Genomic DNA, 55,734 nt, shown 5'->3' with positions numbered 1-55,734 from the left:
CATCTTCAACGCCTCACGACGCATGGCGCTCCTCGCCGCGACGCTCGGCACGGTCGCCAACATCCTGCGACTCGTCCTCCTCCACGCCGACATGCGGTACTTCCTCGCGTGCTTCCTCGGCACGCTCACCATCGGCATTCTCGGCCGCTGGCTCGGCCAGCACTTCCACGTCCCGCGCTCCACGGTCACCATCCCCGCGACCGTCGTGATGATCCCCGGCACCACGATCTACGCCGCGATGCAGGAGCTGACCAGCGGCGACGTCACCGGCGGCATCAGCGCCACCACCGAGGTCGTCCTCGCGGTGCTCTTCCTCTCCGGCGGGCTTACCGTCGCCCGCCTCATCACGGACCGCAATTGGGCGTTCCAGCACCACATCGACTTCCGCGAAAACCTCGGCGGCACGCCGGGCTAGTCGCTTATCGACGCCCCCACTTCCCCCTGCTCAGCCGCGGATCACCGTCGTGTTCGTCGCCCGGTCGTGCATACCGCGGCCGTCCGCGTCCACGATCGCGGCCGGGAATACGAACCCGGTCAGGACGGTGCGCAGCGCGGCGCGCCAGAGGCCGACGGGCTCGGTGGCGTCGACACGCGCGACGCCCATACCCAGCATGGCCATCCCAGGCGTGCGAGCCATGAGCCAACCGGTGAGGATACCCAGGACGATCCAGACGAGGTAGGTCAGTGTGGCGGTGTCCCCCAGCGCATCCGTGGTGGCGGTAATCAGCGTCGCGATCGCCCACGCGAGGACCCAGTCGATGAGGACTCCGCCCGCGCGCCGCATTACCGACGCCTGCGAGCCCGGCCCTTCCGCCGGCAACCCCAACGTCTGCCCTGGGTACTCCGGTGTGCCGCCGAACTGGTTCGGCATTTCCGGGCCTTCGCGCCAACTCTTCGATCCTGCCATGGTGACCAAGCCTAGCTGCGCCGCGCGAGCCACGAAAATGGGCGGGGTCCGCGACCGTGGCAGGGCATTCGACTAAACTTGGTGTGGTTCACATTGTCGCCGTAAGGAGATAGCACGTGTCTTTCGAAAATATCGAGGACGTAACAAAATTCATCAAGGACGAGGAAGTCGAATTCGTCGACGTCAGGTTCACCGACGTTCCCGGCCGCGAACACCACTTCTCCATCCCGGCGTCCATGTTTGATGAGGATGTCATGGAAGAGGGCCTCGCATTCGACGGCTCCTCCATCCGCGGCTTCACCACCATTGAAGAGTCGGACATGACGCTCATGCCGGACCTGGCCACCGCGAAGCTGGACCAGTTCCGCGAGGCGAAGACGCTGAACGTGAAGTTCTTTGTCAACGACCCGTTCACCCACGAGGCCTTCTCGCGTGACCCGCGTAACGTGGCGCGCAAGGCGGAGGACTACTTGGCGTCGACAGGCATTGCGGACACCTGCAGCTTCGGTGCCGAGGCCGAGTTCTACCTCTTCGACTCCATCCGTTACGAGGCCGAGGGCCACCGCGCGTTCTACGAGATCGACGCGGAAGAGGGCTGGTGGAACCGCGGCAAGGAATCCGACGCCGACGGCAACCCGAACCTGGGCTACAAGAACCGCTACAAGGGCGGCTACTTCCCGGTCCCGCCGTACGACAAGACCGTCGACGTGCGCGACGCGATGGTCCGCAACCTCGACCAGGCCGGCTTCCACATCGAGCGCTTCCACCGCGAGGTGGGCAACGGCGGCCAGCAGGAGATCAACTACCGCTTCAACACCCTGCTGCACGCGGCTGATGACCTGCAGGACTTCAAGTACATTGTGAAGAACACGGCGACCCAGTTTGGCAAGACGGCGACGTTCATGCCGAAGCCGCTGGCCGGCGACAATGGCTCGGGCATGCACGCCCACCAGTCGCTGTGGAAGGACGGCGAGCCGCTGTTCTACGACGAGTCCGGCTACGGCGGCCTGTCCGACCTGGCGCGCTGGTACATCGGTGGCATCCTCGAGCACGCCGGCGCCGTGCTCGCGTTTACCAACCCGACGCTGAACTCCTACCACCGCCTGGTTCCGGGCTTCGAGGCGCCGATCAACCTGGTGTACTCGCAGCGCAACCGCTCCGCCGCGATCCGCATCCCGATCACCGGCACCAACCCGAAGGCCAAGCGCATTGAGTTCCGCGCGCCGGACCCGTCGGGCAACCCCTACTTCGGCTTCGCCGCGATGATGATGGCCGGTATCGACGGCATCAAGAACCGCATCGAGCCGCACGCCCCGGTGGACAAGGACCTCTACGAGCTCCCGCCGGAGGAAGCGAAGGAGATCCCGCAGGCACCGACCTCGCTCGAGGCCTCGCTCGCCGCCCTCGAGGCGGACCACGACTTCCTCACCGAAGGCGACGTCTTCACCGACGACCTGATCCAGACCTACCTCACGCTCAAGCGCGAGGACGAGATCGCGCCGGCCCAGCTGCGGCCGACGCCGCTCGAGTTCGAAATGTACTTCGACTGCTAGCTCGCGCGCGTCAGTCAAAACCCCGAGGGTGTTCCCTCGGGGTTTGCTTATGCTCGGATTCCTAAGTCGAAGTCATCGACTCCGGAAAGGCTCCGCGGGTCAAGGCGGGTGGTGATTCCGATCCTATTCCGGAGCTCGTCCGGCACGGACTCCTCCCCGTGGATTCGGGTCACGGCGTCGGTGAGCTCGAGTGCTGCGCACTCTTCGTCGGAGAATTGCTCCTTGTAGTCGGTCCAGCGCTCGGTGCTGCTGATCTTTTCTTCGCCCCAGCCGTCCTTCTTCGCATCACGACGGTGCATGGCCAGGCAATACACGCAATGGTTGAGCGCGAAAGCCCGCAGCTGCACCAGGTGCGAATAGCGCTTGTCGACGCGCGCTTGTCCTACGTTTCCAGCCCGAGCATTGGCGCGTAGGCGACTTTCGAAATTGGTTTTCTGTGTGCAGTCATAGAACGATGCTACGCGGCCCGGACCAAAGTGGCCCGGGCCGCGAGTGCATCGTTTCTCGTGGGTCGCGTTCTTAGCCTTCCTGCGGCTCGATGATTGTGGCCTTCGCCTCGACGAACTCGATGCCGTGGCCCTGGCTGCCCAGTGCGATGGTGTCGCGGTCCAGGATGTAGACGTCCGGGTTGGCCTGCAGGATAGTCTTCAGGTTGTCGGCGGCAGCCTCTGCCGCCGGGTCGCACAGCGCCTGGGTCTGTGCAAGATCGCCGACGTGCAGCTTGCCCTGCTCATCGAAGTGATAGGTCCCGTTGCCTGAGTTGCATCCGTCGCCGTAGGTCAGGGTGCCGTCCGGGTTGAACTCGATGGTCACGTTCTCGTTGGCCTTCGCCTGCAGCGGGCGCTCAACAGCGGGGCCACGCAGGTGCTCGGGTGCCGGCTGCGCGTGCTCGGGCAGGGCAGTAATCAGGCCGCCCTGCTCGGCCGGAGCATCCGGCAGCTGAGCGCTGGAGCCCGGCAGCGCCGGTGCGCCGCCGATCAGGATGGAGCTGAGCCCCGCAGCACTCTCGACGATCGCGGGGTCAGACGACAGCCCCTGCGGCAGCTCCTGCGCGTGGGCGGTGCCGGTGGCGCCACCCATCAGGGCAACGGCAATGGTTGCGGTGGACAGTTTCTTCATGATCTTGGAAACCATGGCCCTCAACCTACCGAGCAAAACCGCCAAATCAACCACCTTGAGAGAACTAGAACGGTATCTCCAGGGCACTCCTAAACGCGGCGGTCGAAGCTGAAAGTCGCATGAATATCAGCGCGAACAGTTGACAATCCGTTTGGTTTATACAACCCTCTGAGTCATGTCCCCAAAGAAAAGACCTGTGGATCCGATCTTTAACCGTATCCGCGTGCTGCGCACCGAACGGGACATGTCGCGCGGGCAACTCGCGGAAGCGGTTGAAGTCAATCCACAAACCATCGGAGCGCTCGAACGCGGCGACCACTACCCCAGCCTCGACCTCGCCTTCAAAATCTGCGACGTCTTCGGGCTGCCGGTGGAAGCCGTGTTCTCCCGTACCGAGTTCACGCCAATGTCAACCGAGATCTACCGCACACCCTAAACCTCGAAAGGACTCCCCATGGTGCCGAAAGATGTTCACGCGATCGTCGTGAAGCGAAAGAGGCTCACCCTGGCCACCGACGTCGGAATCGCAATAGTGCTGCTCGCTGCGGTCCTCCAATTTTTCAACCCCACCGTGTCCACTGCGCTGTGGCTCGGTGGGGGTGCGCTCGCCGCGGTCGGAATCTTGCTGCTTCGCAAGTCCATCGGCGGGGCCGACATGCCGCGCGCCGAGCTCGACGAGTACGAGACCCAGCGGCACATCGAGGCTCGCGACGAGGGACTAAGCTGGTCCATCTTCTCCTCAACCGCCATGTTTGTCCTGGCAGGATTCCTGGCGCTCGCGAGGCGCTTCGGATTCGAACCGTCAAGCCTGGACGTGGCGCTGTTCTTTGCCAAACTGCTCTTCTGCCAGATGCTCTGGATCCCGTTCGTGGTGGCGCGCTCGCTGGCGGGCAAGATCAACCGCGACGCGCTCATCGCCGGCGAGTAGCTACTGCGCGGCGGCCTTGGTGAACTCGATCGCCTTCGCCTGGCTCCCGAGCGCGACGCCACCGTTAACCTGGTACACGGCCGGGGCGGACTGCAGCACCGACTTCAGTGCGGCGGCGTTGTTCATCGTCGCGGAGTCGCACATGACGCGGGTCTCCGAAAGGCCGCTGACGTGCAGGGCGCCGGCGTCGTCGATGGTGTACAGGCCGTTGCCGGAGTTGCAGCCGTCGCTGTAGGTGAGCGTGCCGTCGGCGCGCAGCTCCACGGTCATCGCCTGGCTCTGCTTCGCCTGAAGCAGCCCGGTCACCGCGCGCTGCGCCTGCGACTTGGGCAGCGGCTGCGCGTCGGCGGGCAGGGTGGTCACGACGGAAGACTGCGACGCGCGCTGCTCCGCCGCCTTCCCGCTCGCGCCGCCAAGCACGGTGGCGTTGAGCTGGCCGAGCCGGTCGGTATCGACGTAGTCGGTCACGTTCAGGCTTGCGACGCTCGGCACAGACGACAGGTCCTGCGCCCCCGCCGTACCGGCGCCGCTAAGCGCCAGCACGCCGATCGCCGCCGCGGCGGCCGTCTTGGTGGTCAATTTCCGTACGATCTGGTTAGCCATGCGGACCAACGTACCGGCGCCCCGGCGCGATGTCCCGCGGAACGAACACGTCTCATGAAAGCGTTACGGTCCTGCCAACGCGCACCAAGGTCGAGTGTGGGGTGGTTTTTGCTACGCTTGAGGGACTTTTACGCTACGTCGATAAGGAGCCCCCATGCCGTTTCGTTTCCGCCGCTCCAAAAAGTTCGGGCCATTCCGGTTCACGATGTCCGGCTCCGGCCTCTCCGCGTCCGTCGGCTCCGGGCCGTTCCGCTACACGTTCAACTCCAACGGCGGCCGCACGCGCACGATGCGCACCGGTATCCCGGGCTTGCGCTACGAGGAGCGCGACACCCCGAACCAGGTGCGCAGGAGGAAGCGCGCGAAGCAGCAGCGCAAGCAGGTTGGTAAGGAGCAGGCTAGCTTCGACAAGATTTCGCAGCAGTACCGCTAGCCACCAGCCACCAAATCGCGGCGGTGGCGAGCACGGTCGCGCCTATCGACGCCACCGCATCCCCCACCGTCGCCTCAGCCAAGCCCGCAACGGGCACGTGGAAGGGATCCGGTAGGATCGCGAGCGTGTTCGCCACGGCGTGCACTGCCAACGACGCCTCTAGCCCGCCCGTTGCCCACGTGAGGAACGCGCCGCAGAGCGCGAACGTCGCGACGCTGAGCTGGCCTCGCCAGCCGTAGTCGTGGACGGAGACGAACATCAACGCGGGGACGAGGTAGGCCACCCACGGCGAGCGGGTCCACTGCCCTACTGCCTGCACCAGCGAGCCGCGGAACACCAGCTCTTCCGACAGCGCCTGCAGTGGGATGAGCGCGACGAGGATGCACAACGCACCGAAGTTCTCTGCGGTGAACGCACCGTCCGCGGGTTCGCTCCGCCACAGCGTGTACCCTAGCTCCGCACCGAACGCGACGAGCGCCGGCACCAGCGCGATGCCGAAGATACGCCACCGGAAGCGGCGCTCCACCGACCACAGCGCGGCCGGGCGCCGGCCCCGCAACCACGCGGCGATGAACGCCGCAGGGATCGTCGCGCCCTCTATTGACCCCGCCGCGAGCGCGAGCCAGGGCGTGTCCACGAACTCGAACTCGCCCATCGCTTTGACCGACGGGTTGAAGAACTGATCCGCCGCGCTGAAGAGCGCGAGCATCGCGGCGAAGATGCCGAAGAAGAGTATGAGGACGACGACGAGCTCGAGAAGCGGACGCCACCAGGCAACGCGCGGCGCCCCGTCGCGGCCGAGCAAATGATAGGAACCCATACCTTCAAGATACGCCGCTGGGGTGGGGTAACGTGGCGTCGTGAAGCAATAGGAATTACCATAAGCCCGTGACTGACAAATTTCGCCAACTCCCGCCCCCGGGCCCCGCGTGGGGCGGCAGCCTCATGGGCACCTCGATCGTCGCGCGCCTGCTCGTCGAGGAAGACCTCCTCTTCCTCGCCGGCGTCTTCGCCGCCATCGCGTGCGTGATCCTGGTCGTGCTCACCGTAGGCTTTGCGCGCTACCGCCAGCCCAGCTTCGAGCGCACCACGATGGCCGAGTGGTCGATGTACTTTATCGGCATCCTCGCGCTCGGCGCCGCGCTGTCCGGGCTCACCGGCGACGGCGTGTACAGGCTCATCGGCTTCTGGATCGGCGGCCCAGTCACCGTCATCACCTGGGCGATCCAGCTCACGCGATTCGACGGCCAGCCCCGGTTCACCTGGGGCCTGCCGCTGGTCGGGCCGATGATTTCCGCGTCCGTCTCCGGCTGGCTCGCGCACGACTACGGCCCGCTCTACCACGTGATGGGCACCGCCCTGTTTGTCATGTCGCTGCTTACCGCGGTGCCGACGTTCGCCCGCGTCTACTGGGCCGCCTGGCACGGCCGCGTCGACTTCGAGGGCGCGAAGTCCGCCACCGCGTGGGTGCCACTCGGCGTGGTCGGGCAATCCACCACCGCGATGCAGATCCTTTTCCCGGGCACGGTCTCCATCTACTACGGCCTGGTCGCGCTGATCATCGCGATCCCGCTCGCGATCTACGCCATGATCACCTTCTACCCCAACGCCGCGCGCTGGGTGCCGTACTCGCCGGCGTGGTGGTCGTGCACCTTCCCGCCGGGCACCGTCAGCATGGGCGGACACCAGATGGCGATGGTCAGCGGGTCGCAGTGGCTGGACGCGATCGCACTGAGCATCCCGGTGCTGCTCGTCGCGCACTGGGCGCTGTGCTCGAGCCGGTTCGTCAGTTGGGTGGTGGAGGGGCGCACGAGCTAGGCGCGCACCGCGAGCACCGCGTAGGTGTAATCCAGCAGCGGGGTGGGCACGCCCGCGGCGGCGGCCTGCCGGCGGATCGCGCCGACTTGCGCGTCGAGCTCGCTGGGCAGTCCGTCCGCGATGTCGCGCTGCATCGAGCTCGTCGCGCCCGCGTACTGCTGGTCCGCAAACGCGAGGGTTTGCGAGACCGCGTCCGCCGGCAGCCGCACGCCAAGCCCGCGGGCTGCGGCCTCGACTTCTTTCATCAGGGCGCGGAGTTGGGGGCGCAAAGCGTCGCGAAGCACGCCCATCGGCACGCCGGCCACCGCGCCGAGCGCGCCCGTCGTGGTGACAAACATGGCTTTTGACCACACGTCCGTAAGCACGTCGCCCGGCGCGTACAGCTCGCCGCCGATCCCCGCCTCATCCAGCGCCGCGCGGAACGTCCGGGCAGTTTCGCTTATCGACGCCCCCGCCACCGGCCCAAAGCTCAACGCCAAAGGCCCGGGATTGAGCACGATCTCTGCCGGCCCGACACGCGTGGCGTAGCAGCGGGCCACCCCGGCGAGGACCCGGTCGGCGCCGAAAATGCGCGCGGCGGTGTCGTGGATTTCGACCGAGTTCTGCGTCGTGACGATGGGCACGCCGCCGAGCTGCCGCGCGTCCGCGAGGTCCGCGAACGTCGGGTTATCCGGCAGCGCCTTCGTGGCGACAACCACGATGTCCGCCCCGCCCATCAGGTCCGCGGCCTCCCCGGCGTGCTCCGCCGCGTGGACCCGGACGGCGCGCGCCGGCTCGTCGCCGCGGCTGAGCAGCACGCCGCGCTGCCTGAGCGCCGCGAGCGTCTCCCCGCGCGCGACAAACGACACCTCGTGACCAGCCTCTGCGAGCACGCCGCCGAAGTACCCGCCGATCGCGCCCGCACCAATGCACACCACCTTCATGGTGCACAGTCTATCCGCGCGCACGCCGCCGCGTGCGCCTTTACTCCGGCGGCGACGGCCCCGCGTAGGTGGGCTCACCGGCCGGCGCGCCCTGGGCCGGCCCGCCGATCACGGCGCCGGTATCGGCGTAGGCCCGGCCGGTGAAGCGCGGCGCGGCGTACTTCGGACCGACCCACGCGATGCGCCCGTTGATGCGGGTCATGCGGCCGCGCTTCGGGTCGCCGTTGACGGCATTGTGGTGCGGGCACAGCCAGCACATGTTCGCCGGGGTGGTCTCTCCCCCGTGCGCGTACTCGGTGAGGTGGTGGGCCTGGCACTTGGAAATCGGCGCGTTGCAGTCGGGCCAGCAGCACGTCGGCGAGTCCACCTCCAACGCGAGCCGCTGCACCCGGGACGCAAGGCGCATGCGGTGGGTGTTGATCGGGCCAAGGTGCTCCGCGGCGAGCGTGATGTAGCCGTCCGGCAGGATCCGGCGCTGGAGCAACTGGCTGGTGGTCATGCGCACCCCGGTGTTGGTGACCACGACCGGCTCGGTGTCGTCCCTGTCGTCGGTGCCGGCGAGCACGTGGTCGATGTCCTTGTCGGTGACAATCGCGTGCACCGCCACCGGCGCCTGGACGATGCGCCGGTTGTTGACAATCCAGTCGATCGCATCGATGGGCTTGCCCCGCTCGTCGGGCGTCTCAAAGGTGGTGACCACGTCCTGCAGTCGGTTGGTAGGGCCGGTGAGCCGGATGATGAACTTGTCGTTTTTCATGTCGCGCTGGATCCGCACCCCGTCCTCGGGCACGCGCGGCGCGATGAAGTCCTTGCGCAGCCGGGCGGCCTTCTTTGCGATGGTGGCGGTATCCCCCTGCGCGGCGCACAGTTCGGCGGTGTATTCCCAACGCTTGGTCGGGTTGCTGATGCGGCGAGCGGTGCGCTCGATCAGCTCCAGCGTCTCAATGCAGTGACTGTTGGCTTCCGCCGCGGAGCGTGCTTCGGCCTGGTAGCGCGAGTGGTTGGTCGGCCGAAAGAACCGCCGCGCGAGCCGCACCAGCGTATCCGCGTAGTCATCGGCCGCGCCCATCCCTACAAGCGCGGGCGCGTCGAGCCCGGCCTCGTGGACGAGCCGGAGCGCGGCAATACCCCCAGCGCGGAAGGCCAAAAAGGCCCGTAGTTGTTCCTCCCCCATAGGCCCACAACCTAGCCCACCCCCACGCACCCCGCAACCGCAAGGTTCAGATCCACCGCGATCCCACCGACGCGCCCGCGGGACGTGAACTGCCACACCTGCGGTGCCGGGAACCCGAGCGGCCGCGGCCACGGCCCGAGGCGCGCGGGGTCGGTCACCGAGTTGTCGCCCCACTGCGCCAACCACAGCGCGCCGAACTCCGCCGGGTTGGCAAGGCACATGTGCCGCCGCCAGTAGCGGGCGGTGGTGTAGATACCGGCGACGGGGACGTCAGCGGCGCGGAAGGCGGTGGCGGCGGCGCGGACGTCGGCAAGCGAAAGCCCCGCGGGTGACTCCACGTCGAGCCACATCGGCAACCGCCTCCCACCCAACACGTCGAGGGCGGCGCCGACCTGCTCGGCGACGGTCGTGCCCTCCGACGGGCTGCGCAGGTAGTGGTAGGTGGACAGGGAGCAGTGGGACGAGTGGGCGTCGAGAAGCAATTGCTCGAAGCACGGGTCCTGGTAGGTGCCGTCGGTGGTGCGCAGGACCGCGAAGTCGAAGCCGGCGAAGTCGAGGCCGGCCTGGTATTCGGAGCAGTCGACGCCGAGCCTCACCGCTTCGACAGCCCCAACCGCGGAGTGAACGACGCCGGGTGGCGGCGCTGCGCAGCCGCGTCCGCGATGGCCAGGCGCCACTTCGGGTCCGTGACGGGCATGCGCGAGATGGGGAACCAGCCGACCTCGGTCGACTCGTCGTCGCCCACCACCGGCTCCGCGGCGGGGTCTGCCGGCTCGAGGCGCAGCTGCACCGACATGTAGCTGGCCTGATCGCCGTTCGCGTGGGTGATCGGGCCGACGGACCCCGCGCCAAGAATCGCGGCGGGCGTGGCCTCGATGCCGGTCTCCTCGCGCACCTCGCGCACCGCCGCGTCGTGCGGCTGCTCGCCCGGCTCCGCGATCCCGGTCACCGGGGTCCACTCGCCGTTGTCCGCGCGGCGCACGAGCAGCACGTCCGGCACCGCCCAGGCGGACTGGTCGGCGGAATCGCGCAGCACGATCGCGGCGACCGACGGCAGCCAGAGCGGGTCGTGGCCGATCTTCTCGCGGATCTGCACGATAAATTCCGGGATTGGCACGGCGTGTCCTTTCGTTCGTCGTTCGCGTGCCCACGAGTCTACGTCGGCTAGGATGAGCTGCGATGCACACCCTGAAGCGCCTCCCCAAAGCCGTATTTATCACCGTCTACGGCGCGGTACTGATCGCGCTCGTGGTCATGATCGCGGCGCTGACCAGCTACCAGACCAACGCGCGCACCACGCAGACGACGCCGGCGCCGCCGGTTACCGCCTGGAACCCCGCGCCTGCCGACGCCCCCAACGTCGCCGCCAGCGTCCGCCCCAACGTCATCGCCGACGCGCAGGTAGGCGCCACGAAGACCGGTGTGATGCTGCGCGGTGACCTCACCCCCACCGCCATGGTCAGTGCGGAGACAGCCGGCCACATCTCGCGCCTGCTCGAGCAGAACTGCCTGGACACGCTCACCCTCGAGACACCCGACAACATGCGCTTCGAGCTGCTGGGCTTTTGCTTCACGACGCTCCCGCCCCAGACCATCGCCGACCTCCTCCACTTCGGCGACGAGCACGGTGCCAACTCGGTCACGGTGACCAACAACCTGGAGCGCCAGGGGGGCGGCCAACTCGCGCAGCTGTACTGGCTCGACGCGACGCGCGAGCAGGTGGAGGCGCTGCAGCCCGCATGGGAGGAGTTCGGCCTACGCCCGTACCTGGACCGCGCGACCTTCGAGGCGTTCACGGAGGACGAGCTCACCATCATGGAGGCGAATCCCTCGCGGCCGCACACCTACAAGCACGAGCCAACCGGCGCGGCGCTGCGCGAGAAGTGGGGCATGCCGGAGCCTGGCGAATCCTGGTAGCTTCGCAGCGCAGCGCTACCAGCGCTGCGTCTCCCACTGCGCGTCCGGCACGACCTGGTCGATCACGGTCATCATCTGCTCGACGTTTGAGTAGGACATGAGCTTGGGGTTCTCCATCCCCTCCCAGCAGTCCTCGCCGCTGCGGCCGGCCTCCGTGCCGGAGACGATACCGATGATTACGGCGCGGCCGTTGACGTGGGTGAACACCGGGCCGCCCGAGTCGCCGGCGGCGGCGCAGACTGCGGCGATGTCGCCGAAGGTTTCGCGGTCTTCGTCGTCACCCGCGTTCACGATCTGCACCCGCTGCGTGTCCTCGAACTCGCCGCAGGTGTAGCCGGTCGTGGCGCCGGTTTTGCAGACGTGCCCCACCGGTGGGACTTCGTCGGCGATGCCGGTGGGGATTGGGTCACCAATCACGTCCATGTAGCGGTCCGGGTCGGTGATCTTGATAATGCCAACGTCGATGCCGTCGGAAGCGCTGGCGTCGTGAGCAAACAACCCCGAGTAGACGAACTGGCCGACCTCGTGCGCGTAGTCGAAGGCGCGCGAGGCGTTCGTGGGCCACACGAGGTCACCGGCGTGGCCGCAGTGCCCCGCGGTGACGGCGTAGTGCTGGCCCGCCGCGTCGCTGAAGCTGAACGCGACGGTGCACGACTGCGCCGTGAAGCTCTCGCCGGGCTGCGGCTGGTGGTCTGTCGTCTGGATGCGCGTACCGGGCGCCCACAGCGCGAACGTTGGCACGCGGACCAGATTGGCCTGGCCGCCAGACTCGGCGGCCTCCGTCTCCAGCGGGGTCTGCACCGCCTCGCGCGCCTGACGCTCCTCGACGGAGCCGGTGGGCAGCTGCGAGGTGGTCAAGCCGAGCCACGCCACGGAGGCGACGAACAGGGCGACCGCGACGATGCAGACCACCCAGCTCACGGTGCGTGCCGTGGTGCTGCGCGGGGCGGGTGCGGCGCGGTGTTGCGGCGCGGGCTCCGGGAACGTCCAGCGCTCGCCGTAGGTCGGCTGGTACTTCCTGGCGTGGTTGCCGGTCGATGAATCGTTTGGGTGGGTCACGCTACTCGGCGTCCGAGTGCTCCTCCGCGTCGTTTTCCGACTCAGCGCCGGCGGATGCCTGGATCTTTAGGTCGCGGATGAACTTCTCCGGGTCGAACTCGGTGAAGTAGTCGGGGCCGGCGAACTGTTCCTGTGCCATGGTGTGCTCCTTTTCGTGCTGGGGCTTACTGCCCGAGGGTATCGACGATAAACTGCTTGACGCGCTCCGCGTCGTTGGGCAGGTCCGTGACGTGGCGGTCGGCGGCCAAGATGGAGGCGAAGCGCTCCGGCACCTGCGGCTCGCGGCCGGTCGCCTCGACGATCGTGTCGGCGAACTTGACCGGCAGCGCGGTCTCCAGGACCACGATGCGGGTGTCGGTCTCGTCGGCAAGGCCGCGTGCGACGTGGATGCCGTCGGCGGTGTGCGGGTCCACCATTACCCCGTGCTCCTCCCACGTCTGCTTGATCGTGGCGAGTCGGTCGGCGTGGGTGGACGAGCCCGAGACGAAGCCGAAGTCGTTCCGGATGCGGTCCAGGACCTCCTGGCCGCCCAGATCGTCCAGGTCGAAGCCGCCCTCCTTCACTTTGGTACCGAAGAGGCGCTTGGTGGCGGAGGCGTCGCGCTGGAGGGCGTCGAAAAGCATGCGCTCGAAGTTGGATGCCTTCGAGATGTCCATGGACGGCGACGAGGTGGCCTGGGTTTCCGCCGAGGAGCGCGGGCGGTAGTTGCCGGTGCGGAAGAACTCGTCGAGCACGTCGTTTTCGTTCGTGGCCACGATGAGGCGGTCGATGGGCAGGCCCATGCGCTTGACGACGTAGCCCGCGCACACGTCACCAAAGTTGCCGGTCGGTACAGCGAACGAGAGTTTTTCGTCGTTCGACTCGGTCACGCGCAGGTAGGTCGAGATGTAGTAGACGGTCTGCGCAAGCAGGCGCGCCCAGTTGATGGAGTTCACCGCGCCGATGGAGTACTTGGCCTTGAAGGCGGCGTCGGCGTTGACCTCCTTGACCACGTCCTGGCAGTCGTCGAAGACGCCGTCGAGGGCGATGTTGTGGATGTTCGGGTCGTCCAGCCCGAACATCTGCGCCTGCTGGAACGGGGTCATGCGGCCGGCTGGGGTGAGCATGAAGACGCGGATGTTGTTGCGTCCGCGCATCGCGTACTCGGCGGACGAGCCGGTGTCGCCCGAGGTCGCGCCCAACACGGCGAGCGCCTCGCCGCGGCGGGTCAGCTCGTACTCGAACAGCTCGCCGAGCAGCTGCATCGCCATGTCCTTGAACGCGGCGGTGGGGCCCTCGGACAGGTGGGCGATGGAGAGCGTTTCATCCAGCTCCGTGACCGGAACGATGTCCGGGTGCGCGAACTTGGGAGTGCTGTAGGCCTTGGCGGTGAGTTCCTCGATCACCGCTGGCGGGATGTCGTCCACGAACAGCTTCACAACCTCGGCCGCGAGGGCTGCGTACCCCTCGGCGGCGAGGAGGTCACGCCAGGCGTCGAGAAGCGAAGGCTCCAGGCGCGGATACGTGGCCGGCATGAACAGACCGCCGTCGGCGCTCAATCCCCCGAGCAGGATGTCGGTGAACTTGTGCGGTGAGGCGGTCGTATCGCGAGTTGAAATGTAATCCACGGGCGTCGAGTTTACGGGACCGGGTTGGAATTCGTAGATATTTTTGCGGCGCATCGGGCTGCGCAACGTGCACGAGTTCCCTCAAAGGTATTCCCAATTAAACATAACGGGCGTTAGGGTATTACCATTCATTGCCATGGCAAACAATCATCCACGCGAACAACTGACAACCAAAGCCCTTATCGTGTGGTTCGGCGCAGTCGCTGTGTATGCCGTAGCCATCCTCGGCCGCACCTCCTTCGGTGTGGCAAGCGTGGAAGCTATCGACAGATTCAACGTCGACGCATCACGAATCGCAGTCTTTACCGCAGTCCAGGTCGGCGTCTACGCCTTCGCGCAGATCCCCACCGGGCTGCTCATCGACAGGCTCGGCCCCCGCTTCATGCTCGTCGCCGGCGCCATCATCATGGCCGTGGGGCAGATCGTCCTCGGCCTGACCACGTCGTACGGCGTAGCCATTGTCGCCCGCGTCCTCATCGGCGCCGGCGACGCCACCGCGTTCCTGTCCGGCATGCGCATCCTGCCCTACTGGTTCCCGCCGCGGAAGACCCCGCTGTTCACCCAGCTCACCGCGGCGCTCGGCCAGCTCGGCCAGTTCCTCTCCGCGGTCCCCTTCCTCGCCCTGCTCACCGCCAAGGGCTGGACCGTCTCCTTCGTCTCCCTCGGCGCGCTCGGCCTGCTCGTCGCGCTCCTCGCCGCGATCGCAGTCGCCGACACCCCGGAGTGGGCCGAGATGACGCCCGGCCAGCGCCGCGAGATCAAGCAGCAGCGCCAGGACGACCGCACCCCGATGAAGGAGGTGCTCGGCGTGGTCCTGCGCTCCCCCATCGCCTGGGAGGCCTTCTTCATCCACGGCTGGGTCATCTTCTGGATGTTCAGCTTCTGCCTCCTGTGGGGCCTGCCGCTCATGACGCTTGGCATGGGCCTTACCGAAAGCCAGGCCGGCACCGTGCTCATCCTGTTCACGGTGGTCAACATCGCCTCGGCGCCGTTCGTCGGCGCGGTCTCCGCCCGCATGGGCTCGAGCCGCGACCTCGGCGCCCTCATCCTCGGCGGCGTCACCCCGCTGGCGTGGATCATCTTCTTCCTGCCCAGCGAGCCGCGCAGCTACGCGGCCATCCTCACCATGGCCATCATCATGGGCCTGTGCGTGCCCACCTCGAACTTCGGCTTCGACGCCGTGCGCGAAAACCTGCCCACCAACATGGTCGCCACCGGCACCGGCCTGGGCAACATGGGCGGGTTCGTCGCGACCATGATCGGCGCGCAGACCGTCGGCGTGCTGCTCGACCACTCCTCGCACGGGCAGACCTACCAGTGGCACGACTTCCAGCTCGCCTGGATCGCCTTCTACGTCACGGCCGCGGTGTTGCTCATCGGCCTGCTCGTGTCGCGCCGCAAGGCGCAGCGCCTTACCGCGACACCGCGCGTCAAGATCGTCAACGAGGCGCCCGCCGAGCGGCAGAAGCTGCAGCAGGCGTAGCCCCTACCGCCGGGGCGGCTCCTGGCGCCCGGTCAGGATGTCAACGACGGAGCGGATGGCGGCGTCGCCAAGCTGCGGCAGCTGCCCGCCCGTCGCCGGTGCGTGCTCGCGCGCGGCGCTGCGCTCGGTCCGCGCATCGGGCTCGATCTCGAGCGACAGCGTCGTATCTTCAAGGTGCAGCGCGGCACGCTTATCGACGCCCGCCACACGCGCCCCCTCCACCAGCGCCACCAGGTCGGCGTAGGTCGCATCGGTCAGATCAATGGAAAAGTGAACAGCCATGCCCCCACTCTACGGGCGCGAGCGGGAGACGGCGCTAATCAAACTCGCGGGTGGGCTTTTCCCCCCAGAACACCTCTTCAATCACCTGGTGAGCCCGGCGCGTGATGCGCAGGTAGTCCTCCAAGAACTGCTGCTGGTCGTCCGGGTCGTAGCCGGCGGAGCCCGCCACCTGCGCCAGGTGCGGCCCCGGCGCGGGCAGCTGGTCGGTGCGCTTGCCGGAGACCAGCACGAGCGCGCTGCGGGCGCGCGTGGCCGTGAGCCAGGCGGTCCGGAGGATCTCCGCCTTCGACGCGGCCAGCACCTCCGGGTCGTCTAACTCCGCGAGGAAGTCCAGCGCGTCCAAGGTGGACGTGGTGTGGAGCCCTTGGTGCTCGTGGGCGTGCATCATGGTGAGGAGCTGGACGGTCCACTCGACGTCGGCAAGCGCCCCGCGCCCCAGCTTGGTGTGGGTAGCGCGGTCGGCGCCGCGCGGGAGACGCTCGTTGTCCACGCGGGCTTTGATGCGGCGGATCTCGCGGATGTCGGCTCTGCTCGCCCCGCCCTTGGGGTAGCGGAACTGGTCAATCATGTGCAGGAACTGCTCGCCGAGCGGCGCGTGGCCGGCCACGCCGGTGGCGCGCAGCAGCGCCTGCTTCTCCCACACCTCGCCCCACTCGCGGTAGTAGCGCTCGTAGGAGGCGATCGTGCGCGCGACGGCGCCGGAGCGGCCCTCGGGGCGCAGCCCCAGGTCCACCTCGAGCGGCGGGTCACCGGACGGCTTGGCCAGGCGCTTGCGCATCTGGTCCACGATGCGAGCCGCCCACGCGGTGGCGTCGGACTCGGAGGTCTCCCCCACGGGCTCGGCAACCACCATGACGTCGGCGTCGGAGCCGTAGCCCAGCTCCGCGCCGCCGAGCCGGCCCATGCCGATGAAGGCGATGCGCGCCGGCTGCTCGGTAAGCTCCTGGTCCTGCAGGTCGGCGTAGATTTCAGATTCCAGCGCCGCCTGGAGCACCGCCTCCCACACGATGGTCAGCTCGGTGCACACCTGGCGCACCTCCATCAGGCCCAGCAGGTCCGCAGACGCGATGCGCGCCAGCTCCGCGCGGCGCAGGGAGCGCGCCACCGCGACGGCCTTGTCGGGGTTGCCGCGGTGCCGGTTGGCGGAGTTGATGATCGCCTTGTACACCTGGTCCGGCGCGGGTTCGAGCAGGCGCGGCCCGCTGGAGCCGTCGCCGAGGAGCTTGACCACGTCGGGGGCGGAGATGATGAGGTCGGAGGTGTACGGCGAGTTGCCCAGGATGTGCATGAGGCGCATGCCGACGACGCTTTCGTCGCGAAGCATGCGCAGAAACCAGCTGCGATCCAGCGCGGCGTCCGACAGTTTGCGGTAGTTGAGCAGGCCTGCGCCCGGGTCGGCGGTGCCGGCGAGCCAGTGCATGAGCGTGGGCAGGAGGATCGCCTGCAGCTTCGCCTTGCGCGAGGTGCCCTTGACCAGCGCGTTGAGGTGGTCGTAGGCGCGCGCGGGGTGGCGGTAGCCCAGCGCGGCCAGCTGCGCCTTGACCGCGTCGGCGGAGAAGGTCGCCTCGCCGATGGACAGGTCCACGACGGCCTCCAGCAGCGGGCGGTAGAAGAGGCGCTCGTGCAGGTTGGACACCACCTGGCGCAGCTGCGACAGCGCCCGCTGCATCTCCTCGACCGCGGTGCGGCGCGCGGTCGCCTGGAACCCGGCGGCGCGGGCGAGCCAGCGCAGCCGCTTCTCGTCGTCCGCGTCGGGCAGCTGGTGGGTCCGCTTGAAGCGCTGCAGCTGCAGGCGGTGCTCCAGGAGTCGGAGGAACTCATAGGCGCGGATGAGTTTGCTCGTGTCTTCGCGGCCGACGTAGCCGCCGTCGCGAAGCGATTCGAGCGCCGCGACCGTGTTGGGGTTGCGCAGGTCGGCGTCGATGCGCCCGTGCACGAGCTGCAGCAGCTGCACGGCGAACTCCACGTCGCGCAGGCCCCCCTCCCCCAGCTTCAGCTCGCGCTGCCGCAGCGACTCGGGCACGTTGGCCAGCACGCGCCGCCGCATCGCCTGCACGTCCTCCACGAAGGATTCGCGCTGGGAGGCCTCCCACACGAGCGGAGCAAGCGTATCGACGTAGCACTGCCCCAACTCCAGCGACCCCGTCAGCGGCCGCGCCTTGAGCAGAGCCTGGAACTCCCACGTCTCGGCCCACCGCTTGTAGTACGCCACGTGGCTGTCCAGGGTGCGCACCAGCGCGCCGGCCTTTCCCTCGGGGCGCAGGTTGCCGTCCACCTCGAAGAAGCAGGCGGTGCCCAGCTGCATGAACTCGCTGGCGGTGCGGGTCGCCTTGGCGGTGGCGTCGTCGGCGACGAAGATGACGTCCACGTCGGAGATGTAGTTCAGCTCGCGGGCGCCGCACTTGCCCATGGCGACGACGGCGAGCCGTGTATCCGGTTCCTCGTCGCCGTAGACGTGGCGGACGGCGACGGCGAGGGCGGCGGTCAGCGCGGCGTCGGCAAGCGCGGTCAGCGTCTCGGTGGTGCGGGTGTAGCCGAGCGGTTCCGTCCCGCCGTGGCCTTTCACCGGGGCGAACGTGCTCGCCAGGTCCGCGGCGGCGACCCGCATCATGAGCGTGCGGTACGCGTCGCGCAGCGCCTCCTTCGCGGCGTGCTTATCGTCGAAGCGCGCGCCGGCGCGGTACGTCGCCTCCGCGATCGGCGCGGCGTCCACGGCGGCGAGCATCGCCTCACGCATCTCCTCGGCGGTGGGCAACTCGCCCGCCAGCGCGCGCCACTGCCCCGGGTTGGCCACCAAGTGGTCCGCCAGCGCCGTCGAGCCGCCGAGCAGCGCGAAGAAGCGCGTGCAAAACGCCGGATCGGCCGCCAGCTGGTCGCGCACCTCGGCCCACTCGCCCGGCGCGTGCTCCTGCAGCGCCCCGGCGAAACGGTGCGTGTTGTTCAGGGCCAGGTCGGGGTCACCGGTGCCGGCGAGGGTCCAGAGCGAGGGGGCGTCGACAAGCGAAAGCTCCTCGATGTCCTCCGCGGCGCGCGGCGAGACGAGGCCGAGTTTTGCTGGGGTGGGAAGCGCCATATTAAAGGTCCATCCCACTCTCCAGCTCCCACGGGGTGACCTGGCAGGTGTAGTCGTGCCACTCGTCCCACTTGGCGCGCAGGAAGTACTCGAAGACCTGCTCGCCGAGCACCTCGGCCATGAACTCGGACTGCTCGAGGTAGCGCAGCGCCTGGTCGAGCGAGTTGGGCAGGTCGCGGTAGCCCATCGCGCGGCGCTCGCGGCGGGTGAGCGAGAAGACGTCGTCGCGGGCGGGCTCGTCCAGCTCGTAGCCCTGCTCGATCCCGCGCAGGCCGGCGGCCAGGACCGCCGCGTAGGCCAGGTAGGGGTTCGCGGCGGAGTCCAGCGAGCGGACCTCCACGCGGCGCGACTCCGCCTTGTGCAGCCGGTAGGTGGGCACGCGGACCATCGCGGAGCGGTTAGACACGCCCCAGGTCGCGGCGGTGGGCGCCTCGGAGCCGAACTGGAGGCGCTTGTAGGAATTGACGTACTGGTTGGTCAGCGCGGAAATCTCGTTGGCGTGCTCGATGATGCCGGCGATGAACTGGCGGCCGGTGCGCGACAGGCTGATCTCATCGTCCGGGTCGTGGAAGGCGTTCTCGTCGCCCTCGAACAGGGAGAAGTGCGTGTGCATGGCGGAGCCGTCCATGTCCCGGAACGGCTTGGGCATAAACGTCGCGTGCACGCCGTTGGCTTCGGCGACCGTCTTCACGATGTAGCGGAACGTCACCACGTTGTCCGCCATGGTCAGCGCGTCGGTGTGGCGCAGGTCGATCTCCTGCTGGCCGGCGCTGGCCTCGTGGTGCGAAAACTCGGTGACGATGCCCATGTACTCCAGGGCGCTGATCGCCTGCCGGCGCAGCTTCGGCGCCTCGTTGCGCTTGGCCTGATCGAAGTAGCCGCCCTTGTCGGCCGGCCGCGGATGCTCGCCCGGTTCGAAGGGCTTGACCACGTAGAACTCGATCTCGGGGCTGGCCAGGAACTCAAAGCCCATGTCGCGGGCGTTCTGGATCTGACGGCGCAGCACCTGCCGCGGGTCCGCGTAGAGCGGATCGCCGTCCGGCATGGTGATGTCGCAGAACATGCGCGCGGTCTGCAGCCCGGAGTCCTCGTCGAACGGCAGCGCCTGGTACGTCGACGGGTCCGGCTTCAGCAGCGTGTCGGACTCGGAGATACGGGTGAAGCCCTCGATGGAGGAGCCATCAAACCCCGCGCCCTCGTCAAACGCGGATTCCAGCTCCGCGGGAGACATCATGACCGTCTTCAGCGAGCCGAAGATGTCGGTGAACCAGAGCCGCAGAAACGCGATGTCCTGCTGCTCTACCTTGCGCAGGACCTCTTCCTGTTGAGTGTTCATACGGCCCACTGTAGCCGGGCTAGACTCTATGCCAGCCGAAGTGAGGAGAGGAACGTATGCCAAAACCACAGGAATTTCTGGAACTCGAGGTCAAGCTCGCCGTCGACGCCGAGACTAAGCCACCGAAGCTTTCGCTTATCGACGCCACACTGTCCCCCATCTCCACCACCACCCACGAACTTTCCGCCATCTACTTCGATACCGCGGACCTGCGCCTGACGCGCTCCAAGATCACCCTGCGCCGCCGCACCGGCGGCAAGGACGCCGGCTGGCACGTCAAGCTGCCTGGCGAGGGCGGCGGGCGCCGCGAGCTGCAGCACCCGCTGTCGGACGGCACCGGTAGTGGCAACGGGGGTGGCAGCGATGCCGACACCGTCCCCGAGCCGCTGCTGGACGCGGTGCGCGACGTACTCGGCCCCGTCCACCCGCCGCTGAAGCCGATCGCGCGCGTGGACAACCGACGCGTGGAAACCGTGATCGGCGTGCGCTACCCGGACCCGGCCGACTCGCTCGCGGTGGCGGAGTTCTGCGACGACCACGTCTCCGCCGAGTCCTACTTGCCCGGCGGCACGGCCTCCGAGTGGCGCGAGTGGGAGCTTGAGCTCACCGACGCCATCGCCGGCACCCCCGCCGGCGAGCGCCTGCTCAGCCGCGCCACCGAGGCCATGCTGGCCGCGGGCGCCCGCCGCGCGGACTCGCCATCCAAGCTGGCCACGGCGCTCGGCGACAGCTTCAACAACGCGCCCCTGCCGTCCGCGGGCACCGGCGACGCGGCCGCCGACGCCGTGTACGCCTCGCTGCGCGACAAGCGCGACGCCATCCTGAGCTGGGAGCCGCGCGTGCGCGCCGACGAGTACGACTCGGTCCACCAGATGCGCGTGGCCACCCGCGAGCTGCGCTCCCTGCTGGAGACCTTCGACGGCGTCATCACCGCCGGCGACCTCGCCCACCTCGAGGCGGAGCTCAAGCACGCCGCGGCGGTCCTCGGCATGGCCCGCGACGCCGAGGTGGTCGAGCAGCGCTTCCACGACCTGCTGGCCAGCGACCAGTCCGACATGATCGACGTGATCACCGCCGCGCACATCAACCGCGACATGCGCGGCGTCTACGAGGAGGCCCACGCCGACATCGTCGACATGTTCGACTCGGAGCGCTTCACCGCCCTGCTCGCCGAGGTCGACGCGCTGCTTCACGACGCCCTCACGCCCCACCTCCCCGGTGAGGTTGATGAGGATGAGGGTGGCGCGGACAAGCAAGAGCCCGAGGAGCCCGCCGACGCGGTGCTCTACGCGCACCTGCGGGCGGCGTACAAGAAGCTGAAGAAGCGCAACGCAAAGGTGGAAAAATACTACGGCGACACCTCCCTGCCGCTGCTGCAGCGCGAGTCGTACGTGCACGACGTGCGCAAGACGGCGAAGAAGCTGCGCTACGCCGCGGTAGCCGCCAAGGACGCGGGCCTGAAGACTGGGCCGCTGGCCAAGGCGTGCAAGCGGCTGCAGACCATCCTCGGCGATTTCCAGGACGCGGTGACCGCGCGCGAGCACATCGAGCGCCTCGCTCGGGCGGCGCGCGACCGCGGCGAGGACACCTTCGCGTACGGCATCCTCTACCAGCGGGAACTGGAGATCGGGCGCGCGGCGCTCGAGGGCTACCCGAAGGCGATCAAGGACATCAAGAAGGCATTCAAGCAGGTGTAGAGCCGGGGGCGGGGCTCGCGTCCTAGTCCTCCCAGGCCTCGTCCTGGTCGTCTGCGACCTGGTTGCGCTGCGCTGCGGTCTCCAGGGCGCGCTCCGCCTCCTCGCGGGTGTCGTACGGGCCCATGCGGTTGTCCCAGGACGCAACCTTGCCCTGGGTGACCTCGCCGGTGGACGGGTTGAAGTAGAACTTTTCGTCTGCCATGGTCGGCTCCTTCGTGTATTCCGGGGGTTCGCGGTGAGCCGCGAACGGTGGACATTTTGGCCCACCATACCCGCCAACGGCGGTTGGTAGTCTGGAGTTTCCTCGTATATATCCCCCTTTGCGCAGAGTGGAGAACGCTTTATGTCTTTGTGGCCTGCCCCCGACGCCCAACCATCCGACCTGGTGGAACGCGCTCGCAAGGAGCACGAACGGCGCGTAGGCGCGCAGCCGGCACACGTCGCCTCCGCCCCGGCGACGTGGATCCTCGCCGGGGAAAACGTGGACCACTTCGGCGGCGCCACGCTCATCGGGCTCGGCGGGCTGCGCGCCTCGGTGGCGGTGAGCCCGCGCGACGACCATAAGCTCCGCTTCGCGGCCTCCGCGCCGGGCTCGGAGCCGGTCCTGACCACCGCCCCGCTCGGCGACCCCGACGGCGCCGACCACCCCCTGGGCAAGCGGTGGGCCGGCCTGGTCCACCAGCTGATCCAACGACAGGTGCTCTCGCGAGAAACGGCGGGCCTGGACGTGACGGTCGTTTCCGACATCCCGCTCGGAGCCGGGCTCGGGGCGCTGTGGGCCGCGGACTCGGCCATGTGCCTCGCCCTCGCCGCCGGACACGGCGACATCAACGACGCGCCCTTCCGCGCCCGCCTCGCCGACATCGCCGCCCACGCGGTGGAGACGTACTCGTCGCTCAACGGCCTGCGCTCCCGCCACACCGCGGCCCTGCGCGCCACCGGCAACGGCATCGCCGTGATCGATTACGCGGACGGCTCGCTCACCGAGGCCCCGCACCCGACCCGCGAGGGCGTGCGCATCTTCTCCGTCGCGGAGACGTTCGGTGAGGCGGACGCGGGCCAGGTGGAGGGTATCGCCACGCACCGCGCGTTCATCAGCGCGGCGTGCGCCAACTTCGGCGTCCACTCGCTGCGCAAGCTGCCCGACGCCATCGAGCGCGTCGTCGAGTGGGTCCAGGCGCGCCACACCGTCGGCGACGCAACCGCGCCGGCGCCGGAGACGGCACGGGCGTGGGTCCACTTCTGCGAGGCGGAGACGCTGCGCAGCATGGCGGTGGCCAGGGCGCTGCGGTCTCGCCACACCAACGACCTGTTCGCCCTGGTGAACTCGCCGACCGAGCTGCGCGGACTCAATATCCCCGCCGAGCTCGGGGCCCTGTGCCGCGAGCGGGGCGCGCTCGCGGCACGGCCCGCGGCCACCGGCACCTCCAGGGCGGTGCTCGCGATCGTGCCGCGCCGGGACGCGGACGAGTTCGCCCGCCGCATGGCCGAGCAGTTCGACGTCGTCGAGATCACGCCGGGCGCCACCGCGCGCCTCGAGGACGCCCCTGCGTCCTAGTCAGCAGGCCTAGTCGGCGGGCCAGGCGAAGGAGACTTCGCGCGCGGTGGCGTCGGCAAGCACGAGCGAAAACTTCGTCTCCGTGCCCTCCCCCGGCGCGCCGACGGACGGCGCGAGCACCGGCGGGTCCGCGATGAAGATGCGGGCGCGGTCCTCCTCGTTGACCGTGAGCGTCACGCCCTCGAAGTTGTGGCCGACCCACGGCTCGAGCACGGTCGCCTCGGTAAGGTTCAGGCACGCCTTGTCCACGGTGTTGGCCAGCTGGGACGTCCGCCCCATCGTCTTCATCACCCTTGGTGCGTCCTCGCGGACCCACTCCGGCACCTCCGTGCCCGCGCAGATAGCCAGGCAGACCTCGGTGGCGTAGCGGTCGACCAGCCGGCGCAGCGGCGCGGTGACGTGACTGTAGTAGCCGCCGATGCCCGCGTGTACCTCCGGCTCCTTCTCCGACAGGTCCACGTAGCCCGCGCCGCGCAGCAGCTTCTGCGCCTCGCGCATCATGGCCATCCCGCGCGGGGTGTCCGCGTCGATCCCGGCGAGGAACTCGCCGATGTTGCCACCGACCTCGTAGCCCAGGTTCGACGCCTCGCGCCGGAACTCGGCCTCCGCCTCACCGGTCGCGGGCCCGAGCGTGCGCAGGAACCCGACGCCAGCCTCCACCATCATCCTGCCCGCCACCATGCCGGTGAGCAGGGAGATCTCCGAGTTGTAGTCCATGACGGGGTGGCGCGGCTCGATGACCAGCTCGAAGGTCCCGCCCTCGCCGACCACGCGCACGCTAGGCAGCCGCAGGTTGATCGCCTCGCGCCGCAGCGAGCTGCGCTGCCGCAGCTGGCCGACCTCGGGGAGCAAGCGTATCGACGCGTGCGGCTCCCCCCGCGCGAAGTCCTCGTGCACCCCGTCGTAGTCCAGCCGGGCCACCGAGCGCACCAGAGCGCGCTCGACGTGGGCGCTGTCCACCTCGCCGTCCTGGTCCAGCTCGAACGTCCACAACACCGCCGGCCGGTCCACGTCCGGCAGCAGCGAGGCGGAACCCTCGCTCAGGCTCGGCGGGTGCAGACGTGCCGGCTCGTCGGGAAGGTAGATGGTCTGGCCGCGCTGCAGCGACTCGTCCTTCACCGCCCCGCCCGGCTCCACAAAGGCGGCGACGTCCGCGATCGCGTACGTGACGATGTAGCCGCCGCCTCCTCCCTCGCCGCGCTCGGCAATGTGCACCGCCTGGTCCAGGTCGCGGGAGCCGACTGGGTCGATGGTGACGAGGGGGATCGAGCGGGCGTCGATACGCTGCCCGGCGAACCGATCGGTGAGCTGCGACGCTTCCTCGAGCACCTGCGGAGGGAAGTCGGTAGGGACGGAAAATTCGCTCGCGATAGCGCGAAAGTTCAGCGGCGCGGCATACAGTTTCATACCCCGCCATCGTGCCAGAGTCTGCGGGAGCGCGCAGTGCGAATGAGCCGGCCTATGAGCCGGATTCTGTGCCCCGGACGGGGCGGTGACCATCCATCTGGACCACCCATCGCTGGGCGCCTCAAGCAGCTACCTTCGGACATGGGCGGGCAGCCTCATCGCGTCCGACGACCCCTGCGCACGCGCAGCGGTTCTTGCCTTGCTCCCGGTGGGGTTTACCTGGCCGCCGATGTCACCACCGGCGCCGGTGCGCTCTTACCGCACCCTTTCACCCTTACCCCGCGACAAGCGCGAGGCGGTCTACTTTCTGTTGCACTTTCCCGCGGATCACTCCGGGTTGCCGTTAGCAACCACCGTGCCCTGTGGAGTCCGGACTTTCCTCGGCCACCCGCCAGCCCGCATGCGCGGCGGTTCGGGCGGCCGCGGTCACCCGGCCGACTCATTCGCAAGCCGTCATTGTACCTTACCTGTGGTGCGCGACATCGTTGACGCAGCGTACGACCCCAAAATCGTCGTAGAAATCCACCACGGACACGCTGGCCAGGTCCAGGTAGGTGTGCTTGAACACCTCAGCCCCGGCGCCGAGCCCCTGCCGGATCACGCTCTTGATCGGCATCATGTGGCTGACCACCAGGATCGTCTGCCCGGCGCGCTCCTCCTGTAGCTTCAGCCGCGCGCGGGTCACCCGTCGGTGCAGCGCGGCGAGCGATTCGCCCCGTGGCGGGGCCTTGCTTACCGACGCCTCCCATTCCCCAAACTCCTGCGGAAACTTCCCCCGGGCCTCGTCCCTCGTCAGCCCCTCGAAGTCGCCGAAGTTGATCTCCCGGAATCCGTCGTTGGTTGCAAACGCGTCGAACCCGAGCGCGTCGGCCGCAGCTTCCGCGGTCTGCTGGGCGCGCGCCTGCGGCGAGGCGACGATCGCGTCGATGGGCCCAAACTGCGACTCCTGCGCCAGCGCGGTGAGCGCCTCGGCGGCCCGGCGCGCCTGCGCCCGGCCCAGCTCGGTCAGCTCCGGGTTGGAGGTGCCGGAGAGGCGGTGCTCCGCGGAGTGCGCGGTCTGCCCGTGGCGCAGCAGGATGAAGCGCGTGCGGGTTGCGCCGCTGTTGCCGTAGACCAGCGCGCCGGGGTGGCCGGCGGCCGCGGTGGCGGAAGCGGCGCGGGTTTTCGGCGCCTTGGGGGTGGCGGTGGCGCGGGCGGGCGGCCCGCTGTGCAGGCTTGCTTCCTCCACGATGCGGGGCGTGCCGTCCTTCGTCGCGGCGTCCATCGCCTTGTTGGACAGCTCGTCGGCCTTCTTGTTCTTCGCGCGCGGCACCCAGGTGTAGGTGACGCGGTCGAAGCCGCCGGCGAGCTTGCGGGCCTTGACGGCGAGCTTCTGCATGTCAGGGTGCTTGATCTTCCATCGGCCGTTCATCTGCTCGACAACCAGCTTGGAGTCCATGGACACCGCCACCTCGGTGGCTCCCAGCTCGGCGGCGGCCTCGAGGCCGCGCAGCAGGCCGTGGTACTCGGCGACGTTGTTGGAGGACTTGGAGCCCACCACGTAGACGATCTCGGCGAGGGTCTCCCCGCCCTCGCCGTAGACAACTGCGCCGGAGCCGGCCACGCCGGGATTGCCGCGCGAGCCGCCGTCAGTAAAGACGCTGACCTTCATCGGCTCCCCTACTCCTCGATGGTCAGGCCGGTGCGGGCCGCAGCCTCGTCCGGGGTGAGGCGCACGCGCACGAGCAAGGCGCCGCAGTTCGGGCAGGTGGGAACCTCGTCGGCGGGCGTGCCCATCACCGCGGCGCGCTCGGAGGCGGGCAGCTGGATGAAGCAGGCGTTGCAGGTGCGGCCGTTGAACGCGGCGGCGCCCATCTCGTCGTAGACTTCGAGGACGTCGTCGGGGAGCTTGTGGCGCAGCGCGGCGGTGTCCACCTGCTCGCGGTCCGGCAGCGCCTCAACGGCGCGGCGGGCGGCCTCCACCTTGCGGTCCGCCTCGTCCAGGCGCGCGCCGTGGTTGTCGCGGTTGTTGCGCAGCGCGGCGATCTCGTTGTGCGCCTCCTTGAGCTCGGAGAGCAGGTCCGCGATGCGCGACTTCGCCGCGTAGCGGTCGTGCTCCAGGTCCTTGCGGCGCTCCGGGTTGGTCTCGGCGCCGAGCTGGCGCTTGTCATCAATCTCGCGCTTCTTCAGCTTGCGCTCGTCCTCCTGGATGCGCAGGATCTCCAGCTCCATGTCGTCCACGGCCATCTGCGCGGCGGCGGACGCCGCTTGCAGGTCCTTGCGCTCCTTGAGCAGCCTCTCCAGCTCCTGCTCCTCCGGCCGCGCCGAGTCCGGGTGCGCGGCCACGCGGTCCGCCTTGGCCAACTCGAGCAGGATCGGCTGCTCCTCTGCGGAAAGCTTCACGGGTACTCCTCCCTTGTTCTACTTCTCTGCCCCGGGGTGCCCGGGATGTGCAGACACCGTCCACGGGTCGGTGCGGATGTCCAGCACCTGCGTCTGCACGCCTAGCGGCTCAACGATACTCGCCGCCTGCTCCGTCCACGGAAACTCGCTCGCCCAGTGCGCCGTATCAATCACGGCGGGCCCGCCCGCACGCAGGTGTTCGTCCACCGGGTGGTGCCGCAGGTCCGAGGTCACGTATACGTCAACGCCAAGCTTTGCGACGTCACCGAGGAACCCATCCCCCGCCCCCGAGGACACCGCGACGCGGTGCACCAGCAGGTCCGGGTCCCCCGCAGCGCGCACGCCCCACACCGTTTCCGGCAGCGCGTCGGCCACCTGCTGCGTGAACTCGCGCAGCGTCATCGGCTCAGGCAGCTCGCCGACGCGGCCGAGCCCGTAGGCGTGCTCCAGCTCGCGCGTGCCTGCGGGCTGCGACATCTGGACCACGTCGAAGGCGGGTTCCTCGTAGGGGTGGGAGGCGCGGAGGGCGTCGATAAGCGAGGCGCGCAGGCGCGTGGGGGCGACGAACTCGACGCGGACCTCGGGCGCGGTGAAGTGTGCGCCCACCTCGCCGTCGGTGGGGTCGGCGCCCTCGACGGGGGTGAACTCGCCGGTGCCGTCGTGGCTGAACGCGCACTCGCGGTAGTTGCCAATCGCGCCGGCGCCGGCGTCGAACAGCGCGCGCTTGACGCTGTCGGCGTCGGCGGGCGGCACGTGGACGCCCCAGCGGTCGGTGCCGTCGAGGAAGATGGGCTTGATCGGGCGGCCCGGGGTGATGCCCACCAGCTCGGCGAGCTTGTCGGACACGCCCGGCCGGGCGGAATCCGCATTCGTGTGCGCGGCGAACAGGGCGCACCCGCCCGCGATCAGGGTGTGGACCACCTTGCCTTTCGGGGTGTTCGCCGCCACGGAGCTCACCCCGCGCAGCAGCAGCGGGTGGTGCACCACAAGCATCTGCGCGCCCGCGTCCACCGCGGCCTGCGCGACCTCCAGCGTGCAGTCGAGGGCGAAGGCCACCTTGGTCACCTCCTCGTCCGGGTCCCCGCAGACCAGCCCCACCTTGTCCCAGCTCTCGGCCAGCTGCGGCGGGTAGGCGGTCTCCAGGGCGCGGACAACATCAGCTACAACAGTCATGGCACCAAGCCTACAAATTTGCCATGCTGGGGTCCGTGATTGATACAGCAAACAACGGCGGGCAGGGCACCATCCTGCTCGACGTGGACGGCACCATCATCGACTCCTACCCGGGTATCCGCGAAGGATTCCTCCGCGGGCTCGACGCGGTGGGCGCGACGCGCCCCGCCGAGGACTTCATCCGCCGCATCCCCGGTCCGCCGATGCGCGACTCCATGGCGGCAGCAGGACTGGGACCCGACCAGGTCGAGCGTGCCATGCAGGCGTACTCCGACTACATGAGCAGCGAGGGCTGGCAGCGCTTCACCGTCTTCGACGGCATGGCGGAGCTCATCGCCCGGTGGAAGGACGAGGGGTGGAAGGTGTGCACGGCGACGTCGAAAAGCGAGCACTTCGCGCGGCTGGCGCTGGAACGCGCGGGCGTGCTTGAGCACATCGCCTTCCTCGGCGCGGCGAACTGGGACGCCGGGCGCAGCACGAAGATCGAGGTCATCCAACATGTGCTGGACAACGCGGACCCGTACCACCCGGTGATGGTGGGCGACCGGATTCACGACTTCGCCGGCGCGGCCGAGTTCGGCCTGCCGTCCATCGCCGTGACCTGGGGCTACGGCGCCGAAGAAGAATGGGAACAGGCCACCTACGTGGCGCACACGTCGACTGAACTGGAGGACATTGTCCGTGAGTACTGCTAACCCCTTGCACATCGACTTCGTCTGCACCGGCAACATCTGCCGCTCGCCGATGGCCGAGGTCATCGTGCGCGACGCGCTCACCGCAGCGGGACTTGGCGGCGAGGTTCGCGTCACCTCCTCTGGCATCGGCGGCTGGCACGTCGGCGGCCCGGCGGACGAGCGCGCGCAAGCCGAGCTCGCCGCACACGGCTACGACGGCTCGCAGCACAGGGCCACACAGTTCGGTGGCGACCGCTTCGACGCGGACCTCATCGTCGCCCTGGATACCAACCACGTCTCCGAGCTCGTCGCGCGCGGCGTACCGGAGCAGCGCGTGCGCCTGATCCGCTCCTTCGACCCCGCCGCGCCCGAGGGCGCCGGGGTGGCCGACCCCTACTACGGCGGCCCGGCCGGCTTTACCACCACGCGCGAGCAGATCGAGGCCGCCGCCGACGGCATCGTCGCCTGGGTCCGCAACCGGGTTCAGTCCCAGCCCCGCACCGACTAAACTAGGCCAGCGTGAAGGGCGAACAGGAACGAGAACAGAAACGAGACAGCACGCGCGGAACCGCCGAGAAGCGGTGGTGGAAAACCTTTCTCAACCCGGGCTGGATCATCGCCGCGATCCTGATCGCCCTGTTCTCCTACTACGCGTTCACCTTCCTCGCCCCCTGGCAGCTGGGGAAGAACGAGGCGCTGGAGCAGCGCAACGAGCACATCAGCGAGGCGTTCGACCACGACCCGGTCCCGCTTTCTGACCTGCTCGGCGCGGACGGCACCATCAGCCAAGACAGCGAGTGGGCCCGCGTCACCGCCACCGGCCACTACCTGGACCGCACCGTGCTGCTGCGCCTGCGCCCCGTGGACCGCAACCCCGCCTTCCAGGTCCTCACCCCCTTCGCGCTGGACAACGGCCCCACCATCCTGATCAACCGCGGGTGGGTCCCCGCCGAGAACTCCACCCAGGTGCCCGACATCGCGCCCGCCCCCACCGGCGACGTCACGCTGGAAGCCATGCTCCTGGCGGGCGAGCCCACGCACTCCAAGGCGCCGATGCAGGACCAGGGCTACGACATGGTCTACTCCATCGCCCCCGCCCAGGTCGGCGAGCTCACCGGCACCGAGCCGGTCGCCCCCTACCTGCAGCTGCTCTCCGGCCAGCCCGGCGAGCTCACCGCCATCCCGCTGCCCGTGCTCGAGACCGGCAACCACCTCTCCTACGGCCTGCAGTGGATCGCGTTCGGCATCATGGCGCCGGCGGGCCTCATCTACTTCATCGTCGCCGAGACCCGCGAGCGCCGACGCTTCCGCGAGGAGCAGGAGCAAATGCTCCTCGACGCCCCCGCCTCCGGCCCCGGGCCCGACCCCGAGTCTGCGGATGGAGAGGGTGAGGGTGGCGTCGAAAAGCATGCCCCATTGCCCCCGGCCCCCGCGCGGTCGCGGGCGCGCTACGGCGACGGTCGGCGCAACCCGTGGCAGCGCGCCTACGATAGGCAGGAGGAACGCTGACCCCGGCGCAGGAAGGATCCCGATGCCACCGCAACTGACCGTCACCGACCACGACATTCTCGCCGCCCACCTGGACCTTTTCCGCCGCGCCGGGCTGACGCTCGCACCCGGCATCGAGATCGCCGACGTTGAGGACGGCGTCTGCGACGACCTCGAGGGCTTCCGCGTCGCCCCCGCGACAACGGTGCTCTCGCTTATCGACGCCGACGCACACCCCTTCTTCACCTCCGTCACCTTCTCCGACGGCCTCGACGGTCCCCGCATCCCCACCACGCACGCGCAGCTGCCGGCCTACGTGCACGCGATCTGCGACCCCGCCGGCACGGACCTACGCGACCTCGCCGTCGTGCCCGACCCGGGCTCCGCCACCGCCGGCACGCTGCGCCTCCAGTTCGGCGAGTGGGACGTGGTCGACGTCTCCTACGACCTGGCAAACGGCGGCTGGGAGCCGGACCGTGTGAACGGGTCGCGCGGGCTGGTCCCCGACCTCATCGCCGCCGCACTGCCGACGGGCGGGGAGGCCGCCCTCTTCGCCACCGCCGACGGCGACACCGCGATCATCTACCTCACGCCGGAGACCGGCACGGATGCGGGCGTTGCGCACGGCCGCCCCGCGCCGCACACCTCCCCGGATGCAAAGAAGCCGGTCACCGCCGCGGCCGCGCGGGCGGCGGAGCGCAACACGGCGATTGACAACCTGCTCACGGTCCTGGCTGCGGAGTCCGAAGCAGACGCGTAGGGTTGGTGACATGACAATCACCAGCAAAGTCCTGCAGAAAGTCAGCCCCGACGCACCGTTCAAGGTCGTCGAGATCGAGCGCCGCGACCCGCGCGAAGACGACGTGGTCATTGACATCAAGGCCGCGGGTATCTGCCACTCCGACATCCACACGATCCGCAACGAGTGGGGCGAGGCCCACTTCCCGCTCACCGTGGGCCACGAGATCGCGGGCGTGGTCGAAGCGGTGGGCAGCAAGGTGACCAAGTTCAAGGTCGGCGACCGCGTGGGCGTCGGCTGCCTGGTCAACTCCTGCGGCGAGTGCGAGCAGTGCAAGAACGGCCAGGAGCAGAACTGTCTCAACGGCAACGTGGGCACCTACAACTCCGAGGACGTCGACGGCACCATCACCCAGGGCGGCTACGCCGAAAAGGTCGTCGTGAACGAGAACTTCGTCTGCACGATCCCGGATGGGCTGGATTTCGACGTCGCCGCGCCCCTCCTCTGCGCCGGCATCACCACCTACGGGCCGCTCGCCCGCTGGAACGTGAAGGAGGGCGACAAGGTGGCCATCGTCGGACTCGGCGGGCTCGGCCACATGGGCGTACAAATCGCCGCCGCGAAGGGTGCCGAGGTCACCGTGATCTCGCGCTCGCTGCGCAAAGAGAAGGAAGCGTACGAGCTCGGCGCCCACCACGTGCTGGCCACCGGCGAGGACGAGGACTTCTTTGCCAACCACCGCGGCGAGTTCGACGTGATCCTGTCCACCATCTCCGCGCACTACTCGCTTGATGACTACCTGCAGCTCCTCAAGCCGCGCGGCATCATGTCCGTCGTCGGCCTGCCGCCGGAGCAGCTGGGCGTACACATGGGCAGCCTGGTCGGCGGCGGCAAGGTCCTGACCGGCAACAACATCGGTGGCATCGCCGAGACCCAGGAGATGCTCGACCTCTGCGCGGAACACGGCATCGGCGCGGTGATTGAGAAGATCGGCGTGGACGACGTCGACGCCGCCTACGAGCGAGTCGTGGCGGGCGACGTGAAGTTCCGCTTCGTCATCGACACCGAGACGTTCTCGGAGGCTACTTCCGCAGCAGTTTAATCACGGCGACGATCCCGGACAGGATCGTGCTGAGCGCCGCCCCCATGAACACGAGCGCGACCGTGATCGCGACCGGGTGCTCGCCCGGCATTCCCAGCCCGGCACCGAGCACGATGATCAGCACGGCGGTCACGGCCATCGTGATCGCCGACCACTTGCACACCCGCGCAGCGCCGTTCCGCTTCTTCGCCGGCGGTGCCTCGTCCGGCACGGTCACCGTGCTCGATGGGGCGCTCGCTGGGGCGTTTGACGGGGTGCTTGACGACGCCAACGGGTCCTCAAACAACTCATCCGCAGCCGAGTACCCGTACGGACTCCCCGGCACCGGGGTGGCCACCGGGCGCGGAAGCGGCTCCGGCGCTGGCTCTTCCAGCGCTTTAGGCGCTGCCGGCTCGGGCGCGCCGTCGGCGGCGAGCTCCACGACGAGCTCCACGAGCTTGTTGCAGCGCTTCTCCCCCACGCCGCGCAGCTGAAGCAGGTCGGCGGCGCTGGCCTTGAGCATCAGCGGGTGCTGCTCGCGCCAGCCATCGAGGTATTTGTCAATCCCAGTGCCCGTCGCCTCGGGCCGGTGCTCCGGGCGGAGGTGGTCGGACATCTCGTACAGCGGGCGTTCGGGGTTGCGTGCGATCCACAGCGCCGCGATCTGCGCCGGCGACGCGCCCGTCCGTTGCGTGTCCTCGGGGGTGAGCCAGGAGAAGGGGGCGGTGGCGGTGGCGTCGATAATCGCCCCCGCACTGCCTGAGCCCATTGCGGCGATGAGCTGGGCAAACCTCGCCTCCTTCACGATGGGCACGCCGTACTCGCGGGCCTTGCGCGCCTTGCCGCTCATGGAGTCGGGGTTGGCGGCGACGAGCACCGCGCACTTCTTGGTCACCCCGCCTACGTCCAGGCCCGCGGCGGTGGCGCGCTCGGTCCACGCGTCGCGCGGGATGTCCAGCGCGCCGGTGAGCGCGACCCGGTCGCCGGGCTTGAGCACGACGCCGTCGTCAACAGCCTGCGGGTCCTCGAGCAGGCCGGCTGTGTTCACGCCCAGGGCTTCGGCGACCGCGAGCAGCTCCGCGCGCTCATCGTCGGTGATCACCCCATCGGCCCAGGCCTCGACGACGAGCTGCCGGGTGAACTCCTCGTTGATCGCCTCGACGTCCTCCGCCGCCAACCCGGTCGCGGCGGCCTCGAGCAGGCGGGCTTCGGCGCGGGTGATCTCCTTATCCTTGAGCGCGTGCGCCAGCCTGCGCCGATACGTCTCCTCGCCCCACTCGCCGCTCGACGGCAGTGCGCGCGAAAGTTGCCCAATCCGCGTGCCCGCCTGCCGCGCCTCCTGGCTGTAGAAGTACCGCAGCAGCTCCGCCGTGGCCTCGGCGTCCGCCAGCGCGGAGTGCACCCGCTTGTTCGTGATGTTCGCCAGCGCGAGAGCTTCGCTCAGCTTACCGACGCCCATGTACTCCCTGGCCAGCCGCATCGTATCCACCCACGCCTCCGGCACCCAGTTGGCCATCCCTGCCCTGGCCAGCTCGGTCTGCAGGAACCGCTTCTCAAACGACGCGTTGTGGGCGACCGGCGTGCGCCCCTGCAGCAGGCCGCGCAATTCGTCCGCGACCTGGTCGAACGTCGGTGCGTCAACCACATCGGTCGCGGAAATGCCGTGGATGTGCGTGTTGGGGATGTCACGCATGGGCTGCACCAGCGTCCGCCACGTCCGCTCCACCGACAGGTCCGGCCCCAATTGGACGACACCGATCTCCACGATCCGGTCGAACTTGCCAAACCCCGTGGTCTCGAGGTCGATGACCGCATAACCGCTGTCCTGGCCCACCGCTGACATCCTCCTCCGCGTCGCGCGACTGTTCCCTCCAGGCTAGTGGGCGGCCTGAGCGCGGAGTGCGCATGGTCCGGGTGGGCGCCTGCGCGCGCCTGGTGCGCCTCGGTTGCGCCCTGATGTGCTCCGGTTGCGCCCCGCTTCGCCAGATACCGATACCAGCATGACGAGAACGCAGCACTAAAGCAACGAAATCGGGGTCTTACTATCGGTATCTGCAAAACTGAGCGCCCACAAGCCCCGAGCGAGGCACACCCGCAGCGCCCTGAACATGCTGTGCACCCCCGGATACACCCCGCTTCGCCAAATACCGATACCAGCATGACGAGAACGCAGCTCAGAGCAGCGAAATCGGGGTCTTACTATCGGTATCTGCAAAACTGAGCGCTCCGGCGCCCTGCCCGCGGCGCGTCCGCGCGACCCACCGCCCCACCCCCGCACCGGAATGACGAAAGCCGCCTCCCGGCCCCGGGATGGGGGCGGAAGGCGGCTTTCAGGTTGTGCGCCATGAGGGGCTCGAACCCCCGACCTACTGGGTGTAAACCAGTTGCTCTCCCAGCTGAGCTAACGGCGCGCTAGCGGTAGAGGTTAGCAGAACTTGCCACGGCCGCCTAACGCGCAGGTCACGCCGTGACTCGACGCTACTTCTTGGTGCCCGCGGGGGTGAGGCAGGAGCCCTGCCATTCGCCGAAGCGGTCGGCCTTGGTCTGCATCAGGCCGGCGAGCTGGGCGGACTCGGAGATCTCGCCGGGGTGAACGCCGCCGGGCTTGGAGGCGCCCGGGGTCATGAGCCAGACGCGGCCGGAGTCGCCGAGGTTGCGGATGGCATCCATGAGCGCGTCGACGAGGTCGCCGTCGTCGGAGCGGAACCAGAGCAGGACAACGTCGCAGAGCTCGTCGGTGGACTCGTCCAGAAGCTGTTCGCCGACCGCGTCCTCGATGGCCTCCGAGATGGAGGAATCGGCGTCTTCGTCCCAGCCGATCTCCTGCACGATGTCGTCGGCGTGAATACCCAAGCGGTCTGCGTACGTGTTGACACCTGCGGCGCCCAAAGTCTTGTTTCCTCCATGTTTGGTAATGAACGACAGTGCAATAGAGCTTACATCTGTTGTGATGGGAGTGAGGGGTGAAAGGGGAAAAGGGGGGCGTCGATAAGCAACTGCCCCCCGCGCAGGGGCAAAAACAAAAAAACAAGTAATGTGGGAGGAAACATTGCCCAACCATTTAGGGAGGATTTCTCGTGGCTGAGAAAGACAAGGCCAAAGCGTCAAACATCGAGCTGATTCGCGACGGTGTGGCGTCTTACCTACACGACAGCGACCCGGAAGAGACCCAAGAGTGGATGGACTCGCTCGACGGCCTGCTCGAGGAATCTGACCCCGAGCGCGCGCGTTACCTCATGCTGCGCCTGCTCGAGCGGGCGAACGCCAAGCGCGTCCACCTGCCCGCACTGTCCTCGACTGACTTCGTCAACACCATCCCCACCACCATGGAGCCCGAGTTCCCGGGCGACGAGCAGATTGAGAAGCGCTACCGCCGTTGGATGCGCTGGAACGCTGCCATCATGGTGCACCGCGCGCAGCGCCCGGGCGTGAAGGTCGGCGGCCACATCTCCACCTACGCCTCCGCGGCCGCACTCTACGAGGTCGGCTTCAACCACTTCTTCCACGGCAAGGACGCCGAGCAGCGCGGCGACCAGGTCTTCTTCCAGGGCCACGCCTCCCCGGGTATGTACTCCCGCGCGTTCCTCGAGGGCCGCCTGAGCGAGGACGACATGGACGGCTTCCGCCAGGAGCACTCCCGTCCGCAGGGCGGCATGCCGTCCTACCCGCACCCGCACGGCATGCCCGAGTTCTGGGAGTACCCGACCGTGTCCATGGGCCTTGGCCCGATGAACGCGATCTACCAGGCACGCTTTAACAAGTACCTGCAGGACCGCGGCATCAAGGACACCGACGAGCAGCACGTCTGGGCGTTCCTCGGCGACGGCGAGATGGACGAGCCGGAATCCCGCGGCCTGCTCCAGATGGCGTCGCTGTACGAGCTGGACAACCTCACCTTCGTGATCAACTGCAACCTGCAGCGTCTCGACGGCCCGGTGCGCGGCAACGGCCAGATCATCCAGGAGCTGGAGACCTTCTTCATCGGCGCTGGCTGGAACGTCATCAAGGTCGTGTGGGGCCGCGAGTGGGACGAGCTGCTGGAGAAAGACGAGGACGGCGCGCTGGTCAACATCATGAACACCACGAAGGATGGTGACTACCAGACCTTCAAGGCCAACGACGGCGCCTACGTCCGCGAGCACTTCTTCGGCCGCGACGAGCGCACGAAGAAGCTCGTCGAGGACATGACCGACGAGGAAATCTGGGCGCTGCGCCGCGGCGGCCACGACTACCGCAAGGTCTACGCCGCCTACAAGCGCGCGCTGGAGACCAAGGGCAAGCCGACCGTCATCCTCGCGCACACCATCAAGGGCTACGGCCTCGGCCACAACTTCGAGGGCCGCAACGCGACCCACCAGATGAAGAACCTCACCCTCGAGGACCTCAAGCAGTTCCGCGACAAGCAGCAGATCCCGATCTCCGACGAAGAGCTGGAGAAGGATCCCTACATGCCGCCCTACTACCACCCGGGCGAGGACGCAGAGGAGATCAAGTACCTCAAGGAGCGTCGCAAGGAGCTCGGCGGCTTCCTGCCGGAGCGCCGCGAACAGTACACGCCGCTTGAGCAGGCCGACTTTGAAAAGACCTACAAGGCCATCTTCAAGGACTCGGGCAAGCAGAAGGTCGCGACCACCATGGCGCTTGTGCGCACCTTCAAGGCCATGATGCGCGACAAGGAGCTGGGCAAGCGCGTCGTCCCGATCATCCCGGACGAGGCCCGCACCTTCGGCCTGGACTCCTGGTTCCCGGTGCAGAAGATCTACAACCCGAAGGGCCAGAACTACGTGCCGGTCGACCACGACCTGCAGCTGTCCTACCGCGAGTCGCCGCAGGGCCAGATCCTGCACGAGGGCATCAACGAGGACGGCTCCTCCGCGTCCTTCATCGCCGCCGGTACGTCCTACGCCACCCACGGCGAGCCGATGATCCCGATGTACATCTTCTACTCCATGTTCGGCTTCCAGCGCACCGGCGATAACTTCTGGGCTGCTGGCGACCAGATGGCCCGCGGCTTCATCATCGGCGCCACCGCCGGCCGCACCACCCTGACCGGTGAGGGCCTGCAGCACATGGACGGCCACTCCCCCGTCCTGGCCTCCACCAACCCGGCCGTGGTCACCTACGACCCGGCGTTCGCCTACGAGATGCCGTACCTAATCTCCAAGGGTGTCGAGCGCATGTACGGCAAGGGTTCCGGCGAGGACGAGAACGTGATGTACTACATCACCGTCTACAACGAGCCGACCCACCAGCCGGCCCGCCCGGAGAACCTGGACGTCGAGGGCCTGCACAAGGGCATCTACCTGTACGACGAGGGCGAGAAGAAGGAGCACAACGTCTCCCTGCTCGCCTCCGGCGTGGGCATGCAGGAGGCGCTGCGCGCACAGGAGATCCTGCAGGAGCAGTACAACGTCGGTGCCGCGATCTACTCCGTCACCTCGTGGGTCGAGCTGGCCCGCGACGGCGCGCGCGTTGCCAAGGAGCAGCTGCTCCACCCGGGTGAGGACGTCGGCGAGGCGTTCGCCACCACGCAGCTGAAGCAGACCGAGGGCCCGTACATCGCCACCTCGGACTTCACCACCAGCCTGCAGGAGCAGATCCGCGCCTACGTACCGGGCCAGTACATCGTGCTCGGCGCGGACGGCTTCGGCTTCGCGGACACCCGCGAGGGCGCCCGTCGCTACTTCAACATCGACGCGGAGTCCATGGCCGTCGCCGCCCTCCTCGGTCTGGCCAACGAGGGCAAGATTGACAAGTCCGTCGCCGCCCAGGCAGCGAAGGACCTGCACATCGACGACCCGACCGAGCCGAACCCGAATGGCGGCACCGAGTAAGGAGCTTTCGCTTCTCGACGCCACGCCCCCGCCGCGCCACGCGCGGCGGGGGCGTCCCGCGTTTCAGGAAACAGCGCGCGCATCAGGCGCGCCGGAGGTGCACACCCTACGCCGAGCGCGTGGGGACGGTGATGCCGTCGCCAAAGATGCCCGCTAGCTGCGGCAGCAGGAACGCGACGGCGCCGCCAATAGCGGCAATCAGCCCAATGACCAGGGCCGCCACCTGCGCGTTTGAGGAACCCGCCTGCGCGGTGCCGGTGTGCCCGGGCCCCGCCGGCTTCCCGGTGCCAGCAGTGCCTGCAGTACCCGTACCCGTGCTCACGCCCTTGCCAGTGTTGCTCACCACGAACTTCGTGTTGTCGGTGGTCCCGTCTGGGTAGGTAGTGGTGACGGCGAACTCGGAGCCCCACGCCGTGTCCTTAGGGATCGTCGTGGTGACGGTCCCGTGCTCGTCCACGTGCACGTTCCACTTCTCGGAGGACTCGACGTGCCACCTGTTCACGTCGCTGTCAAGTGGCGTCTCGTACAGGTTGAACGGCGAGATGGTCAGCTTCTGGCCGGGGTCGCCCTCGACCGAGTCATACAGCGGCTCGTAAAGGTATTCGCTGGTGGGCGTGAGCTTCGGCGTCACCTGCACGATCTCAGTCGAGCCGTCCGGGTAGTTGATGCGGATGTCCACCTTGTCCGAGGTGTTCGGCCCGGCGTGCACCAGGGTGGGGCGCGAATGGGTGAGGTTGACCTGCAGCTGGTCCTTCTCCCGCTTGGTCATCAGCGGCTTGGTCAGGTTGTCCTGCGCGATCAGCTTCCAGGTCGCCCCGTCGGGCATGCCCTCCAGGTCGAAGAAGGCCGAGGTGCTGATCCACTGCCCCGGGACGGTGCGCACCACCTGCGGCTCGGCGGAGACGTAGGGCTGGTAGGCGTCCTTCATCGACTGGGCAGCCGGGGCGGCCTGTGCTGCGGGCGCGACGACGGCGCTCGCGCCCACGGCGAGCGCAACGGCGCAGGTGACCGAGGTGGGGGCGATTCGCAGCACGGCTAGGCTCCTTGGATCAGGCGGACGATGGCGGTGGTGACGGCACCGGGTGCGTCGAGCGGAGGCATGTGCCCGGAGTCCGGCAACACCTGCATGTACGCGCGCGGCCAGATCTCGTGCAACTTCTCCGACTGGGTGACGGGGGTGACATCATCACGATCTCCCACCAGGATATACCCAGGGATCTCAGAAAGGACTATACCTGCTTGCAGCTCGGAGTGAGAAAGCAGGTCTTGGAAGTATCCGGCGTAGGTCTCCAGGGGTGTTTCGCGGATCATGGCGGCGTGGAAGTCCACGATGTCGTACGGCATCGGCCGGAAGTAGAATGCCAGCGCCAGGATGGGTGAGATGGTGTCCGTGACGATCTCGCGCACACCCTCGGCAAACCTCGGCGTGTAGCGCACCGCCTTCTCCAGCACCCCGCCGATCGGCCCCGCGAGCACCTGCGGCAGGCCCTGCATGGTGAACGGCTCGACGGCGCTGGACACCTGCACACTGCCGGCCCAGGTGAACTCGTCCGCGTAGCGCCGCATCATGGACAGCGACACCGGCCCGCCCAGCGAGTGCCCCACCACAATCACGGGGCCCGTGGCGCCGCGCTCGCGGAGGACGGCGGCGCAAGCGTCGGCGGCGTGGTCAATGGTCAGCGTTGCGGGTGCCGCGGTCGCGTTCTGCCCGTGGCCGGGCAGGTCCACGAGGAGCTGACGCACCTCGGGGCACTGCTCGCGCACGTCCCGGACCTGCATGTAAAAGGTCTCCGCGGAGATGTTGAAGCCGTGGACGTAGATGACGGTGGGCGCCGCGGGGTCGGACGGGCCGACTTCGTACCAGTGGACGCTGGGGTGGTGGGCGGTGGCGTCGATAAGCGTGGTGCCCGTGCGCTCGTAGCTGAGGCCGAAGGCGCCGTCGGCGTCGTGCAGCTTGGCGCGCGTGTCCAGCAGGTTGCGGCGCGCGGCAGGAGTGAGGGTGCGAAGGTACGCGAGCGGATGCAGCATGTTTACACCTTATTATGAGGGTATGGAACTCTCACAACGCCTCAATCTCGGGGACTTGGGCAAGCTTGTCGACGCCCCCTCGACCGACACCTCCACCGAATCCGAAGGCAACGACGCGTTCTCCCGGCTCGCCGCACTGATCGAGCGCATCACCGGCGAGGAGGACAGCGTGCACCGCGAATCGCGGCTGTCGGACGTGGACGTGTCCTCGCTGGATCGGGTCGAGCTGGCCATCCGGATCGAGGACGAGTTCGGCGCGCGCGTGACCGAGCAGATCTACGATGAATACGAGACTGTTGGCCAACTCGCAGAGTACTTGGAGGAACACGAGTGAGCGTCGCGTACTTAACCGACATGGACGGTGTCCTGCACCGCGAGGGCGACATGATTCCGGGCGCGGACCAATTCATCGCGCGGCTGCGCGAGGAGGGCATCCCGTTCATGGTGCTCACGAACAATTCGATGCAGACCCCGCGGGATCTGTCCGCGAAGCTGACGCGGATGGGGTTGCACATTGAGCCGGAGCGGATCTGGACCTCCGCCACAGCGACGGCGAAGTTCCTCTCCCAGCAGGCCGGCGAGGCCTCTGCCTACGTGATCGGCGAGGCCGGGCTGACCACCGCGCTGCACGAGATGGGCTGGATCCTCACCGAGGCGGACCCGGACTTCGTGGTGCTGGGCGAGACCCGCACCTATTCCTTCGAAGCGCTGACCACAGCCTGCAACCTGATCCGCGGCGGCGCCCGCTTCATCGCCACCAACCCGGACCTCACCGGCCCGGGGCCCAGCGGCGTTATCCCGGCGACGGGCGCGGTCGCCGCCATGATCACCGCGGTGACCGGCCGCGAGCCCTACTACGTGGGCAAACCGAACCCGGTGATGATGCGCTCGGCGCTGAACAACATTGGCGCCCACTCCGAGCACACCGTGATGATCGGCGACCGCATGGACACCGACGTCAAGTCCGGCATGGAGGCCGGTATGCGCACCGTGCTCGTGCGCACGGGCATTAGCGACGACGCCGAGATCGCCCGCTACCCGTACCGCCCCACCCAGATCGTGGACTCGGTCGCGGATCTGGTTGGGCGGATCCGCGAGCCGTTCGGGGACTAGTCAGCGACGTAGAAGCGCTGCTTGTTCACAAACTCGTCCATGCCGAGGGTGCCCAGCTCGCGGCCGAAGCCCGAGTTCTTCACGCCGCCGAACGGCAGCTCCGGGCCGCGCGCCTGCGGGATGTTCACGTGGATCATGCCGGTGACCACACGGTTGGCCACCTTCTTCGCGCGCTCCTCGTCCTGCGAGAAGACGGCGCCGCCCAGGCCGTAGTTGGAGTTGTTGGCCACCTCGACGGCCTCGTCGTCGCTTGCAACCTTGTAGATCTCGGCGACGGGGCCGAAGAACTCGGCGTAGTAGGACTCGGAGCCGACGGGGACGTCGGTCAGCACTGCCGGGGTGTAGTAGGCGCCTTCGCCGGTGAGCTCGCCGCCGGCGTGCAGCGTCGCGCCCTCCTCCACGGCCTTCTTCACCTGCTCGTCCAGGATCTCCGCGGCGTCGCGGGAGGACAGCGGGTAGAAGTGGCCCTCTTGCGGGTCCAGCGGGTCGCCCTGGGTAAACGCCTTCGCGCGGCGCACCATTGCGTCGACGAAGTCGTCGTAGATGTCCTCCATGACGATGATGCGCTTGTTCGACGTGCACGCCTGGCCGGTGTTGGCGATGCGCTTGCCCCACGCGGTGTCGGCGGCGGCCTCAACGTCGTCGGTGTCCAGGACGATGTAGGCATCGGTACCGCCGAGCTCCAGCAACGCCTTCTTCAGGTGCTGGCCGGCGGTCGCGGCGACGGCGCGCCCGGCGCGCTCGGAACCGGTGAGCGATACACCCTGGACGCGCATGTCGGCGATAAGGTCCGCGACCTGGTCGTGGGTGGCGCGGATGTTGGTGTACAGGTGGGCCGGGGCGCCGGTGGCCTGGATGGCTTCGTCCATAATTGCCTGGATCGCCTCGGCAGAGCGCGGGCAGATCTCGGCGTGCTTGAGCAGCACGGTGTTGCCCGCCATAAGCGTCGGGGCAGCGAAGCGCGCGACCTGGTAGTACGGGAAGTTCCACGGCATGACGCCAACGATCACACCGGTGGGGACCTTGCGGATCACAGCCTCGCCGCCGGTGTGCTCGATCGGCTCGTCGGCGCTGAGCTCGGCGCCGTGGTCCGCGTAGTAGTTGAAGATGTTGACCACGTCGTCGAGCTCGGCCTCGCCCTGGTCGAGCGGCTTGCCCATTTCCTCGGCGATGATGCGGGTAAGTTCGGGGCGCTTGGCGTCGAAAAGCTCGGCGATCTTGTGCAGCAGGGCCGCACGGTCCTCAAAGCTGACCTCTCGCCACTGCGCAAAGGCGGCGTCGGCGCGGTCAAGCGCGGTGGCGAGGTCCTCGTCGGAGATGAAGTCGAAGGTCTCGACGACCTGGTTGTTTACGGGATTTTGTACGCGATACTGACTAGACATGCGCCCCATCGTACGACCGTGGCGTGACGCTCGCTACAAACCCATGCGATTTTGCGTATGCGTCCAACTTCTCGGCGAACGTGACCAGCGCCTCCGCAGGCGCCCGCAAGGTTTCGCGACACTCGTACGTGCCGTCGGCCGCGCGGCGCCACCGGGTAAACCAGATCGCGTCGTCCTCGCTCGTGGTCGGGGCCTCGGGCAGCTCGCAGAGCAGCTTCTCGACGCCACGCCTCCAGCGCCCCTCCATCCCAGCCACCGTGAGCGTGGCCGTAGCGGTGCTGTGCTGGCGGGTGTGGGTGGTTTCGCGCGCAGTCAACGAGGTGTACGGCGCGACCAATGTCGTAGTCATGGTGTGGGGGACCTTCCGTGGATTGCTTCGCGGTTTCGGTAAACAACACCCCACACCCGGTGACTAGGCGGGTTCCGGCGCGGTGACTAGGCGCGCCGGCGGGGTGCAAGACGAGAGGTTCGTCTTCCCCAACGGCCTCTGGCTTAACGCGACCAATCTTGCGCCACAGACGTTCACCCCGGCAACCCTAAACCCCAGGTTGATCCCCCTATTTGCTCAAGCTGAGGTAGAGGGTGAGCGCCGTGAGGCCTCGTTAAACCGATCCGCGATCTGCCATATCCACCCCTTAATGTGGGCTCCGTCTCCATCATGGGTCTACTGTGTCTACCAACACCCTGCCCTTGAGACCCGGAAAGGTACACCATGACTCAGACCCTGCAGGCCACCGCCGAGAACGTGAGCGAAAAGGACCACCTGCGCGACGCTGCACAGCAATGGCTCGCCGACCTGGAAGCGGCGACGGCGACAGCCGACCCAGACGCGGCGGGCCATGCCGCCGCCGACCTCTTCGAGCCGGAGGGGTTCTGGCGCGACCTCATCGGCATGACCTGGAACCTCTACACCGCTGAGGGACGGGAAGAGATCGCGCGCATGGTCGCCGCGACGCACCCGGACAGCACGATCACCAACACGGAGCTCACGGACGTCGAGGACGAGGGCGACGGCGTCACGCGCGTGCACTTCACCTGTGATACCGGTCACTTCCACTGCCGCGGCATCGCCAGGCTTCGTGGCGGCAAGGCGTGGACCCTGCTCATCACCGGCCGCGAGCTGAAAGACTTCCCGGAGAAGAAAGGGCGCAACCGCGAGCTCGGCGCGCAGCACGGCCCGACGCAGGACCCGGAGAACTGGGCCGACCGCAGGGAGAAGCGCCGCGCCACCCTCGGCATCTCGGAGCAGCCTTACGTGCTCATCATCGGCGGCGGCCAAGGCGGCATCGCACTGGGGGCGCGGCTGAAGCGTCAGGGGGTGCCCGCGCTGATCGTCGATAAGGCGGACCGCCCCGGCGACCAGTGGCGCGGCCGCTACCACTCCCTGTGCCTGCACGACCCGGTGTGGTACGACCACATGCCCTACTTGCCGTTCCCCGACGATTGGCCGGTATTCACCCCGAAGGACAAGATGGGCGACTGGCTCGAGCACTACGTGGGCATCATGGACCTGGACTACTGGACCAACGCCGAGGTCAAGCACGCCGAGTTCGACGAGGCCCAGCAGCGCTGGGACGTGCGCCTGACCCGCGACGGCAACGAGATGACGCTGCACCCGACCCAGCTCGTCTTCGCCACCGGCATGTCCGGCGTGCCGAACCGCCCGCAGCTGAAGGGCCAGGAAAACTTCGCCGGCGAGATCCGCCACTCCTCCGAGCACCCGGGCGGTGATGTGGACGCGGGCAAGGACGTGGTGATCCTCGGCGCGAACAACTCCGCCCACGACATCGCCGCAGACCTGGTGCACAACGGCGCGCGCCCGGTGATGATCCAGCGCTCGTCCACTCACATCTCTCAGTCGGATTCGCTGATGAAGTACGTCTTCGGCCCCCTGTACTCGGAGGATGCGGTGGAGGCTGGCATCGACACCGACACCGCGGACCTCCTGTTTGCCTCCTGGCCGTACAAGGTGCTGCCCGACGCGCAGCGCCCCGCCTTCGACCAGATCCGCAAGGACGACGCCGAGTTCTACGACTCGCTCGCCGACCGCGGCTTCATGGTGGACTTCGGCGACGACGATTCCGGCCTCTTCCTCAAGTACCTGCGCCGCGGCTCCGGCTACTACATCAACGTCGGCGCCTCCGAGCTCGTCGCGGACGGCTCGATCCCAGTCCACTCCCCCACCACAATCGCCGAGGTCAAGGAGCGCTCAGTCGTGCTTGACAACGGCACCGAACTCTCCGCCGACGTCATCGTGCTCGCCACCGGCTACGGCTCCATGAACGGCTGGGTCGAGCGCCTCATTGACAAGGAGACCGCCGACCGCGTCGGCCGCGTGTGGGGCCTTGGCTCCGACACCACCAAGGACCCGGGCCCGTGGGAGCGCGAGCTGCGCAACATGTGGAAACCCACCCAGGTGGACCAGCTCTGGTTCCACGGCGGCAACCTCCACCAGTCCCGCCACTACTCGCGCTACCTCGCCCTACAGCTCAAGGCCCGCTACGAGGGCATGGCCACCCCGGTCTATGAGCTCGCGGAGGTCCACCACACCTCCTAGGGCCCGTTGCTTATCGACGCCCCGCCCCTCCTACAGCAGCCGCACCGCCAACACGCCGGCGATGATGACTGCGAGGCCGAGGGCACGGGTGGCGTCGATAGGCGTCTTGCGCGCGCCGAACGCCCCCACCGACTCCATCACCTGGCCGCCGACGATCGTGCCCGCGTTGAACGCGATGACCGTGGTGGCGGTGCCCAGGATTGGCACGAGCGTGGCGCCGCCGATGACGAAGATCGCGCCCACCACGCCGCCGAGCCACATCCACCACGGCCCCGGCTCTACCTTGCGGGTCAGCTGTTTCGGGCTGGTCACGAGCACCGTAGCCAGCAGTAGCACCGCGCCGACGGCCAGGTTGATCTCGGCCGCGTGCAGCGACGAGCCCGCGATCGTGCCCAGATGCCCGTTGACCGCAGCTTGGATCGACGAGCACATCCCCACGCCCACACCGATGAGCCGGTAGAGCCACACCTCGGGCCCGTGCGCGTCGCCCGCGACGTTTTTTCTCCCCACGCCCAGCGTGACCACGATGCCCACCAGCACCACCAGGGCACCGACGATGCGCATAAAGCTCACGTGCTCCTGCGGCGAGTGGAACAGGCCGAAGTGGTCGATGCTTAACCCCATGATGATCTGCCCAAGGATGGGCAGCACCACCGTCTGCACCGCGCCGAGCTTGGGAAACAGCAAAATATTGCCCAGCACGAAGCAGGACCCCATGAGTCCGCCGAGCCAGATCCACCACGGCGTCTCCGTGCCCGGCGCGAACTGCGGCAATGGGTTTCCTACCAGCACGGTAGTGGCCAGGATGGACAGCAGCAGCGCGATGCTAAACGACGTCAGCGCCGGGACCACCGGCTTATTGTTCACGCTCTGGCGCAGGCGGGAGTTGGCGGCGGTTTGGATGGGGATGATCGCGCCGATCGCCAGCGCAATGGGGAGGTGCAACATAGGCACTCATGCTATCTGGTCGGGTGCAGGCAATCGCGCGGCGCGCAATATTTCCCCGTCCCGCGATTGGCCTAGACCGTCCCAACTGGGGAAACACTTGAGGGGGTCGCGGGGCCGCGGAAATTTAACGCATTCTCGTCATCCCGCAGCCCCGGAGGCAACCCCGGGCCCCTACCCCAGGTTCTCGGCGGCGCGCACGACCAGGTCCCAGAACCGGTCGGCGTCCAGCTCGGTGGCTACCGAGGTGTGACAGTCGGCGGGGGCGGGGGCTCGGAAATCGGCGACGGTGCGGCCGGCGGTGAGCGCGCCGGAGAGCTCCACGTCCACCGGCACGGGCACGGTCTTTACCACCGACGGGTCGATGAGGTAGGCGACGCAGCACGGGTCGTGGACCGGCGGGTTATCAAAGCCCTGGTTGTCTTTGTAGTTGGTGCGGAAAGCGTCGAAAAGCCCGACGACCAGGTCGCCCACGGGCGTGCCCAGCGCGGCGAACCGCTGCTCCACCTCGGGCGTGGCCAGGGCCTGGTGGGTAAGATCCAGGCCGACCATGACCACAGGCCAGGACTCGTTGAACACGATGTGGGCCGCCTCGGGGTCGGCGACCACGTTGAACTCGGCGGACGCGGTCCAGTTGCCGGTGCCGTAGGCCCCACCCATGAGCACGACCTCGCGGACGCGCTCCACGATGCGGGGCTCCAGGCGGGCGGCGAGGGCGATGTTGGTCAGCGGGCCCGTGGGCACGAGGGTGACGGTGCCGGGTTCCTCGGCCATGATGGTGTCGATGATCGCGCGCACCGCGTGCCCCTCCTGGACCGCAACCTCCGGTTCCGGAAGGTCGAAGCCATGGATCTCCATGCCGGAGTCGCCGTGGATGGCCTCGGCAGTTTCCACCGGGCGCACCAGGGGGCGGTGCGCACCGCGGTAGACGGGCACGTCGGTGCGGCCGGCCACCGTGAGGACTTGGGCTGCGTTGCGGGTGACCTTGTCGATGGTGTGGTTGCCGCCGATCGTCGTTAAGCACAACAGCTCGATCGAAGGGTCGCCGAGGGCGAGGAGAATGGCTACCGCATCGTCGTGGCCCGGGTCGCAATCCAGGATGATCTTACGCACGCGCGGCCTCCTCGGCGGCGATCGTGTCGGGGAGGTCCTGCGGGCGCGGGATGAGGAACGAGGTGCAGAACGCGGCGATGAGCAGCACCAGGCCGGCGATCATGCCGGCGCGGTAGCCGCCGCCGTTGTCCGCAAACGAGGTGACCACGGCGAAGATGACGGTGAAGGAGATGCCGGCGCCCAGGTTGAACGCGCCCGCGTTCAGGCCCGGCAGGTAGCCCTGGTTGGACTTCGGCGCGAGCACGACGTGGAGCGAGCCGAGCATGATGTTGGCAATGCCTGCGTAGGTGACGCCGGCGGCGATGGAGACGAGCAGCAGCAGCCACGGCGTCGGGTTGCCCACCACGAACACGCCGAGCAGGACGGACAGGGCCGCGCCGCCGATGCCGATCTTGAGCACCGTGGTGTAGCCGAGGCGGCCAGCCATGTAGCCCGCGATGGGCCCGAAGATGAGGCCGGCGATGGCGTAGGGAGTGAGCGTCCAGAAGGAGACCGTGCCGGCGGACAGGCCCGGGCCGTTCGTCGCGTCCTGCGCCAGGTTGGGCACCAGGCCGTTCATGACGGCGAAGATGCCGGTCATGGTGAGCGTGGTGGTGGTCAGCAGCGCCCAAGTGCGGCGCTGGGTGAGCAGCTCGGGCTGGACCAGCGGGTGCGAGCTCGAATTTTCGGCGCGCCAGAAGAAGAACAGCGCGACCGCGCCGATGATGAGCAGCACGATGACCAGGAACCAGTTGGCCTCCGCGAGCGCGCCGGCCTCGTTGAACGCGGTGAGGATCGTGCCGATGGCCACCACCAGGAGGGCCACGCCCAGCCAGTCCATGCGCTGGGTCTCGCTGGACTTCGTCTCCGCCACTCCGAAGCGGATGGTAAAGACGGCCGCGAGCGCGAACGCGCCGATGACCCAGAACAGGGAGCGGAAGCCGAAGGCGGAGGTGAGCCAGCCGCCGAGCAGGGCGTCCACGCCGGCGATACCACCGTTAATGGAGGTCAGCACGCCAACCAGCAGGGCGAACTGCTTCTCATCGCGCACGGCCTGGCGCAGCATGACAGACGTCAGCGCCACCGTCGGGCCGGACACGCCCTGCACCACACGCCCCAGGAACAGCATCGGCACGTTGGTGGACAGGGCGGCGATGATGGAGCCGATCACGGTCACGCACATCATGGCCACGAGCACCTTGCGGCGCCCGATCAGGTCGCCCCAACGGGGCATGAACAGGGAAAACAGTGCCGCGGCGGTAAAGAACGCGGTCTGCGTCATGCCGATCTGGTTGGTGGTAGCGTTAAGCTCCACCTCCATGGTCGCCAGCGCCGGGGCGAGCATGGATGCGTTGAGCTGGAACGCAAAAATAGCGGTGAGCAGGGCCAGCATGAGCGGCCAGACCTGCGAGGACGGAAGTTTGTGCCCGGCCGCGCCGGACGCCTGGTTGGGTTGCATACCCATCAGCCTAGGGCATGCGCTGGAAAATCACTTCCCCAGCGCTGCCCAGATCGCGGTGTTGGTCTCCTGCCACAGGGGCTTGGCCCAGTCGCCAAACTCGCGGTCCGTCAGCGCCACCATCGCCTGCCCATCGGCGACCCACAGGTAGGTGCCCGCCATGCCGAAGTGTCCGACCGTGTCTGCAGGCATCCCGTCGCCCGTCCAGTGCGGCGCCTTCTCCCCCTTGATCTCAAAACCCAGCCCCCACGGGCACGGCTTCTGCATCCCGTAGCCCGGCACCACGCCGCGCAGGTCCCCGAACTGGTTGCTGAACGCCTCGCGCAGCGTCTCCTCGCTCAAAAGCTTCGGCGCCATAAGCTCCTCCGCGAACAGGGCGAGATCGCTTATCGACGCCCTCCCGCCATGCCCCGCCGACCCATACACTTCAGCCGTACGCATTCCCAGGGGCTCGAAAACCCCCTCTCGCATGTAGTCCGCGAAGGCGAACCCAGTCTCTTGTTCCAGGTAGTCTGCGAGGATCTCGTAGCCGGCCGACGAGTAGATGCGTCGCTCGCCGACCGGCTTTTGCAGCTCGCGTGAGTCAAAACCCACGCCACCGGCGTGTGCGAGGAGGTGGCGGACGGTCGCGCCTTCGGGCCCGCAGGCGCTCTCTAGCGAGAACGCTCCTTCCTCGACGGCGAGGAGGAACCCGTAGGCCGAGAGCAGCTTGGTCACGCTGGCGAGCTCGTAGACGCGCTCGGCGTCGCCGTAGGCGGCGGTGCGCGTGCCGATCAGGGCGGCGCTGACGTTGTCGGCGGGCCAGGTGTCGAGGTAGTCGTCGAGGCGGAATTCCATGGTGCCGAGCGTACCTGCGCTCCGCTGATGTGGACGTGACACACGTGGCGTGTAAGCTAGCTCTCACCTATGTGCCTCCGGGCCACGGGTCACCGGCCGAACGGCCTTCATAACTGCACGCAGCCTGCGCGGAGACCCGGGCAGGCCCCAACGAGCACGAGAGGGAGAATCGATGACCGGTTCCTCCAAAGTCACGCCCGGTTCCGCGGGCACAAAGACGAAACCCGACAAGCGCGACGACCGCGCGCACGACACGCACGGCGAGGGCGCTGGCTTCCTCGGCATCATTGAAAAGATCGGCAACAAGCTGCCGGACCCGTTCTGGCTGTTTGTCATCCTCGCGGGTGTCGTAGCCGTCACGTCCTGGATCGGCCACAAGGCTGGCATGTCCGCAGTAGACCCCGGCACGGGCGAGACGATCGAGGTCCAATCCCTGCTGACCACCGAGAACATCTCGCGCATGGTGACCGACGCGGTGGAAAACTTCATCGCCTTCCCGCCGCTCGGCGTGGTGCTGTCGGTGATGCTGGGCGTGGCCGTGGCGGAGCAGACTGGCTTCCTCGGCGCGCTGGTGCGCGCGATGGTGGCCAAGGTCGGCCCCGGCATGCTCACCTTCATGGTGGCGCTGGCCGGCGTGACCGGCTCGGTCGCCTCCGACGCGATCTACGTCATCATCATCCCGCTGGGCGCGCTGGCGTTCCACGCGCTCGGCCGCTCGCCAGTGGTGGGCGCGATGGTGGCGTTCGCGGCGTCGTCGGCAGGCTTCAACGCATCCCTGATCCTGAACATCACCGACCTGTTGCTTGCCGGTATCTCCACCTCCGCCGCCAATATTGTCGACGAGGCCTACGAGGTCTCACCGCTGGCCAACATCTACTTCGTCATCCCGTCCGCCATCGTGCTCGCGCTGGTGATCACCGCCGTGACCGAGTTCTACGTGGACAAGAAGGCGCAGGCGCTGGTCAACCACGACCACATCGAGACCGATGAGCTCTCCTTTGACAAGATTGAGAGCCGCGAGCACGCCAAGGCCCTGAAGGAAGCCGAATCCGGCGACCCGTTGCTGGAGGAGGCCGCCGGCAAGACCAAGGAGAAGGCCAAGGCCGAAAACGCCGACGGGCGCCCCGACGACTACCAGGAGGGCGAGCTCACCGAGGACCAGCTCAAGCTCTCCCCCATCGAGTGGAAGGGCATGGTGTGGTCCACGATCGCACTGGTGCTGTTCCTGATCGCATACTTCTGCCTGCTGTTCATCCCGGGGTCGCCGTTCGCGCGCCCCGAGGAGGGCTTCATGGAGTCTCCGCTGATCCGCGCGATCGCGGTCCCGATTTCCCTGGCGTTCTTCCTCATGGGCCTGGTCTACGGCCTCATTGTCGGCACGATCACCTCCGCCGCGGACATCCCCGAGTTCATGGCCCGCGGTCTGAAGACGCTGCTGCCCATGCTGGTGCTCTTCTTCGCCGTCTCCCAGTTCCTGGCCTGGTTCAACTGGTCCAACCTGGGCGCCTGGACAGCGATCAACGGCGCGGAGCTGCTGCAGCGCTGGAACCTGCCAAACGTGCTGCTCTTCCTGGGCTTCGTACTCATGGTCACGCTGATCAACCTGTTCATCACGTCCGGCTCCGCGCAGTGGGCGCTCATGGCCCCGGTGGTCGTCCCGATGATGATGTACGTAGGCGTTTCCCCAGAGGTGACCCAAATGCTCTACCGCATCGGCGATTCCCCGTCGAACATCATCACCCCGATGTCGCCGTACTTCGCCCTCGCGCTGACGTTCCTGCAGCGCTACTACAAGAAGGCCGGCGTGGGCACGCTCATGTCGCTGGCCCTGCCGTACACGATTGCCATGCTGGCGGGCTGGTTCATCTTCTTCCTCATCTGGTACTTCGTGGGCATCCCGCTCGGCCCGGGCTCGCCGATGCACTACCAGGTCTAAGTCAACGACGCGTTTTTGGCCCCGCGCTTTCTCCGTTCCGGGAGAGCGCGGGGCCTCGGTGTTTTTGGGCGTTTACTTCGACGTCGACGGGATGATCCCAGGCAACGGGTTGGGCACCATCCCCTGGAGCACCATGTAGTAGCCGGTCGACCCGGCCGCGAATGCACCGAGCAGCGCGGTAAGCACGATGTCGGCGCGGCTCGCGTTGCGCACCACCGCGGAGAGACTGCCGGCGGCGATGGCATCCTCGAAGCTGGAGCCGACGGCACGCTCGTAGCTGTGCTTCACGGAGCTACCGGAGTTGATCAATACGGTAGTGTCTCGCTGGAACTCATCGTAGCTCGGGCGACTCGGGGTGGCTGCATGGGAAGAAATTGGGGAGATTGACATGGTGGCCACGGCAATTGCGGTGGCGACGGCGGGGGCTCGATGTTGCATGCCCCTCACGGTAACACTTTTTTGTATCATTTTGGCGGGGTAGTGCACCTAAACGATCGCCCCACACCGTTGAGCGGCCGCCGCCCTCACTGCCCGCTTGATGGCCAAACACCACCCAGGCCCCCACAGCCCCCCTAGGGCACTCCCCACAGAGGCACCCTCTCCGCCAAAGAGGGGGAACTGTCAGCGCAACCTCCCCCGCTAGCAACTCAGCCGCCCTCTAATCCTCTGAGATCTTACTGAGATAAGTTGCGCAGGTGACAGTCAGGTTATTTAATACGTTTGTCCGGCCTTTCGTAATCTTGAAGGATTTTCATGAACAACTTCAAAGACATCAACAAGCTCCTCAACAACGTTGAAGCTCTCATCCCCCAAATTGTCGGCGCAATCGTCGCGTTGACCGCGCTCATCGGTACTGTCGCTGGCCTGGCGGAGAACGGCAGCAGCGTCAACCCGAGCAACGGCGACTCTGGAGCCGTCGCCCCGTCCAACCCCGGCTCGACTCCGAAGCTTGCAAAGGAAAAGCTGCTTATCCCAGGTAGCAGGGACGGCATCACCTACAACGACGTTGACTACGGCGTCGAGGTCAAGGCAGGCGATAAGGTCTACACCAACTCCGCGCGTAGCGGCCAGTGCTATGGCCACAACGGGTGCTACGTGGAGCGCAAGCTGAACAGCGAATTCCGAAAGGCCACCTTCACCGCGGTGTGGGACGAGAACGTCGTCAACGACGAAGTCAAAGAGGGCGAGATCAAGATCTACGTCAACGGCAACCTCAACCAAAGCAAGATCGTGAAGAAGGGTGCCGCCGTCAAATTCGAGGTGCCGGTCAGCAAGATTGACACGCTGAAGATCCAGTTCCCCAAGCGGGATGGTCAGGGTCTCTCGATCATCAACGGTGTGCTGTACCGCTAAAACCAATCAGCACCAGCGAGTGGGCGGGATCTGAAACCAGACCCCGCCCACTTTTGTATGCGCTAGCGACTACTGTACGTCAGCGCCCACGCCCTCACCGATCGACACATCGCCATCCATGCTTGCCTCCTGCTCCGCGATCATCGCTTCCTGCACGGGCCACATTTGCGACGCACACTGCTGCGTCCAGCCGCTCGTCCCGTCAGTGAAAAACGTGGTCCCGGTTTCGTGGATGCTCGGGTCGCCGCACGAGGCAATCTGCTTGTCCATCACGTGGGGCGCCTCGTTGCCCGGCGCCTCCGTAAAGCCGATGACGGGTTCAGCGGGCTCAGCCTCAGCCGGCGGGAGCGTCTGCTCGGTCACCACAGTGGCGGAAGCCTCCGATGCAGGCGCGTCCGCCGACTCCGTAACCTGCGTCGCCGGAGAGGCGTGGGTAGCACCGCCCTTTTCCACCTCCGCTAGGTCGAATTTCGCGCCCTCAATCCCCAGCGTCACCGCAGCCTCCGGGACCGCAAACGCCCCGTACACGCGTACCTTCTCCTCCGCGGATGCGTCAGTCGACCACGGCTCGTACCCCGATGGCTTCTCGCACGCATCCACAGGCTTGCCCGTGTTCTTGAAGTTCTCCTTGTCCCACACCACCGGCGCGTCAAGGCGAACCTCCCCGTCCTCCGCACTGAGTACGCCACGCACCTGCACGAGCGTCTCTCCCTCAGCAACGTCAGCCTCTCCACCAGCCACACACTGCCCGCCAAGCAGGATCTCTTCGACCTCGAGGCTGCCCTGGCACTCCCCACCGTCGCAGCCAACGGGCAGGGTATCCCCAACCGCCGCGAACTCCGGCACAGAGGTTGTCGACGTCACCGTCGTCGACTCCGCCTCCCCCGGTCCGGCCCCAGAACCCGAACAGCCCGAAAGCACCAGCACGCACGCCGCACCGAGCGCCACCATCACACGATTCACTTTGAACACCTCTACACAATGAGAAACAATGACACGCTTCTCACTTTAGTGAGCCGCATGGTTTGTTTTCCTTACGAAGCATTCCTCTGATTGGCAGATGAACGCGTTGCATAGCCGAGTCCGGCTAGTCAACGATCTCCCCTTCTACGTATGGCGGAATATCATCTTTCCAAGTCTCGGGAGGCGGGCCTAGGATTTCGCGGCCGGCTTTAATCACGAACCAACCGAACAAGCCATTGCCTGCCCCACCGACAGTGGCACCGAGCATGAGTGGAATCTGCTTTCCGAGGACCAGCACTCCCTGCCTCGCTCCCCACCTTGTAACAAAACGAGGACCCATAATTTTATTGACCCGTTTGATCGCTTCAAGGGGAATAGCGTTTACAATCTTCTTGCCCCAGTACGGCACGGTTCTGCCTAGGATTCCATCAAGAATTTTGGTAGAGGCAGAGTTCCCCAACATCACTGCGGTCACGAGCATCCGCCTTCGCTCAAGGTCTTCTACATGGACACCGTGTATTTCCATCACCGTCAGTGTGTACAGTACCGACGCTTCCATGTACGTTGCCAGATCAGCAAGTGCCACAGGCACTTGTGCAATCCCGTTCGGGACTACTGCAGCGGCCCCCGCCCCCGCCCCGGAGGTAGAAACAACGCCGAGATACCACCTGTTGATGTCTTTGATCAATTCCGCCGGCGTCTTCTCGGGATGTACACGACGAAGTCGAGCGACATTCTTCTCCGCAATAGGCTGCTGAAGCACAAGCGCACGATCGTAAGCCTTGCTAATCGCTGTTTTTGCATCAAACTGCCGTCGTGAGTCCTTGCCCATACAAAATATTCAAGCACGTCTGCCCGTTGGTCGGATAACGACTCACCGCTCCGGAAACAGCGCAATCCCCCACACGCCCGCAACGACGGCAACCGCCACGAGCACCCACCACGCTACCCCGCGCGGCCGCACAAGCCAGATGCCTGCAACCAGCCACCCCGCACTCGGCACGCCCAGCGCCAGTCCGAGCAACGTCAGCGCCCGCCAGTCCGGCAACTGCCCGGCGCTGAGCAGCATCACGACACCCAGCCCGAGCAAACCCCCGGCGAGTGCACGAGGACGAGGCCATCCAAGCGGAATAATCATGCGCCCGATGCTACCCACGCCCGCCACACGCGCACCGACAAACTACGCTTATGCACCATGACCGGCCGCTACCTCGACACCTATGACGCCGCCTGCGACCGCGCAGCCGCGCAGGTCATGGCCCACTACTCCACCAGCTTCTCGCTGGCTACCAGGCTCCTGCCGCAGCCCATGCGCACGGACATCCGCAACCTGTACGCGGTTGTGAGGATCGCGGACGAGATCGTCGACGGCACCACCGCCCAGGCCCACGAGTGCGCCGAGACCGCACTCGACGCCTACGAGGCCGCCGTCCTCCACGCGCCCGCGCACCGCTTCCACGCCGATCCCGTCCTGCACGCCTTTGCCGCCACGGCCCGCGCGTGCCGCTTCCCCGATGCCGAGCTGCGCGCCTTCTTCGCCTCCATGCGCTCGGACTTGCCCGACCAGCCGGACCTTCCGCTCGACGACTACATCTACGGCTCCGCCGAGGTCATCGGCCTGCTCTGCCTGCGCGTCTTCTTCCGCGGCAACGAGGCCGCGCTCACCCCCGACCTCGCCGTCGGCGCACGCGCGCTCGGCTCCGCGTTCCAAAAAATCAACTTCCTCCGCGACGTCGCCGAGGACTCGGCCCTCGGCCGCAGCTACGCCGAGCACTCGCTTATCGACGCCCCCACCGCCGACCCCGCAACCCTGGCCGAGAA

At 67.5% G+C, this 55,734-nt stretch carries 56 protein-coding genes, 1 tRNA gene and 1 other RNA gene (1 of these 58 only partly in view); 22 read left to right on the top strand and 36 right to left on the bottom strand.

From position 1 onward, the window contains the following. Window positions 1-415 carry the 3' end of a threonine/serine ThrE exporter family protein gene (locus tag OVO38_RS08130; RefSeq protein ID WP_144717494.1) on the top strand. It extends 890 nt beyond the left edge of the window, so 415 of the gene's 1,305 nt are visible here — the last part of the coding sequence; the start codon falls outside the window, past its left edge; its stop codon occupies window positions 413-415. A 30-nt stretch (window positions 416-445) separates the two neighbouring features. Here the strand turns inward: OVO38_RS08130 and OVO38_RS08125 are convergent, their stop codons facing one another. Next, complete coding sequence (locus OVO38_RS08125; RefSeq protein ID WP_095534918.1) at window positions 446-907, bottom strand: RDD family protein; 462 nt, start codon at window positions 905-907, stop codon at window positions 446-448. A 116-nt stretch (window positions 908-1,023) separates the two neighbouring features. Between OVO38_RS08125 and glnA the strand changes: the two genes are divergently transcribed. Beyond that, window positions 1,024-2,460 (top strand): type I glutamate--ammonia ligase, encoded by a 1,437-nt coding sequence (gene glnA / locus OVO38_RS08120; RefSeq protein WP_095278165.1) that lies wholly within the window; start codon window positions 1,024-1,026, stop codon window positions 2,458-2,460. A 47-nt stretch (window positions 2,461-2,507) separates the two neighbouring features. Here glnA and OVO38_RS08115 read toward each other — a convergent pair whose 3' ends face one another. Both OVO38_RS08115 and OVO38_RS08110 read right to left on the bottom strand, forming a co-directional pair. After that, window positions 2,508-2,807: a carboxymuconolactone decarboxylase family protein gene (locus OVO38_RS08115; RefSeq protein ID WP_267208201.1), complete on the bottom strand. Its 300-nt coding sequence runs from the start codon at window positions 2,805-2,807 to the stop codon at window positions 2,508-2,510. A gap of 172 nt (window positions 2,808-2,979) precedes the next feature. Then, window positions 2,980-3,594 (bottom strand): META domain-containing protein, encoded by a 615-nt coding sequence (locus OVO38_RS08110; protein WP_267208200.1) that lies wholly within the window; start codon window positions 3,592-3,594, stop codon window positions 2,980-2,982. Between the two features lie 160 nt (window positions 3,595-3,754). Between OVO38_RS08110 and OVO38_RS08105 the strand changes: the two genes are divergently transcribed. Next, on the top strand, window positions 3,755-4,015 hold the full coding sequence (locus tag OVO38_RS08105) for a helix-turn-helix transcriptional regulator (RefSeq protein ID WP_095278171.1): 261 nt from the start codon (window positions 3,755-3,757) through the stop codon (window positions 4,013-4,015). Window positions 4,016-4,033: 18 nt separating this feature from the next. Continuing rightward, window positions 4,034-4,507 (top strand): hypothetical protein, encoded by a 474-nt coding sequence (locus tag OVO38_RS08100; protein ID WP_267208199.1) that lies wholly within the window; start codon window positions 4,034-4,036, stop codon window positions 4,505-4,507. Here the strand turns inward: OVO38_RS08100 and OVO38_RS08095 are convergent, their stop codons facing one another. Then, window positions 4,508-5,110 carry an META domain-containing protein gene (locus OVO38_RS08095; protein ID WP_267208198.1) on the bottom strand — a complete coding sequence of 201 codons (603 nt, stop codon included), beginning with the start codon at window positions 5,108-5,110 and terminating at the stop codon, window positions 4,508-4,510. It lies immediately after the preceding gene. A gap of 154 nt (window positions 5,111-5,264) precedes the next feature. On the opposite strand from OVO38_RS08095, the gene OVO38_RS08090 reads away from it, so the two are divergent. Continuing rightward, window positions 5,265-5,543: a DUF4236 domain-containing protein gene (locus tag OVO38_RS08090; RefSeq protein WP_267208197.1), complete on the top strand. Its 279-nt coding sequence runs from the start codon at window positions 5,265-5,267 to the stop codon at window positions 5,541-5,543. Here the strand turns inward: OVO38_RS08090 and OVO38_RS08085 are convergent. Then, complete coding sequence (locus OVO38_RS08085; protein WP_267208196.1) at window positions 5,509-6,363, bottom strand: CPBP family intramembrane glutamic endopeptidase; 855 nt, start codon at window positions 6,361-6,363, stop codon at window positions 5,509-5,511. The genes OVO38_RS08090 and OVO38_RS08085 overlap by 35 nt on opposite strands. A gap of 68 nt (window positions 6,364-6,431) precedes the next feature. Here OVO38_RS08085 and OVO38_RS08080 point away from each other — a divergent pair, with 68 nt between their 5' ends. Next, window positions 6,432-7,361 carry a TDT family transporter gene (locus OVO38_RS08080; protein WP_267208195.1) on the top strand — a complete coding sequence of 310 codons (930 nt, stop codon included), beginning with the start codon at window positions 6,432-6,434 and terminating at the stop codon, window positions 7,359-7,361. Here OVO38_RS08080 and OVO38_RS08075 read toward each other — a convergent pair. From OVO38_RS08075 to OVO38_RS08060, 4 genes are read right to left on the bottom strand one after another with little or no spacing between them, the layout of a single operon-like run. Continuing rightward, entirely contained in the window at window positions 7,358-8,284 is a 927-nt protein-coding gene (locus tag OVO38_RS08075; protein ID WP_122085528.1) for a 2-dehydropantoate 2-reductase, read from the bottom strand. The two genes, OVO38_RS08080 and OVO38_RS08075, sit on opposite strands and share 4 nt — an antisense overlap. A gap of 40 nt (window positions 8,285-8,324) precedes the next feature. Beyond that, on the bottom strand, window positions 8,325-9,458 hold the full coding sequence (locus OVO38_RS08070) for an HNH endonuclease signature motif containing protein (protein ID WP_267208194.1): 1,134 nt from the start codon (window positions 9,456-9,458) through the stop codon (window positions 8,325-8,327). Between the two features lie 11 nt (window positions 9,459-9,469). Next, entirely contained in the window at window positions 9,470-10,054 is a 585-nt protein-coding gene (locus OVO38_RS08065; RefSeq protein ID WP_144717481.1) for a GH25 family lysozyme, read from the bottom strand. After that, complete coding sequence (locus tag OVO38_RS08060) at window positions 10,051-10,575, bottom strand: NUDIX hydrolase (RefSeq protein ID WP_267208193.1); 525 nt, start codon at window positions 10,573-10,575, stop codon at window positions 10,051-10,053. The genes OVO38_RS08065 and OVO38_RS08060 overlap by 4 nt, the downstream gene beginning before the upstream one ends. A gap of 62 nt (window positions 10,576-10,637) precedes the next feature. On the opposite strand from OVO38_RS08060, the gene OVO38_RS08055 reads away from it, so the two are divergent. Next, window positions 10,638-11,375, top strand: a complete 738-nt coding sequence (locus OVO38_RS08055; RefSeq protein ID WP_267208192.1) for a hypothetical protein — start codon at window positions 10,638-10,640, stop codon at window positions 11,373-11,375. A gap of 15 nt (window positions 11,376-11,390) precedes the next feature. Here OVO38_RS08055 and OVO38_RS08050 read toward each other — a convergent pair whose 3' ends face one another. From OVO38_RS08050 to thrC, 3 genes are read right to left on the bottom strand one after another with little or no spacing between them, the layout of a single operon-like run. Beyond that, complete coding sequence (locus OVO38_RS08050) at window positions 11,391-12,434, bottom strand: S1 family peptidase (RefSeq protein WP_267208191.1); 1,044 nt, start codon at window positions 12,432-12,434, stop codon at window positions 11,391-11,393. 1 nt (window position 12,435) lies between these two features. Next, complete coding sequence (locus tag OVO38_RS08045; protein ID WP_167457398.1) at window positions 12,436-12,573, bottom strand: hypothetical protein; 138 nt, start codon at window positions 12,571-12,573, stop codon at window positions 12,436-12,438. 25 nt (window positions 12,574-12,598) lie between these two features. Continuing rightward, window positions 12,599-14,041, bottom strand: coding sequence for a threonine synthase (thrC, locus tag OVO38_RS08040; RefSeq protein WP_095546971.1), 1,443 nt, complete (start codon window positions 14,039-14,041; stop codon window positions 12,599-12,601). Between the two features lie 136 nt (window positions 14,042-14,177). Here thrC and OVO38_RS08035 point away from each other — a divergent pair, with 136 nt between their 5' ends. Beyond that, window positions 14,178-15,524, top strand: a complete 1,347-nt coding sequence (locus OVO38_RS08035) for an MFS transporter (RefSeq protein ID WP_095538072.1) — start codon at window positions 14,178-14,180, stop codon at window positions 15,522-15,524. 3 nt (window positions 15,525-15,527) lie between these two features. Here OVO38_RS08035 and OVO38_RS08030 read toward each other — a convergent pair whose 3' ends face one another. From OVO38_RS08030 to OVO38_RS08020, 3 genes are read right to left on the bottom strand one after another with little or no spacing between them, the layout of a single operon-like run. Beyond that, on the bottom strand, window positions 15,528-15,806 hold the full coding sequence (locus OVO38_RS08030; protein ID WP_095538071.1) for a hypothetical protein: 279 nt from the start codon (window positions 15,804-15,806) through the stop codon (window positions 15,528-15,530). A gap of 34 nt (window positions 15,807-15,840) precedes the next feature. Further along, on the bottom strand, window positions 15,841-18,879 hold the full coding sequence (locus OVO38_RS08025; RefSeq protein ID WP_267208190.1) for a bifunctional [glutamine synthetase] adenylyltransferase/[glutamine synthetase]-adenylyl-L-tyrosine phosphorylase: 3,039 nt from the start codon (window positions 18,877-18,879) through the stop codon (window positions 15,841-15,843). A gap of 1 nt (window position 18,880) precedes the next feature. Continuing rightward, window positions 18,881-20,215, bottom strand: coding sequence for a glutamine synthetase family protein (locus OVO38_RS08020; RefSeq protein WP_095534934.1), 1,335 nt, complete (start codon window positions 20,213-20,215; stop codon window positions 18,881-18,883). Between the two features lie 56 nt (window positions 20,216-20,271). On the opposite strand from OVO38_RS08020, the gene OVO38_RS08015 reads away from it, so the two are divergent. Beyond that, window positions 20,272-21,912 carry a CYTH and CHAD domain-containing protein gene (locus tag OVO38_RS08015; protein WP_267208189.1) on the top strand — a complete coding sequence of 547 codons (1,641 nt, stop codon included), beginning with the start codon at window positions 20,272-20,274 and terminating at the stop codon, window positions 21,910-21,912. Window positions 21,913-21,934: 22 nt separating this feature from the next. Here the strand turns inward: OVO38_RS08015 and OVO38_RS08010 are convergent, their stop codons facing one another. Next, a complete protein-coding gene (locus OVO38_RS08010) occupies window positions 21,935-22,114 on the bottom strand; it encodes a hypothetical protein (RefSeq protein WP_095278206.1) in 180 nt (59 codons plus the stop codon). A gap of 141 nt (window positions 22,115-22,255) precedes the next feature. Here OVO38_RS08010 and OVO38_RS08005 point away from each other — a divergent pair, with 141 nt between their 5' ends. Then, window positions 22,256-23,470 (top strand): galactokinase, encoded by a 1,215-nt coding sequence (locus OVO38_RS08005; RefSeq protein ID WP_267208188.1) that lies wholly within the window; start codon window positions 22,256-22,258, stop codon window positions 23,468-23,470. Window positions 23,471-23,479: 9 nt separating this feature from the next. On the opposite strand, the gene OVO38_RS08000 is transcribed toward OVO38_RS08005, so the two are convergent. From OVO38_RS08000 to OVO38_RS07980, 5 genes are all read right to left on the bottom strand, one after another. Beyond that, window positions 23,480-24,877 (bottom strand): RNB domain-containing ribonuclease, encoded by a 1,398-nt coding sequence (locus OVO38_RS08000; protein WP_267208187.1) that lies wholly within the window; start codon window positions 24,875-24,877, stop codon window positions 23,480-23,482. A 39-nt stretch (window positions 24,878-24,916) separates the two neighbouring features. After that, an RNA gene (gene rnpB / locus OVO38_RS07995) (RNase P RNA component class A) lies at window positions 24,917-25,319 on the bottom strand. 21 nt (window positions 25,320-25,340) lie between these two features. Further along, the gene (locus OVO38_RS07990; protein ID WP_267208186.1) at window positions 25,341-26,528 is read right to left on the bottom strand and encodes a bifunctional RNase H/acid phosphatase; all 1,188 of its coding nucleotides are present in this window, start codon (window positions 26,526-26,528) and stop codon (window positions 25,341-25,343) included. Between the two features lie 8 nt (window positions 26,529-26,536). Beyond that, window positions 26,537-27,259 (bottom strand): zinc ribbon domain-containing protein, encoded by a 723-nt coding sequence (locus OVO38_RS07985; protein ID WP_095278215.1) that lies wholly within the window; start codon window positions 27,257-27,259, stop codon window positions 26,537-26,539. An 18-nt stretch (window positions 27,260-27,277) separates the two neighbouring features. Next, window positions 27,278-28,432 carry a Nif3-like dinuclear metal center hexameric protein gene (locus tag OVO38_RS07980; protein ID WP_267208185.1) on the bottom strand — a complete coding sequence of 385 codons (1,155 nt, stop codon included), beginning with the start codon at window positions 28,430-28,432 and terminating at the stop codon, window positions 27,278-27,280. A 35-nt stretch (window positions 28,433-28,467) separates the two neighbouring features. Here OVO38_RS07980 and OVO38_RS07975 point away from each other — a divergent pair, with 35 nt between their 5' ends. Genes OVO38_RS07975 through OVO38_RS07955 form a run of 5 tightly spaced genes read left to right on the top strand, consistent with a single transcriptional unit; the run spans window position 28,468 to window position 32,435 of the window. Next, entirely contained in the window at window positions 28,468-29,127 is a 660-nt protein-coding gene (locus OVO38_RS07975) for an HAD-IA family hydrolase (protein WP_267208184.1), read from the top strand. Next, window positions 29,114-29,614, top strand: coding sequence for a low molecular weight protein-tyrosine-phosphatase (locus tag OVO38_RS07970; RefSeq protein WP_267208183.1), 501 nt, complete (start codon window positions 29,114-29,116; stop codon window positions 29,612-29,614). Before OVO38_RS07975 ends, OVO38_RS07970 begins: the two co-directional genes overlap by 14 nt. Before the next feature lie 11 nt (window positions 29,615-29,625). Further along, on the top strand, window positions 29,626-30,615 hold the full coding sequence (locus OVO38_RS07965) for an SURF1 family protein (protein WP_267208182.1): 990 nt from the start codon (window positions 29,626-29,628) through the stop codon (window positions 30,613-30,615). A 22-nt stretch (window positions 30,616-30,637) separates the two neighbouring features. Then, window positions 30,638-31,354, top strand: coding sequence for a hypothetical protein (locus OVO38_RS07960; RefSeq protein WP_267208181.1), 717 nt, complete (start codon window positions 30,638-30,640; stop codon window positions 31,352-31,354). A gap of 10 nt (window positions 31,355-31,364) precedes the next feature. Continuing rightward, window positions 31,365-32,435, top strand: coding sequence for an NAD(P)-dependent alcohol dehydrogenase (locus OVO38_RS07955; RefSeq protein WP_267208180.1), 1,071 nt, complete (start codon window positions 31,365-31,367; stop codon window positions 32,433-32,435). Here OVO38_RS07955 and OVO38_RS07950 read toward each other — a convergent pair. The 3 genes from OVO38_RS07950 to OVO38_RS07940 all read right to left on the bottom strand — a co-directional run bounded on the left by OVO38_RS07950 (window position 32,416) and on the right by OVO38_RS07940 (window position 35,303). Further along, complete coding sequence (locus OVO38_RS07950) at window positions 32,416-34,248, bottom strand: exonuclease domain-containing protein (RefSeq protein WP_267208179.1); 1,833 nt, start codon at window positions 34,246-34,248, stop codon at window positions 32,416-32,418. The genes OVO38_RS07955 and OVO38_RS07950 overlap by 20 nt on opposite strands. Before the next feature lie 504 nt (window positions 34,249-34,752). After that, window positions 34,753-34,825 (bottom strand) — tRNA-Val (locus tag OVO38_RS07945). 67 nt (window positions 34,826-34,892) lie between these two features. Beyond that, the gene (locus OVO38_RS07940; RefSeq protein ID WP_095546598.1) at window positions 34,893-35,303 is read right to left on the bottom strand and encodes a DUF3052 domain-containing protein; all 411 of its coding nucleotides are present in this window, start codon (window positions 35,301-35,303) and stop codon (window positions 34,893-34,895) included. 188 nt (window positions 35,304-35,491) lie between these two features. Here OVO38_RS07940 and aceE point away from each other — a divergent pair, with 188 nt between their 5' ends. Beyond that, window positions 35,492-38,248 carry a pyruvate dehydrogenase (acetyl-transferring), homodimeric type gene (gene aceE / locus OVO38_RS07935; protein ID WP_267208178.1) on the top strand — a complete coding sequence of 919 codons (2,757 nt, stop codon included), beginning with the start codon at window positions 35,492-35,494 and terminating at the stop codon, window positions 38,246-38,248. 106 nt (window positions 38,249-38,354) lie between these two features. Here the strand turns inward: aceE and OVO38_RS07930 are convergent, their stop codons facing one another. Together OVO38_RS07930 and OVO38_RS07925 are read right to left on the bottom strand one after the other, a co-directional pair. Then, the gene (locus OVO38_RS07930; RefSeq protein ID WP_267208177.1) at window positions 38,355-39,281 is read right to left on the bottom strand and encodes a YPDG domain-containing protein; all 927 of its coding nucleotides are present in this window, start codon (window positions 39,279-39,281) and stop codon (window positions 38,355-38,357) included. Window positions 39,282-39,283: 2 nt separating this feature from the next. After that, window positions 39,284-40,276 carry an alpha/beta fold hydrolase gene (locus OVO38_RS07925; RefSeq protein ID WP_267208176.1) on the bottom strand — a complete coding sequence of 331 codons (993 nt, stop codon included), beginning with the start codon at window positions 40,274-40,276 and terminating at the stop codon, window positions 39,284-39,286. Window positions 40,277-40,298: 22 nt separating this feature from the next. Here OVO38_RS07925 and OVO38_RS07920 point away from each other — a divergent pair, with 22 nt between their 5' ends. Together OVO38_RS07920 and OVO38_RS07915 are read left to right on the top strand one after the other, a co-directional pair. Then, on the top strand, window positions 40,299-40,610 hold the full coding sequence (locus OVO38_RS07920; RefSeq protein WP_267208175.1) for an acyl carrier protein: 312 nt from the start codon (window positions 40,299-40,301) through the stop codon (window positions 40,608-40,610). A gap of 20 nt (window positions 40,611-40,630) precedes the next feature. Further along, window positions 40,631-41,389 (top strand): HAD-IIA family hydrolase, encoded by a 759-nt coding sequence (locus tag OVO38_RS07915; RefSeq protein ID WP_095538117.1) that lies wholly within the window; start codon window positions 40,631-40,633, stop codon window positions 41,387-41,389. Here the strand turns inward: OVO38_RS07915 and OVO38_RS07910 are convergent. Together OVO38_RS07910 and OVO38_RS07905 are read right to left on the bottom strand one after the other, a co-directional pair. Then, complete coding sequence (locus OVO38_RS07910) at window positions 41,386-42,771, bottom strand: NAD-dependent succinate-semialdehyde dehydrogenase (protein WP_267208174.1); 1,386 nt, start codon at window positions 42,769-42,771, stop codon at window positions 41,386-41,388. The two genes, OVO38_RS07915 and OVO38_RS07910, sit on opposite strands and share 4 nt — an antisense overlap. Next, the gene (locus OVO38_RS07905; protein WP_095555377.1) at window positions 42,764-43,120 is read right to left on the bottom strand and encodes a hypothetical protein; all 357 of its coding nucleotides are present in this window, start codon (window positions 43,118-43,120) and stop codon (window positions 42,764-42,766) included. The genes OVO38_RS07910 and OVO38_RS07905 overlap by 8 nt, the downstream gene beginning before the upstream one ends. A gap of 363 nt (window positions 43,121-43,483) precedes the next feature. On the opposite strand from OVO38_RS07905, the gene OVO38_RS07900 reads away from it, so the two are divergent. Further along, window positions 43,484-45,328, top strand: a complete 1,845-nt coding sequence (locus OVO38_RS07900) for a flavin-containing monooxygenase (protein WP_267208173.1) — start codon at window positions 43,484-43,486, stop codon at window positions 45,326-45,328. A gap of 30 nt (window positions 45,329-45,358) precedes the next feature. On the opposite strand, the gene OVO38_RS07895 is transcribed toward OVO38_RS07900, so the two are convergent. The 4 genes from OVO38_RS07895 to OVO38_RS07880 all read right to left on the bottom strand — a co-directional run bounded on the left by OVO38_RS07895 (window position 45,359) and on the right by OVO38_RS07880 (window position 49,661). Next, window positions 45,359-46,276: a DMT family transporter gene (locus OVO38_RS07895; RefSeq protein WP_267208172.1), complete on the bottom strand. Its 918-nt coding sequence runs from the start codon at window positions 46,274-46,276 to the stop codon at window positions 45,359-45,361. Between the two features lie 171 nt (window positions 46,277-46,447). Next, the gene (locus OVO38_RS07890) at window positions 46,448-47,386 is read right to left on the bottom strand and encodes a nucleoside hydrolase (RefSeq protein ID WP_267208171.1); all 939 of its coding nucleotides are present in this window, start codon (window positions 47,384-47,386) and stop codon (window positions 46,448-46,450) included. Next, entirely contained in the window at window positions 47,379-48,824 is a 1,446-nt protein-coding gene (locus tag OVO38_RS07885) for an MFS transporter (RefSeq protein WP_154878554.1), read from the bottom strand. The genes OVO38_RS07890 and OVO38_RS07885 overlap by 8 nt, the downstream gene beginning before the upstream one ends. Before the next feature lie 30 nt (window positions 48,825-48,854). Further along, window positions 48,855-49,661: a serine hydrolase domain-containing protein gene (locus OVO38_RS07880; protein WP_267208170.1), complete on the bottom strand. Its 807-nt coding sequence runs from the start codon at window positions 49,659-49,661 to the stop codon at window positions 48,855-48,857. A gap of 172 nt (window positions 49,662-49,833) precedes the next feature. Between OVO38_RS07880 and OVO38_RS07875 the strand changes: the two genes are divergently transcribed. Further along, window positions 49,834-51,597, top strand: coding sequence for an AbgT family transporter (locus OVO38_RS07875; RefSeq protein WP_267208169.1), 1,764 nt, complete (start codon window positions 49,834-49,836; stop codon window positions 51,595-51,597). 72 nt (window positions 51,598-51,669) lie between these two features. Here the strand turns inward: OVO38_RS07875 and OVO38_RS07870 are convergent, their stop codons facing one another. Continuing rightward, window positions 51,670-52,035, bottom strand: a complete 366-nt coding sequence (locus tag OVO38_RS07870) for a hypothetical protein (protein ID WP_267208168.1) — start codon at window positions 52,033-52,035, stop codon at window positions 51,670-51,672. Window positions 52,036-52,350: 315 nt separating this feature from the next. On the opposite strand from OVO38_RS07870, the gene OVO38_RS07865 reads away from it, so the two are divergent. Then, the gene (locus OVO38_RS07865; RefSeq protein ID WP_267208167.1) at window positions 52,351-52,950 is read left to right on the top strand and encodes a hypothetical protein; all 600 of its coding nucleotides are present in this window, start codon (window positions 52,351-52,353) and stop codon (window positions 52,948-52,950) included. Window positions 52,951-53,019: 69 nt separating this feature from the next. Here the strand turns inward: OVO38_RS07865 and OVO38_RS07860 are convergent, their stop codons facing one another. The 3 genes from OVO38_RS07860 to OVO38_RS07850 form a co-directional block, all read right to left on the bottom strand. After that, on the bottom strand, window positions 53,020-53,913 hold the full coding sequence (locus OVO38_RS07860; RefSeq protein WP_267208166.1) for a hypothetical protein: 894 nt from the start codon (window positions 53,911-53,913) through the stop codon (window positions 53,020-53,022). Window positions 53,914-54,037: 124 nt separating this feature from the next. Then, window positions 54,038-54,745, bottom strand: a complete 708-nt coding sequence (locus tag OVO38_RS07855) for a hypothetical protein (protein WP_267208165.1) — start codon at window positions 54,743-54,745, stop codon at window positions 54,038-54,040. A 42-nt stretch (window positions 54,746-54,787) separates the two neighbouring features. Continuing rightward, window positions 54,788-55,051: a hypothetical protein gene (locus OVO38_RS07850; RefSeq protein WP_267208164.1), complete on the bottom strand. Its 264-nt coding sequence runs from the start codon at window positions 55,049-55,051 to the stop codon at window positions 54,788-54,790. A gap of 57 nt (window positions 55,052-55,108) precedes the next feature. Between OVO38_RS07850 and OVO38_RS07845 the strand changes: the two genes are divergently transcribed. Then, on the top strand, window positions 55,109-55,734 hold a 626-nt coding region (locus OVO38_RS07845; RefSeq protein WP_267208163.1), incomplete at its 3' end, for a phytoene/squalene synthase family protein.

Origin of the sequence: Corynebacterium sp. Marseille-P8863, from assembly GCF_946902955.1 — a bacterium.
Lineage (GTDB): Bacteria > Actinomycetota > Actinomycetes > Mycobacteriales > Mycobacteriaceae > Corynebacterium > Corynebacterium gottingense.
Note: the sequence above shows the minus strand (reverse complement) of the source record. Positions and strands in the feature narration are given on the sequence as shown.

Coding starts and splice junctions, on each gene's coding strand:
- OVO38_RS08045 (WP_167457398.1), bottom strand. CDS start 12,573: ATGGCACAGGAACAGTTCGCCGGCCCCGACTACTTCACCGAGTTCGAC.
- OVO38_RS08030 (WP_095538071.1), bottom strand. CDS start 15,806: ATGGCTGTTCACTTTTCCATTGATCTGACCGATGCGACCTACGCCGAC.
- OVO38_RS07850 (WP_267208164.1), bottom strand. CDS start 55,051: ATGATTATTCCGCTTGGATGGCCTCGTCCTCGTGCACTCGCCGGGGGT.
- OVO38_RS07910 (WP_267208174.1), bottom strand. CDS start 42,771: ATGTCTAGTCAGTATCGCGTACAAAATCCCGTAAACAACCAGGTCGTC.
- OVO38_RS07880 (WP_267208170.1), bottom strand. CDS start 49,661: ATGGAATTCCGCCTCGACGACTACCTCGACACCTGGCCCGCCGACAAC.
- OVO38_RS07915 (WP_095538117.1), top strand. CDS start 40,631: ATGGACGGTGTCCTGCACCGCGAGGGCGACATGATTCCGGGCGCGGAC.
- OVO38_RS07855 (WP_267208165.1), bottom strand. CDS start 54,745: ATGGGCAAGGACTCACGACGGCAGTTTGATGCAAAAACAGCGATTAGC.
- OVO38_RS08095 (WP_267208198.1), bottom strand. CDS start 5,110: ATGGCTAACCAGATCGTACGGAAATTGACCACCAAGACGGCCGCCGCG.
- OVO38_RS07925 (WP_267208176.1), bottom strand. CDS start 40,276: ATGCTGCATCCGCTCGCGTACCTTCGCACCCTCACTCCTGCCGCGCGC.
- OVO38_RS08070 (WP_267208194.1), bottom strand. CDS start 9,458: ATGGGGGAGGAACAACTACGGGCCTTTTTGGCCTTCCGCGCTGGGGGT.
- OVO38_RS08020 (WP_095534934.1), bottom strand. CDS start 20,215: ATGAACACTCAACAGGAAGAGGTCCTGCGCAAGGTAGAGCAGCAGGAC.
- OVO38_RS08005 (WP_267208188.1), top strand. CDS start 22,256: ATGTCTTTGTGGCCTGCCCCCGACGCCCAACCATCCGACCTGGTGGAA.
- OVO38_RS08105 (WP_095278171.1), top strand. CDS start 3,755: ATGTCCCCAAAGAAAAGACCTGTGGATCCGATCTTTAACCGTATCCGC.
- OVO38_RS08125 (WP_095534918.1), bottom strand. CDS start 907: ATGGCAGGATCGAAGAGTTGGCGCGAAGGCCCGGAAATGCCGAACCAG.
- OVO38_RS07885 (WP_154878554.1), bottom strand. CDS start 48,824: ATGCAACCCAACCAGGCGTCCGGCGCGGCCGGGCACAAACTTCCGTCC.
- OVO38_RS08110 (WP_267208200.1), bottom strand. CDS start 3,594: ATGGTTTCCAAGATCATGAAGAAACTGTCCACCGCAACCATTGCCGTT.
- OVO38_RS07960 (WP_267208181.1), top strand. CDS start 30,638: ATGCCACCGCAACTGACCGTCACCGACCACGACATTCTCGCCGCCCAC.
- OVO38_RS07900 (WP_267208173.1), top strand. CDS start 43,484: ATGACTCAGACCCTGCAGGCCACCGCCGAGAACGTGAGCGAAAAGGAC.
- OVO38_RS08000 (WP_267208187.1), bottom strand. CDS start 24,877: ATGAAACTGTATGCCGCGCCGCTGAACTTTCGCGCTATCGCGAGCGAA.
- OVO38_RS07955 (WP_267208180.1), top strand. CDS start 31,365: ATGACAATCACCAGCAAAGTCCTGCAGAAAGTCAGCCCCGACGCACCG.
- OVO38_RS08100 (WP_267208199.1), top strand. CDS start 4,034: ATGGTGCCGAAAGATGTTCACGCGATCGTCGTGAAGCGAAAGAGGCTC.
- OVO38_RS07895 (WP_267208172.1), bottom strand. CDS start 46,276: ATGTTGCACCTCCCCATTGCGCTGGCGATCGGCGCGATCATCCCCATC.
- OVO38_RS07875 (WP_267208169.1), top strand. CDS start 49,834: ATGACCGGTTCCTCCAAAGTCACGCCCGGTTCCGCGGGCACAAAGACG.
- OVO38_RS07865 (WP_267208167.1), top strand. CDS start 52,351: ATGAACAACTTCAAAGACATCAACAAGCTCCTCAACAACGTTGAAGCT.
- OVO38_RS08015 (WP_267208189.1), top strand. CDS start 20,272: ATGCCAAAACCACAGGAATTTCTGGAACTCGAGGTCAAGCTCGCCGTC.
- OVO38_RS08035 (WP_095538072.1), top strand. CDS start 14,178: ATGGCAAACAATCATCCACGCGAACAACTGACAACCAAAGCCCTTATC.
- OVO38_RS07990 (WP_267208186.1), bottom strand. CDS start 26,528: ATGAAGGTCAGCGTCTTTACTGACGGCGGCTCGCGCGGCAATCCCGGC.
- OVO38_RS08025 (WP_267208190.1), bottom strand. CDS start 18,879: ATGGCGCTTCCCACCCCAGCAAAACTCGGCCTCGTCTCGCCGCGCGCC.
- OVO38_RS07905 (WP_095555377.1), bottom strand. CDS start 43,120: ATGACTACGACATTGGTCGCGCCGTACACCTCGTTGACTGCGCGCGAA.
- OVO38_RS07980 (WP_267208185.1), bottom strand. CDS start 28,432: ATGACTGTTGTAGCTGATGTTGTCCGCGCCCTGGAGACCGCCTACCCG.
- OVO38_RS07920 (WP_267208175.1), top strand. CDS start 40,299: ATGGAACTCTCACAACGCCTCAATCTCGGGGACTTGGGCAAGCTTGTC.
- OVO38_RS08055 (WP_267208192.1), top strand. CDS start 10,638: ATGCACACCCTGAAGCGCCTCCCCAAAGCCGTATTTATCACCGTCTAC.
- OVO38_RS08075 (WP_122085528.1), bottom strand. CDS start 8,284: ATGAAGGTGGTGTGCATTGGTGCGGGCGCGATCGGCGGGTACTTCGGC.
- OVO38_RS08090 (WP_267208197.1), top strand. CDS start 5,265: ATGCCGTTTCGTTTCCGCCGCTCCAAAAAGTTCGGGCCATTCCGGTTC.
- OVO38_RS08010 (WP_095278206.1), bottom strand. CDS start 22,114: ATGGCAGACGAAAAGTTCTACTTCAACCCGTCCACCGGCGAGGTCACC.
- OVO38_RS08085 (WP_267208196.1), bottom strand. CDS start 6,363: ATGGGTTCCTATCATTTGCTCGGCCGCGACGGGGCGCCGCGCGTTGCC.
- OVO38_RS07870 (WP_267208168.1), bottom strand. CDS start 52,035: ATGCAACATCGAGCCCCCGCCGTCGCCACCGCAATTGCCGTGGCCACC.